Below are 57,671 nucleotides of genomic sequence, written 5' to 3'. Positions count from 1 at the left end.
AAGGCTAGGGTGAACTTAGGTGTCGTTTCAAGATTAGAGCAAGGCACCTAAACCTTGTGTAAGAAGAGCAGCTGTGCCTTCAGCGCCATTAGTCTCAAGATAGGTTTTTGCCACGTTGATCATAGGCACCGCCAGCTCCTGGGAGATGCCTAACTTTTGGAAGGCATTTAACACTAACGCACTGCCTTGCAGAGATGCGCCAACATTACCCGCCTTAGATAACAGCCCCGAAACGCCAGAAGTGCTGTCGAGTTGTGGTGCCGCCGCTAACAGGCTGTCTGCGTTAGGAATGCTTGCGGCTAAGGTGTCATAGTCTGATGTGTTCAGACTGGTTTGCGCCATGCCTAACAGGCTGCCTAAACCGCCTTCGGCTTGGGTTTGAGTGAGACCTAATTGTGACATTACAGAACCCACTAATGCGTTTGACTCTGTCACTGTAGCGGTTGCTGTGGTTGCGGTTTCTGCTGTCTTGGTTTGGGGCGCAGCAAGATTGTCTAACCAGCCGGCGTGTGCAGAAGAAACGAAAAGGCCAGCGCTGAGCACTAAAGAGAGGGAAAACTTAGCTTTCATCGGGAAATTTCCTTGAGGTTTTGCTCGCAAATAAAAAGGGGCACAGTGTAACGACATTAGTTGGGTTATTGCAGTCGTTTTTGTGTGATTTACAGGACATCGCGTGATTTGATCTGTGCATTGATGCGGGATTTTGGGTATCCTTAGCGGCACATCACAGTGTTAATTTACTTCAATTATTTTGGAAAGGCGCATGTCACTATCCGCAATTTTGACCGAGGCTTATAACTTTTTCCGTAACCATTTAACGCAGCTGGCAATGTTGACTGTGCCATTACTGTTGATCCAAGTGGGCATTCAGTTATGGCTCGGGGTAGAGATCTCCAAGGTCGATATGGAAAACCCGCAATTTGGTGCACCGCACATGATTGCCATGATGTTGATGCTCATTGTTTTTTCGATCTTTATTGCGGCGTTAACCCTGTTTCTAGAACTGCGCTCTCAGGGGCATAATCCTTCGACAGGGTTAGTGCTCCGCGCTAGCTTACCCTTTGTGCCACCGCTGCTTCTGGCCGGCGTATTTTCGGGTCTCGCCATTATTGCCCCAGTCATGCTGTTTGCGGCCTTTGGGCCTTTCTGGTTGGTGGGATTAATCTTAAGTTTTTACCTGTTTGCCCGCCTAGCCTATGTGAACTTTATGGTGGTGGTTGAGCGTTTAACACCGCTCGAGGCCATCAAGGCCAGTTTTAAATTAAGTGGCCCCATTGCGGTGAAAACCGTTGCTGTATTGATGCTGTATTTCCCATTATCTATTTTAGGTGGGCTGATTTCAGGTTTAGCATCATACGGTGGTTTACCGCTACAGATGCTTAGCGACACTTTCGTGTCATTTATCAGTATTTTTGTTAACTTAGCTTTGTTCCGCTTGTATATGGTCACTAAACAAACGAACTAAAAGAGCCAATTTGACAAAGAAATTCACGGGATTTGGACTAGCTGAGCAGAGGATGAGCTGATGAGCAATGGGGCTGAAATACTGGATAGTGAGTTTATCCAAGGCTTTTCGGCCTCGCTCCTAGATGATTACCTCAATGCCAAAAACTATGTGCAGGATGTCCCTACCCAATCTCTACTGCATATCCGCAGTTTTACCCACAGATTGACCGATTTATTAGCGCAAAAACATCATCTGTCCTTCTGTGGTCCCAATTTGTACGATCGTATCGAGCAGCTTAATCAGTCTCGGGTAATCGATGTCAAAACCACCCGAGCGCTGCATCGACTTCGTAGTGATGGCAACCGTGGGGCACACCCTGAAAAATACCATTTAACCCAAGAGCAACTTCTCGCCCTAGCGCAAAAATCCATTAGGGATGTGCTCGCACTCATCGAGTATTTGTACCCCAAATTTATCGGGAAAGCGGCGCCAGCTTTTAGTTATCAAGCAAGTGATGCACTAACGGCAAAGGAGCTCTGTTACCGTGCGGTGATGGAGGATGATGCTAAATCCCAGTATCTATTAGGTGTCTCCTTTAAGACTAAGGCCTTAATGCTTAAGGAGCAGGAACTGGCGCTTATCGATCTCCAATACGGCACCGAAGACGAAAATGGCGAGGCGGTAATGGCAATGGCAAAGCAGGTCGCAGAGACTTTTGCTAAGGCGGCCTATTGGTTTTCTCTTGCTGCACCCAAAGACATGGATGCCCTGTTTGAGCATGGCGTGTCGCTTATCCACGGTTATTCGGGGAAGGCCGATATCGACGCCGGTGAGGCGGCAATTGCGATCGCAGCGAGAGCTGGAGTGGTGAATGCCATGGCGCTATTGGGGTATTTCTACCTCGTGGGCAGTAAGACCATTGCGCAGGATTTGACCGAGGCGCAGGCATTTTTAGAAAGGGCCGCGGAGGGTGAGCAAGCTGAAGCCATGGCCAATTTAGGGGTATTGTATTTTCAAGCGCATAACCTTACCCAGGCCTTCCATTACATCAACCAAGCGGCGCAAGCAGGTTATCCCCATGCCCAATACCATCTGGCGCTCATGCTGGCCAATGGCGATGGCTGCAAGCCTGATCCCATTGCCAGTAAGCACTGGATGACTGAGGCCGCAGAGCAAGGGCAGTTAGATGCAATGCTGACCCTCGCACAACAAATACTCAATGATGAAAATGCCTTTGGCAGTGATTTGAGCCAAGCCGAACATTATCTGCGTGAAGTCATCAAGTATGGCCATAGCGTGCCAGCGATGATCGAACTGAGTATGGCGTTGGCCGATGGGATACTTGGGCGTATCGATGTGGTCGGTTCGGCCGCGCTGTTAAACCTTGCCAAACGCCACGCCAATGACGATGAAAAAGAGATTATCGACCCGCTGTGGCTATCCCTTGCGTTGCAGGTCGATAAAGTGTTGGAGGTAACTCAGGATGCGGGTGAAATTCATGCCCTAAAACGGGCGCAGGCCATTCTTAGCCATGAATCCCACTAAGAAGATGGTTACGGCCATTTGTGTTTTAGGTGTTTCACTCTATGGGTAGTACCCGTTGGTAATTGCGGCAGAATTCTACCGCGTTCAATTCGTGCAAATTTTTAATTATCACCACGTTGATGTTCAAAGGTGCGGCCCTGATAATCTTTGGGGTGAGTTTCTCGCACGACCTTTCCATTCTGATAGTCGCTAAATCCACTGTAGTGACTACTCATATTCGCTTGGGCACGTTTATATTTTGCTACCTGGCGCGCAACATAAATACGGCTGAAAATCACGAAGATTGCAATGGCAATTGCGCCAAACAGCAGTATAAAGGGTAACAAAAACAGTGAGACACAAACCAAGGCAACGGTGAGCGCCATGGCTAGCCAAGTTCTCGGGCCTGAAATGCGTGGCTGAAAAGGACTTTGTTGGAATTGATGGTAAAGCATAAGCACTCCTTTTGAGGGCGATTGGAGAGGGTTAAAGCGCGTATGCGTACTGCACCTGAAATGCGCTCTCCAAATTCCCAAATGTGGTTATGCAGTGTGCAATAAATGAACTTTCAAGGTCACGTTAATCTTGGTTAATTTACATTTATTTACCGCCCGTTCAGACTGATTGGCTTATTTTCCCAAGCATCCTAAACCAGCCTCAACTCGACGTCGTTGTACTACTATAAAGTAATTTGTCGACACTCTGGCAAATGGTTTCCCTAATCCATTTGTGCCCTAGATCTTCATCATTACGTTGATGCCACAGCAGTACATAGGCCATAGGTATAAATTCGAACGGCAGTGGTAGTAGCTTCAATGGATATAATTTGCAGGCATGACGGGCAAAGCTTGAGGGTAGGGTAAAAATTAACTCACTGTGGGCGCACACACTGGCGGCGCCATAAAAGTCGGGCACAGTGGTGCTGATTTTGCGTCTATGGCCGAGGTCTGCCAAAAAGTAATCCAGCGCCCACCAAGCACTGCCTTCGCAGCGCACTTGCACGTGGGCCATATCTAAATACAAAGATAAATTCCATTCGGGCGAGGTTAATTTATCCATGAGTGGATGATTTTCTCTTACGAGGCAGACCTGCTTATCGGTAAATAAGGTCTGGCAGACAATTCCTTCGGGTAGGCGGTCGGTGCGAGGATCGGCTAAAGGGTGAAGATCTCGCCCTGCAATACCAAAGTCAATCTGCCCCTGCATCAAATCATGCATGGATTTTTCGGTCCAAACATAGGAATCCAATTTAATGTTGGGTGCGGTATTGAGCATTGGACCGATGAAGTAGGGGATTAAGGTCTCGTAGGCACTTTCGACTATGGCAAAGGAGAATTGCCTGTTGCTACTAGCAGGATGAAAGGTTGGCGGCTGGGTCAGCTGATACAAGTCCTGTAAAATCGTCGGCAGCTTGTGACCGATATTAATGGCGTGAGCCGTGGGCTTAAGGCCATGGGCTGTGCGTTGGAAGAGGGGGTCATCTAAGGTTTCCCTGAGTCTGTTTAAGCTCTTACTCAAAGCCGATTGACTAATATGTAATCGGGTGGCTGCACGGGTGACACTCTGCTCTTCGAGCAAAATCTTAAGTATCACCAATAGGTTGAGGTCAACTTTGGCGAGGTTGTCGAGATTCATAGATATTCCTTAAAGGAAATTTACTTTGGAAATTATACCATTTCTGTTCATACCTTGAGTTATTTAAAATAGTCATGAATAACTGAGATTCGATTAACTGAGAAGTTATATGCAGCGCAATTTGTTACCAATTTTGATGTCCTTGGTGCTGTTAAGCCCATTGGCCATTGATATTTATTTACCTTCGTTGCCCACCATGGCGGCGGAGTTTTCTGTTTCATCGAGTGAAGTGCAGTCTACTCTAGTACTGTTTCTGTTCGCTATGGGGTTAGGCCAAGTGTTAATTGGGCCTCTAGCTGACCGTTTCGGTCGTCGACCTATCGCTATTTTTGGGGTGTTGCTCTATGGCACCAGTAGTTTGCTTGCAGCTGCAGCGATGGAGTTCCAGTGGTTACAGCTTGCCCGTGTTCTGCAAGGCCTAGCTGCCTGTTCGACCTCGATAGTGGCCTTTAGTGCGGTACGTGATTGCTACTCAGCTAAGGAAGGTGCACGGATTTACAGTTACTTAAATGGGGCAATCTGCGTTATCCCTGCATTAGCACCTACCTTAGGTGGCTTATTAGCGATGCAATTTGGTTGGCGTTCTACCTTCGTGTTTATGACATTATACGCAATGTTAATGATGCTGGTGGTAGGTTACCGCTTACCTGAGACTCGCCCTGCAAACACGGTTAATGAAGGTGGCTTATACCGCTGGAGCCGTTATAAGCCTGTGATTGGTAACACTCACTTCCTGTTTTATGCCTTTGCCTGTATGTCGGCGATGGCGGCAATTTTATGTTACGTGTCCTATTCGCCCGTATGGCTAATTGGCCATTTAGGAGTGTCTGAACTGGCTTTCAGCGGCCTGTTTGGTCTGAATGCGACGGTGAACATCATTGCCTGTTTCGTGGCGCCAGTAGTGATCCGCACATTGGGCAATCGACCAACGGCAATTTTAGCCTTGGCCTTATTAGTGGCCGCAGCGGTCTTAGTGATAGCGGTGCAATGGTTTGGCCCAAGTGTTGGTATGGCGGCGGCTTTTGCCTTTATGTTGCCTATGATGTTGCTGTGTATCGGGTTTGCCTTGTTGTTAGGTCCTGCAACCAGTATGGCGCTATCGGCATTCGGTGAGCGTGCGGGTACCGCAACGGCAATGTTGGGCTTTATTCAAATGAGTGGTGCTTCTGTGATCACAGCGCTTGTGCAGCAGACCAGTCTGACAGCGCCCTATGCAGTCGCCTTTGTCATGGGGCTGTTCTCAATTGGTCTACTGGTGATGATGGGACTTCGCCGATTCGACCATTGGCATCAAGAACAAGCAGTTGCAGATCACTAATACCACAACCGATTGATAAAGTGTCACCCTTGCCTGGCGCAGTTTGACCACTGCGTCGGGCATTTTTATTCTCTGGCGTTTGGTTTTAGCTTGAACAGTACCCACAGAGCTAGTTTCCCTCGGGTGGTTTCAAGGGATTATTAAGGCGTCTTGCTGTTATACTAGGTCATATTTTTCGGATTAAATGAGCCTTCCTTGACCCGCAAATACTGCCCTAACTGTCGGTATCCAATCACTGCCTGCTTGTGTGCTAGCGTGCAGCCAATCTATCCGAAAACTAGGCTGTATGTTTTACAGCATCCAACCGAAGTCGAGCATAAAAAGAATAGTGTTAAGGTGCTTAGCCTTGTTGTGCCCGATACCCAAGTATTTGTTGGTGAGACTGAGGAAGATTTCGCAGCGCTTAAAGTTGAACTTGAAAGGAGCGGTAAGCCGATTTATTTAGTTTATCCCTCGGAAGCTAGCATGGATATCGAGGCGCAGCCCATGGATGCAGACTGTATTCTACTGCTACTCGATGGAACTTGGCGTAAGGCATTCAAAATGTTTCAGTTAAATCCTTGGCTGGCAAAGTATCCCGCGGTGCGTCTAGGTGAGCATTATGGTTCAAGGTATAAAATTCGAAAATCGAGTCGGAGCGATAGTCTGTCGACCTTAGAGGCGAGCGCGTTTATGCTTAATGCGCTAGATGGCCAGCTAAAGATTGAGCCACTGCTCAATGCCTTCGATGCTATGGTGGAGATGCGGATCAGTGCGATGCCAGCCGAGGTACAGTTGCGTTACCCTCAAAATGAATAACCCTAATTGGGTAATTATTTGCAACAACGTACGTATTAAATTCGCTAAAATCTTGTTCAGATCACGCTAACTTATCGCAAAACAAGGTTTAATAACGGCGATTCGTTTGCGCTGCAAATGATGAGATAGCACTGCCAGCCTATTGCTTTGCAGGGGAGCGATGCCAGTTAATGGTGCGCTGGCAGGGCTATCGTGCCTTAGCGTGTGCTTCAGAGCGGTGAAACGCTTTACCGCCCACTCTTAGTCTACACTCCAAAACTGTTATTGGTTCCCTATGGCTATCCCGTTGCGATAGCAGTTAAGCGATTTGCCTGTCACTCAGATAGGCTTGAGTAAATTGCTCACCAAGGCTGGGTTGGCCAAATAGAAAACCCTGTGCAAAGCCTTGACCCATATGGGTAATGATGTCCTTTTGCTGCTCAGTTTCAATGCCTTCTGCAACAAAGTGGATATCTAATGCTTGAGCCAGTTGCACGATAGCGCGGCAGAGTTTTTGCCCTGAGACCTCGTTGAGCCGTAGCGCAAACTCGGCATCAATTTTGACACTATCAATCGGCAGGGTACCTAGGCGGCTTAATGAGGATAACCCAGTACCAAAGTCGTCAATGGCGATGCCCACCCCAAGTTTTTTAATGCGCTTTAAGGTCTGATGGGCCAACTCAGGTTGACGCAATAATGCGGATTCAGTGATCTCTAAAATCAATGCCTTAGGGGGTAAACCATTACTCTTCAGCGCGCTAATAACCTGCTCTACAAAGTCGACGTGCTCTAATTGTAAAGGTGACACGTTGACCGAGACGATAAAATCGGGTTGATAGTGTGCGCGCCAGATGGCAGCCTGCTTACAGGCCTGTTCGAGTGCCCATTGGCCTATGCTGATAATGAGCCCCGTTTCTTCCAGCAAAGGTAAGAAATCGGAGGCATCGCATAATTCAGTCGGCGATTTTTGCCAGCGCAACAGCGCTTCTGCACCAATAGATAGATTGGTGCGTAGATCGATGATTGCCTGATAGGCGATGGTAAATTGTTTAAGACTATGGGCGTGCCTTAAGTTATTAATGAGAGTTAGCTTTTGTTCCGCAGCTTGGCTCATTGCCTTATCGTAAAAGACCAAATGTGGCGCGCTCTTTTTCGCGCAGTACATGGCGGTATCGGCAAGGCTGATTAACTGGTTTGCCTGATCGCTATGGGTCGGGAAAAGCGCGATGCCGATACTGGTACCGAGGAAGAATTTTTGTCCTTCAATCTCAAATGGACTATCGAAGAGTGTTAATATCTGCTCCGCCGCCCTTTGGATCTCATCCCTGTCACTGCAATCTTGAAGTACTAAGGTAAATTCGTCGCCACCCATTCGGGCAATATCGGCTTTTTCAATACAGCCAGCCTCTAGCCGCGCGGCAACCAGTTGAAGCACCTTATCGCCCATAGCATGCCCAAAGCTGTCATTAATATTTTTAAAACCATTGAGATCTAAAAACATTAATGCCCCAAGGCTGCTGGGATTGTCCTTTAGTTTGCTCAAGGCTGTGCTCAATATCTGCTTAAGATGAAAGCGGTTTGGCAGACCTGTGAGGGTGTCGTACAGGGCTCGAGTTGTCAGCTGACTCTCAAGCTGTTTTTTAGTACTGATGTCACTGAAAATGTTCACATGATACAGGGTACCTTCGGCGGTCACGATTCTGCGGCTGCTTTGCCAGGCAGGGAAAGTGGTACCATCGGAGCGTTGTTTAAGGGTTTCACCTTGCCAGAATCCACGCTGCTGAAGGGCTGCTTGGCAGTCACTATCCTCACCTAATGCATTGTGATGAGCTTCGATAAATAACGGAATTTTATTGATTAATTGCTCTGCACTGTAACCGCAGATGCGGCACATGGCTTTATTAACCGCCAGCACTCGATTGAACTCATCGGTGATATAAACGGCTTCGGCACTTTCTTCGAGGGTCGTGGCCATGATTTCCTTTGGCAGGTGGTCAAAACCATCGGTGAACAGCGGACGAATTTGATTACGGCGGTCGAGCGCTTGTAACTCAACTAGTACAACGGCCTGTTGCTCTAGGTCACAGCGGTAGAGCTTTACGCGAGTCGGCAGTTCTTGGCCCTGGTGGCTTATATGCAACCAATCATATTCTATTGGGCTGTTTTCAAGTGCTGCGAGTAGCATTTCACGCGCAAATTCAACACTGTTCCGACCGGAGGCTTGGATTCTTGGCGCAAAATCATAGGGAGTGGCATTCACAAAGGCATCGTATTCAATACCAAAGTAGTCCAAGGCGGCATCATTAGCACTAATAAAACAAAAGCCTTGAATGAGGGCGAGGGGTGTTTGGTTTGGTTGCGCTCTCCAACATGAAAGTTTTTGCTGCAACACTGGATCATCGGTGGTGAGGCTATTGAGCAAGTGTTGCCATCTAATCATATGGGTTACTCTCTCGCGACTCTTTGGGTCACTATAATGCGTAGGTGATTCGTTTATAAAGAAATTAATTGAAATACTACACAATTAATAAGGATAAAAAATTAACCTATACGATGTTTCGTAAAAATGAAATTAAAAAATGCTCAAGAGGCGGGATCTTTCTGTATTGTTAAGGAAATCATTATTGTCGCTTGTGATATGCTGTGGAATAGATGTGTCGCAGCGCTAGCTACTGGAGAGAAATTTATGCAACTCAGGATCAAAGTGTTAAGCATGTTTATTGCGATGGGCGCTGTAGTGACATTCGCCCAAGCCAGCGAAACCGAAAAACCGCATCTGACCCTAGAGCAAAAGGCTGATAAGGCGCGTCTCGATTCCCAACAGTTAGAACAATCGCAATTGGAAAAAGCGCGCCAAGCCGCCAGTGAAACGGCGGCACGGGAGGAGAAAATCAAACAACAATCTTCGGCGCGTGACTGGGAGGCGCAGCAAAAACGTAAAGCGCAAGAACAGTTTGATGAACGTGAAAGCCGCGAGCAACAATACCTACAACAGGCAAAGGAAGCTGCTGCTACGGAACGTAAAATCCCAACGCCACTCTAGGCAATACCGAAATCTTTGAAATCTAGGAAATGCTGTTGAATACCTGTCCCCTCTGTCATAGCGTCGATTTAGTCCACTATCATCAAGACAAGAAGCGCTCTTACTACCAGTGTCCTACCTGCATGTTAGTGAGTGTGCCCGCGGAATATTACTTAAGCGCCGCCGATGAAAAGGCCGAGTACGATAAGCATGAGAATCATCCTGAGGATCTTGGTTATCAGCGTTTTTTGAACCGCACCCTGGAGCCGCTGCTTGAGCGCGTCACCGTCGATCAGCAAGGGTTAGATTTTGGTTGCGGAGAAGGCAAAGTGTTAAGTCTGATGGCAAGATCGCGTGGCTATCAGATGGAAAACTACGATCTCTATTACGCGAATTGTCCCGAAGTTTTAAATCGCCAATATGATTTTATTACTTTAACTGAGGTCATCGAGCATGTTAGCGATGCCAGCGCCTTATTGAGTCAATTGAATCGGTTACTTAAGCCCAACGGCATTTTGGCGGTGATGACTAAGCGCGTTCGTGACCTTGCGGCATTCACCAATTGGCATTACAAAAACGATCCCACCCATATTAACTTTTACTCCGAGGCGACCTTCCGTTGGTTAGCTGAGCATTATGGTTGGCGACTCGAAATTGTCGATAACGACGTAGTGTTTTTACATAAGTAAGATTTAAGGTCAAATGCCACTTAAGCGGTCAAGGTATTCCACCAACAAGAGTAGTCAGACAGGCTATTTTTTCCTTTAAAAACTAGACCCTACTGGGATTGATATTAAGCTTTGGCTTTCGGTGGCTAAGGTGAAGTATTTCATCTATATCTCTACTAAATAGAGGTTAAAACTCATAACGTTCGATGCTGAGTTTTCAGATAAATGTCATTAGGAGTCTTGGTGGTCATCATCAGGTTATGCTCTGATCCCCAAGCCATAAAGGGCCTGAGTTATGTTTCCAAACAAGAGAGTTGAAGATATTTATGAGTCTTACAATAGGCTTTTAAATTTCAGCAACTTGTCATGGTGGATAATCGATCTAAAGGATGACCCCAACATTTTTTATTGCAATAAAATCATGTGTGAGACCTTTGGTTTAAACGAACGTCTTATTCAGCACTCGGTCGATAAAACCTGCCCGATAGCGGGTGATTACAACAAAAATATCGCCATTCGAAACTCAGAAAAAGCTCGCCAAATTTTCACCGAATACTATCAACTTCGAAATGGGGTGATCGATGAGTATAAGAATATCTTTCCCTATTATGATGCGAAGAAAGACCGTACTTTTTATTTTGTTAGCCGCGCTAAACCGTTAATAAAAGATGAATCCGGGAAGGCTGAAGTGCTGTTTGGGATAATCGAGCCCGAAGCGGTATCCAGTGATCTGTACGAAAAAGCGAGAACCGATAGTCTGACTGGATTATTCAATCGGCGTGAATTTGACTCTCAACTCGAGTTTTTAACCAATATCGCGATTCGTGACCAGCGAAAAATTTCGCTTATCATGTGCGATATCGACCATTTTAAACTCTATAACGATACCCTCGGACATTTTGCTGGTGATGAGTGTTTGATCCAAATTGCCCGTTCAATTGCTGATGTATGTTCTCGTTCAACCGATATTGCCTGCCGCTATGGTGGTGAAGAGTTTGCAGTCATTGCCTACGGCAACACGGATATCTCCAGGCTTGCAGAATCGATACGTAAAGAGGTTTATATTCGTTCGGTTCCCCACCCCGCATTAAATAACGGTCCAGTCACTTTAAGTGTCGGTTATTACTCGACGATCCCGAGCTCTGCAATGACCTCTCGAACGATAATAGAGTCTGCAGATAAGGCGCTATACCGCGCCAAAGAAAATGGCCGCAATGTCTGTGTTGAATATCAATAACACTATTAGCCCCCGCAATCGATTTACTAAATTTATTAACATTTTTCTGTGAAGCGTGTAGGTTAGGAGTCTGATAAATAACAACAATAGGCTGCACCATGACAATCCACTCTGAACCTACACAAGCTCCAAGCCACACTCTGAAATCACCCAAAAAGCATTTTGCTCAATCCTTGATAGCATCGGCACTGACGTTAGGTTTGGTGACGAATTCCGCTCAAGCGGTTCAAGATGCCACGCCAGATGCGGCAAAATTGGCGGCGCAGGTGGAGCAGAAGGTGATCGAGTGGCGCCGTGACCTGCATCAACACCCGGAGCTATCTAATCGTGAATTTCGTACAAGTAAAGTGATTGAAAAGCATCTCAAATCTTTAGGATTAGAGGTGCAGTCAGGTGTTGCTCACACCGGAGTTGTTGCCATTCTAAAGGGCGGAAAACCAGGACCATTGATTGCCATTCGTGCCGATATGGATGCGCTGCCAGTAACAGAGGTAGTGGATGTGCCTTTTGCCTCCAAGGCAACCGATACCTACCGTGGCCAAACCGTGGGTGTCATGCATGCTTGTGGTCATGATACTCATGTGGCGATGTTAATGGGGGTTGCCGAGAACCTGACAAAGGTGAAAGAAAGCCTTGCTGGTGATGTGATGTTTATTTTCCAACCTGCAGAAGAAGGCGCGCCAGATGGCGAAGAGGGCGGCGCGGAATTAATGTTAAAAGAAGGCCTGTTTTCCAAGCGAAAACCCGACCAAGTGTTTGGTATGCATGTCACCTCAAGTATGCCAAGTGGCATGATTGGTGTACGTAGTGGCCCTGCGATGGCAAGTGAAGACTCCTTTACGATTAAAGTAAAGGGGCGTCAGACCCATGGCTCACGCCCTTGGGTGGGGATTGATCCGATTGTCGCAGCTGCGCAAATCATCACCAACGTACAAACGATTGTGAGTCGCCAAGTCGATGTGACTAAGGCGCCTGCGGTGGTCAGCTTTGGGGCGGTAAATGGCGGTATTCGCACTAACATCATTCCCGATGAGGTGGAGTTGATTGGTACTATTCGTACCTTCGATCAGGATATGCGTGCCAATATCAAAGTCCGTCTTGCAGAGATGGCTGAACTGTCAGCTAAAACGTTGGGTGCAACGGCGACAACTGAAATCCAGCAGGGCTATCCAGTAATGGTGAATAATCCTGAATTGGTGGCGAGTATGCGCCCAGTACTAGCCAGCGTGGTTGGCGATAAGATGTTGATTGAACCAGGGCTTATTACGGGTGCTGAGGATTTTTCCTACTATGCACTGCAATCACCAGGAATGTTTTTCTTCCTTGGGGTGACACCGAAGGGAACCGATGCAACCACCGCTGCGAGCAACCATTCGCCTGCATTCTATGTGGATGAAAGTGCGCTAAAAGTGGGTGTCGAAGCTATGACCAAGGTGGCTCTCACGGCACTGCAAGCAATTTAATTAAGCCTACGCAGCATTATTGAAAGTAGCCTCTGATTAAAATTCGTCGGCCGTTACCAGAAAGCCCGTATTCCGCGGGCTTTTTTCTCTTTTTGATTGTTCAGCGTTATTACAAGGGGCTGATCGAAGAGCATTAAATCCCATTTGTACCTCGAATCATTTAAGGCTAAGGTAATCTTATTTTGTAAAAGGGGGCTTGGTATGTCATTGAAAGTAAAAAGAAGGACCCCTTTGTTAGCGCCAAAATGGTTGTGTGTGATTGTCTTGGCATCGGCAATGTTTCCCGCTGCCGCGGCTAAAGTCAGTTTCAAGACGTTCTGCAGCGATTTTGTCGGCCAATGGCAAGGCAATGCCGCTAAAGTGGGCGAGAGTCCAAAGTGGGTGACAGTGACGGGGGGGTGCTCAGTGGATCAGCGCCAATTAATACTGTCGGTGAGTGTAGGCACTAAGGCACCCTACAGTGAAACTTGGTGGTTTAGGGCGCAGGGCGAGCAAGTTCACTTGACCTACTTCGATGGTGTGTCGGCGGATAAACAGCAAATGTTTAGTTTATACCGCAAGAACGGCGATTATTCCCTGTTGGGAGAGGGCGAAATTAATGCCCGCCAAGCCTTAATCCAATTACTGTTTGAGGCCAAAGCGCCCAATGCTTGGTTATGGACACAGAACATGCAATATCTGGATGATGATATTGATAGATACCAATTATTCCGCGGGATTGAGATGACGCCAGTAACGCCATCTCATTAGGCACATTCGTTTTATCGTGCGCCTTCAAAACCTAACTGACGCCAAGCTTCGTAGCTAATAATGGCCACCGCATTTGACAGGTTCAGGCTGCGGCTAGTGGCAGCCATAGGAATGCGTAAACGCTGCTCGGTCGGAATCGACTCGATAATATCCATTGGTAGGCCGCGGGTTTCTGGGCCAAATAACAATACATCGTCCTTGGCAAAACTGAGCTCAGTGTGCGGACGACTTCCCTTAGTGGTACAGGCCATGATGCGTTTGCCCGCCATGGCTTCGAGGAAAGCCTCGAAGTTTTTATGGCGCGTTACATTGGTTAAGTCGGCATAGTCCAAGCCGGCTCTACGCAGCTTTTTCTCTTCAAAATCAAATCCAAGTGGTTCAATTAGGTGAAGCTGACAGCCGCTGTTAGCGCAGAGGCGAATGATATTACCCGTGTTGGGTGCGATTTCTGGCTCATAGAGTGCGATATGGAACATACTTGCCCGCCTGTAAAAAATGACGCCTGATTATACGGCAAACTGCGTTTGAGTGCAGCGTTGAGTGCAGGAGGATTAAAGGTGCATTACTCACCCGCTGCAAGCCAAGCCAGCAGCGCTGGCATAATGTTATTGCCGTCGCTTAGCCCCTGCTGATAGACCGCAGTGACTTTGTCGATGTTGCGGTCGAGCCTCGATAAATGGAGCGGCTCAGCAGGGCGGATAACAAAGCTATTACCACTTTCGACGCTTTGATTAAGCTCGAATAGGGATTGGTTATATATTTGATGACGCTCGCTTAAGGCCTTTGCCACGGCGGGATAATTGCGATAGGTTCTACGGGCGAGCCACTGCATCTTCATTGGCGATTTTTGGTAGTGCCTATCCTGAGTCAAAATAACCACTTGGCGAGTATATCCATCCTGCAATGCTTGCTTTACGGGAATGGGATCGGCAATGCCGCCATCGAGATAGGGCTGATGATTGATTGGGTATGGTTTTGCCATAAAGGGTAGGCTGGAGGAAGCTATCAGTACATCGAGCAGTTTGTCGTGATCTTGAAAATCGGCCATGCCGAAATAATCGGTTTTGCCTGTGTGGCAATTGAAGGCGCCCACCTTAAACTCGCTGCCGCTGTTTAAAAAGGTTTCAAAATCATAGGGTATCAGCTCGTGCGCCATGCGGCGAAAAGTAAAGTCGGTATTAACGTAGTTGCCAGTCTTAAGCCAGTGACGCATCCCCATATAACGCTTATCGTTGAGGTAATGCTGCTGAATGTTAAGATTTCGACCGCATTGTCGTGAAATATAGGAAGCGGGATAAATTGCGCCAGCAGAGACGCCAATTACATACGGGAAGTACAATGACCGCTGTAAAAAGGCATCTAAAATCCCCGCGGTATAAATTGCCCTTAAGCCACCACCCTCTAACACTAAGGCCACATTTTTCATTAGCTTACAGCTTTATTCATTTGAGTATGCCAGCATCATAGCCTAGCTTTTGAGTGAAATGAAACGTCCTCGGCCATGCTGGTGGCGTGTTTAGGTTAGTTTGACCTCGTGACTTAAGCGGAGGTAATTAAGCAAATACAAAAAAGGCCCTGAAGGGCCTTTGTGCGAATCGAGATCACATATCGCAGGGTTTGAGTGGTTTACGTAATTGGGCGCGGACATTGTCCATTCCAGCATAAAACTCTTTCATCATCAACAGCCCCATCATCTTGCCGTTATCGGTAACGATGAGATCATCCGGATTGTTCGGGTCATTTTTGATGGCTCCGATTAACTTCATTGAGGTCATTTCCTTAAACAGAGTCGTGTCTAAGTTTACCCCAAAGGTGTCGCGGAAATATTTACGTGATAAGCGACCCGAGAACATTCCGAGTAGGAAGCGATACTGCATCACATCTTTTTTGCTGTAATGTTTTTGCTGCTCGACCCCCATTTTGCCCGCGGCGATACGCTCTTGGTATTTACGCAGCGAGAAAGTGTTTACATGCAAAGTGTCATTTAAGAAGCTAAACGAGCCAGAACCTACCCCTAAATACTCATCGTAATCGATAACGTATTCATCGAAGCCTTCATCATTCGCTTTACCAAATGCCCAGGCTGATAATTGATTATATTGACCATTTAAGCGATTCAAGATTTGGCGATATTGATTGGCCATATCGGCGTGTGGCGCGGCTAACTTACCCTTAACGCTTTTACGGGTTTGATGGGTGATCATCAACGGATAAGTGGTGATTTGTCTTGGATCTAAGCGCGATGCCATGTCTAGATCGTGTTGGATTACTTCATCGGTCTGGCCACGGAAACCAAAAATCAGGTCGACGTTGATAATCGGGAACAGCTCCTTGGCAGCCATGATTTTGTCGAAGGTTTGCTGACCTGTACCGAACTTTTCGAGGCGGTCGGTCATTTTTAAAATATCGTCGTTAAAGCTCTGCACACCAATCGACATACGGTCGACTAAGCCCTTAAGTTGCTTAAAGCCTGGGCTGTCTAAATGTTGCGGATCTGACTCGCAGGAGACTTCTTTAATGCTAGGAAAAAGGGTCTTCGCATGCTCAATGGTACGGGCGAGTTCATCCTCTAATACCGTAGTAGTACCACCACCGATGTACATAGATTCAAAGTCATAGCCTAAGGCTTTGACCATTTCCATCTCCTTACGTAGGGAGACAAAGTAGGCGCGTGCCTTGTCTTCCTTAAACATAAAACGGTGGAAGGTGCAGTAAGAGCACAGGGTATGACAGAAGGGAATATGGGCATACAGCATGTACTTTTTGCCTTCGACAGGCGCAGGCATGATATCGGCAGACAGAGTATCCAGACGCAGGTTCTTATCGACATAGTACTGCATGACCCGTTCCATCGAACTTAGCATCCAATTAGGGACAGTAATATTCGCCTGGTAAGGTGTCACGATTGCGTTGTCTAGCGTTTGGATAATGGATGACATAAGGATTCCTATCTGTGAGTGCTAATCGTAAATCCCGAATTTTTTTGGTAATTCACGACCATCTAGCGCATTCAGACTACCCCGAATGGAGTAATCAAAACGTGAACTGGCTACAAGTTACGGTTTCCTAACAGGGAAGATGGCCGCATTTTGTTAAGCCGATCATATTTTAGTGAATGCGAATGCAGATTTGTTTACAGCTAGCGGTGCAAGATAGTCGGTGGTGATAGCGTGATAGAACTAATAAAAAACACCCCGCGGAATATTTCTGCGGGGTGTTGATATGACGATTGCTAATTCATCGCAGAATTGCAATCAGGCTAAGACTTACTCTTTGTACTTCAACGTACCGTTGGCCTTAATTTCGTCGTACCACAGGTTATGGTGTTGGGTTGCCCAGTTTTCATCGCAGTAGCCAGACACCATACACTCCATCCCCCCTTCAGACATGACCGTTGCCATGAAGATATGCACGATAGAGAAGGCACAGATCACGATGGCACTGATTGAGTGTAATACCAGCGCGATTAAGCTTAGGGTGCGGCTTGGTTCGAAAAGATTTGGAAATAGTAACAGCATGCCCGAGGCTGAAATCACTAATCCAAACAGGGCGAAGGCCCAGAACCACATTTTCTCACCTGCGTTAGCAAAACCTGCGTCAGGGTGCTTACCTTTGAAGGGGCCAAAGTTAATGTAACCACCGACAACGAGGAACCATTTTAGATCGTACATCTTTGGCAGTTGGTTCTTAGCCCATAACACTGTCATCAATGCCCAGCCGATCATAAATGGAATAGCCATCACATCGTGGATTTGCTTAGCGCCATAGACGATGGCTTCCCAGATCCCTTCGCTAAGCCAAGGTTGGAAGAAAAAGCGACCCGCTAGTAAAGTTAGACCCGTTAAAATCAGCATTAAGCAGGGGATTGCACCTAACCAGTGGATTGACACGTCGAACTTCGACCAGCGATACACTAACTTGCCTGAAAATCCATGGTGCAGCTTAGAGATGCCGTTCACCTTGATAAACAGAACAAAGATAATGATCATGCCAAATAGCGCCGCCATTAATGCCGGTGCTAATAGGTCGCTTCGCAGTTCTAACACACGCAGATCATAGGTATTGATCGCTTGTGCATGGAACTCGCTTTGGGATGTGGTGTATCCCGTGGCGCCATCCTTCAGCTGTGACCAAATTTGCGCATCGGTCGCCTGCGGTTGGGTCGCCTGTCCATCACCACCATTGGCGAGGCACACCGCACTGAAAAACAGTGCAATGGCAACACCTATGTGTTTGAACCATTTGTTCATCATACATCCTCTCTCACTTAGTGGTGTCTGCGAGGAGACACCACTAAGTCTGTGGACAGATCCTGTGACCTGAATTAATTCCAAGCCGCGTTTTTAGCACCACGGTAAGCCACACGCTCGCGGAAGATGCTCGATACAACTTCGGCATCGCCCGCTAACAGGGCTTTAGTGGCACAGAGCTCTGCACACATTGGTAGTTTGCCTTCGGCAATACGGTTAGCACCGTATTTCACGCGCTCAGCCTCAGAGTGGTTTTCTTCAGGACCGCCGGCACAGAAGGTACATTTGTCCATCTTACCGCGGCTACCAAAGGCACCTTTTTTCGGAAACTGCGGCGCGCCAAACGGGCAAGCATATAGACAGTAACCACAGCCAATACAGGCATCTTTGTCGTGCAACACAATGCCATCGTCTGTTTTGTAGAAGCAATTTGCAGGGCAAACCGCCATACATGGCGCGTCCGAGCAATGCATACATGCAACAGAGATTGAGGCTTCACCGGGTTGACCATCGTTGATGGTGACTACGCGGCGACGTTGAATTCCCCACTCGAGAGCGGAGTCGTTTTCGTTTTTACATGCAGTGACACAGCCGTTACATTCGATGCAGCGCTTGGTGTCACACAAAAATTTCATTGTAGCCATAGTGGCAATTCTCCTAGCTTAAGCTGCACTTACGCTTTAACGATCTGACAGAGCGACGCTTTGGTTTCCTGCATTTGAGTCACAGGGTCATAACCATAGGTCAGTGCCGTGTTAGCGGATTCACCGATAACGTAAGGCACAGTGCCCTCAGGATAGTTAGGCGCTAAGCTTTCACCGTGCATCACACCAGCAAAGTGGTATGGCATAAAGGTCACACCCGGTTTAACGCGTGGCGTTACTAAGGCTTGAACTTTAATGCGGCCACCTTCGGCGCCCTCTAACCAGACGTTTTCGCCATTGCGGATACCGCGATCGGCTGCGTCCGCTGGGTTGATTTCAACAAACATTTCCTGTTGAAGCTCAGCTAGCCATGGGTTAGAACGAGATTCTTCACCACCACCTTCGTACTCAACTAGACGACCAGAGGTCAGTACTAATGGGTACTTGCCGCTCATGTCTTTTTCTTGAATAGACTTGTACAGCGTGGGTAGACGGTGCACTTGCATATCGTCGTAGGTTGGGTACTTAGCCACTAAGTCACGACGGGCTGTGTATAACGGCTCGCGGTGAACTGGTACTTGGTCTGGGAAAGTCCAAACGATACAACGGGCTTTAGCGTTACCAAATGGAATACAACCGTGCTTGATTGCCACGCGAACGATACCGCCCGATAAGTCAGTCTTCCAGTTTTTACCTTCCGCTTCGGCTTTTTCTTCCGCAGTCAGTTCATCCCACCAACCGAGTTGCTTGAGCAGTTTGTCAGAGAATTCTGGGTAACCGTCTTGGATTTCAGCGCCCTTAGAGAAAGAGCCTTCGGCCAGTAGGTTTTTACCGTTGTATTCCACACCATAACGGGCGCGGAAGTTACCACCACCGTCTTTAACGTGTTTTGATTGGTTATACAGAATTTGGGTACCAGGGTGTTTCGCTTCTGGTGTGCCCCAACATGGCCAAGGGAGACCGTAGGTTTCACCCTTCGCAGGACCGCCAGCAGCTTCGAGCGTCTTGTTGCTGAAGGTGCCCCAGTTTTGGGTGTGCAACTTGATACGCTCAGGGCTTTGACCTGTCATACCGATGGTCCACATGCCGCGGTTGATTTCGCGAGTAATGTCTTCGATAACAGGTAAGCCGTTTTCTTTGGCGATGCGTTTAGTGTATTGCTCGGCAATCCCCACTTTTTCCGCTAAACGGTACATGATCTCGATGTCGGTTTTTGACTCGAATAATGGTTGGATAACTTGCTCACGCCATTGTTGAGAACGGCCAGAGTTAGAGACTGAACCATAGGTTTCAAATTGAGTCGCTGCAGGCAGCAAGTAAACACCATTCTTACGACGGTGCATCACACCCGCCATTGTTGGGAATGGGTCAACTACGACTACAGTATCCATCTTGTCTAGAGCGTCGCGAACTTCGGTTTGACGGGTCTCAGTGTTGACCGATTGACCCCAGAAAAACGCCATACGGATGTTGTCTTTCTGTGCCAGTTTGCTCTTGTCCTCTAACACACCATCGTGCCAGCGAGAACAGGGGATGCCTGGGGTGGTCATGGGATCTTTGCCTAGGTAAGGCGTTTGATCGAAGCGGCTCTTCATCCATTCCATGTCTAGATCCCATACGTGGGTCCAGTGAGTCCAAGCGGCTGACGTTAAACCGTAGTAACCGGGTAGGTTATCGAATAACAAACCTAAGTCAGTCGCACCTTGTACGTTATCGTGACCACGGAAAATATTAGTACCGCCGCCAGATACACCCATGTTGCCTAAGGCTAATTGCAGGATACAGTAGGCGCGGGTGTTCGCGTTACCTACGTGATGTTGGGTACCTCCCATACACCAAACCACAGTACCGGGACGGTTTTCTGCCATTAATTTAGCAGCTTGGTAGATAGACTCTTCGCTAACACCTGTAATGTCTGCGACTTCCTTCGGAGGAAATTTTTTCACTTCTTCGCGGATGGTTTCCATCTCGAATACACGTTGTTGGATAAAGGTTTTATCTTCCCAACCGTTTTCGAAGATGTGCCATAACATACCGTAGATGAACGGAATATCGGTACCAGGGCGAATGGCGCAATGCAGATCAGAGTGGGCCGCAGTGCGTGAGAAGCGTGGGTCAACAACGATGATTTTGGCGTTGTTTTTCTCTTTAGCTATCAGAATGTGTTGCATTGCAACTGGGTGAGCTTCAGCGGGGTTTGCACCGATAAAGAAGATCGCATTGGCATTCTGAATGTCGTTGAATGAGTTAGTTTGCGCACCGTAACCCCATGTGTTAGCAACACCGGCTACCGTGGTAGAGTGACAAATACGGGCTGAGTGGTCGACGTTGTTGGTTCCCCACATTGCCGCGAACTTGCGGTACATGTAGCAGCCTTCGTTTGAGAACTTAGCACTGCCCATAAAGTAAACAGAGTCTGGGCCTGATTCTTGACGAATGTTGAGCATTTTATCGCCCACTTCGTTAATCGCATCTTCCCAAGAGATTTTTTTCCACTTGCCATCAACCAATTTCATTGGGTATTTCAGGCGTTTTTCACCGTGGCCATGCTCACGCAGGGCAGCACCTTTGGCACAGTGGCCACCGGCGTTGAATGGGTGATCGAAAGCAGGTTCTTGACCCGTCCATACCCCATTTTGTACTTCGGCATACAGACCGCAACCTACCGCACAGGCACTACAAATAGTGCGTTTAACTTCAATAGGCGCATCATGAGGTACATCTTTGGCTTCGGCACGGCGGATCATGCCAGTACCCATAAGTGAAGCGGCAGCAATACCACCGGAAGCGATACCTGCGTGCTTCATAAATTGACGACGGCTAATGCCTAGCGTCGGCTTGTCTGCCACAGGGGCGACGTCGGACTTGCGAGTTAATTTCATCGCTGACTTCTCCTAGATTAGCCGCGCAAGCTATCGTAATAGCTTTGAACGTGAGCGGTTTCGCGATAACCCTTGGTATCTTGTTTGGTTACCTTGTTGTCTTGACTAGCTTGTGCTGCACTTACGCCAGTTGCGGCGATGACAGCGCCACAGGCGCTGCCGACGGTGAGTGCTTTAAGCAAAGAACGGCGAGATAAATCGCTAGGTTGTTGCTTCATGCTGACTCCTGAATAAGGATTTAGGTTTGATTTTTTCGCAACTTTTAGATGGTTGTACTTGTTATCAAAAAGTGAAGGCTGTATATAAAAAGCCAATAAAATCATTTGGATTTACATGGGCCTTCGCGCGTGAGGGCAATATAGAGGGAAAAAGCTGCACCAGAATTGATCTAGAACAGTTTGTGACAAGGCAATGTTAGGCTGAATTACAAAAGCGTTAACTGGGTCATGCTTTAGCGAAATGTTTTATACATTGGACAAGAGACGGGCGTAATTCCTCAGATGATAGATGTTAATTAATTGTTTTTGTTGATTTTGGGCAAATAAAAAAACACCCCACAAAGGGGGTGTTTTTAAGCATAAAAACCAGGGGTTAGTCTTTATAACGTAGGCTGCCGTTGGCTTTGATTTCATCGTACCATAGGTTGTGATGCTGGATTGCCCAGTTTTCATCACAGTAGCCAGACTTCATACATTCCATACCGCCTTCACTGAGTACGGTCGCCATCCAGATATGCACGATAGTAAATGCAATCAGAATAACGGCACTAACCGAGTGGATCAGCAGGGCGCCCATAGAGGCTTCACGCGGCAGATCTAGTCCTGGTAACACCAACATGATGCCAGACACACTGATAAACAACCCGAATAGGGTCAGTGTCCAGAACCACATTTTTTCACCGGCGTTAGCAAAACCGCTGTCAGGGTGTTTGCCTTTGAATGGGCCAAAGTTGATATAGCCACCCACTACTAAGAACCATTTAAGATCGTACATCTTAAAGGTTTGTAGTGGCATCCATTTCACCACACAGACAATCCACGCCATGATGAAAAGGGGGCCGGCCCAATCGTGCACGGTTTTACTGCCATAGATTAGCGGAGCCCAAAGACTAGGGCCGAGCAGATCCTGCAATACATGCTTACCGAGTATAATGGTTAACCCAGTAAACATGAGTGCGAGACAGCTGATTGCCATTATCCAGTGGATCCAAATATCCGCTTTAGTCCAACGTGCAACCATTTTGCCGGAGAAGCCATGGCTAAGTTTTGAAGGACCATTCACCAAATAAAACAACAGGAAAACACCAAATACACCTGTTACAGCAAGGGCCATAATCGGGGTGATGTATTCGTTTCTCAGTTCTTTACCTTGGTTACCGGCAACGTTAATCAACACTCCAGTTTCGACGCCTGTAGCCGTAGTAGAGCCAGTCTCACCTGACTTAACCGCGCGCCATAAATCGGCCTCACTGGTTTGCGCTTGTGCCTGCTGTTGACTCGATTGCTGATCACTAGCTTGTACCGGGCTTGCGCTCATTACTGAACCCAGACCCAATCCCATCACGAGTACCATCAGAGCAAACAGACTGCGCAGTGATTTGTTTAACTGTTTGTTTAACATTGTCACTCCTTGCTGGAGGTTAGGGATTGCTCCCTAACCCTCGCTCTGCTTAGTTAATCTCACCGGTCTTTGGGTTGTAACCCCAAATCACGTTAGGATTGCCTCGTGTTGCCATACGTTGACGGTAAATGTTTGATACCACTTCCGCGTCACCCGCCAGCAGTGCTTTAGTCGAACAAAGCTCTGCACACATTGGTAACTTGCCTTCAGCAATACGGTTTGCGCCGTATTTTTTGTGCTCGGCTTCAGAGAAGGTTTCTTCTGGGCCACCGGCACAGAATGTACACTTATCCATTTTTCCGCGGCTACCAAAGGCGGTTTTCTTCGGAAATTGTGGTGCACCGAACGGACACGCATAGAAGCAGTAGCCACAACCGATACAGGTATCTTTGTTGTGCAGCACAATGCCATCGTCGGTACGGTAGAAACAATCTGCCGGACATACGGCCATGCAAGGCGCATCGGTACAGTGCATACAAGCCACTGAAATAGATGCTTCGCCTGGTTGACCATCGTTAATCGTCACCACGCGGCGACGCTGGATACCCCACTCAAGCGCGGAGTCGTTCTCGTTTTTACATGCAGTGACGCAACCGTTACACTCGATGCAGCGCTTGGTGTCACATAGAAATTTCATGACTGCCATAATGGCTTATCTCCTCATCAAGTAGGTTAGGCTTTGCTAATTTGGCAAAGGCTGGACTTAGTTTCTTGCATCTGAGTCACAACGTCATAGCCGTAGGTTAGAATCGTGTTTGCCGACTCACCCAGTACATAAGGTACTGTGCCTTCTGGGTATTTGCTCGAAAGGTTTTCACCTTCGAACATCCCTGCGAAGTGGTATGGCATAAAACACTCACCAGCGATAACCCGTGGGGTTACCATTGCCTTAACCGTGATCTTGGCGCCTTCTGGGCTGTGTACAAAGACATTGTCACCGTCACGAATACCGCGATCTGCAGCATCTGCAGGGTTCATTTCGATAAACATTTCCTGTTGTAGCTCGGCTAACCAAGGGTTAGAACGGGATTCTTCACCACCACCTTCGTATTCCACTAAACGACCAGAGGTCAGTGTCATTGGGAAGCTTTGGGTAAAGTCCTTGTCCTGAATTGACTTATACAGCGTCGGTAGACGGGCAACCATACGGTCTTCGTAGGTTGGGTACTTAGCGACTAAGTCACGACGAGGAGTGTAGAGTGGCTCGCGGTGCAGCGGGATATCATCTGGGAAAGTCCATACGATACAACGTGCTTTCGCGTTACCAAATGGAATACAACCGTGTTTAATGGCGACACGTTGAATACCGCCAGACAGGTCAGTCTTCCAGTTTTTGCCATCGGCCAGTTTTTTCTCTTCTTCGGTTAAATCATCCCACCAACCGAGCTGCTTAAGCATGTCGGCGGTAAATTCAGGATAACCGTCTTGGATTTCGCTGCCTTTTGAGTAAGAACCTTCGGCAAGGATGTTCACGCCGTTGTGTTCTACCCCATAACGGGCACGGAAGGTGCCACCACCGTCTTTTACTTCTTTGGATTGGTCGTAAAGGATCTGAGTGCCAGGGTGTTTCATTTCTGGCGTGCCCCAACATGGCCAAGGTAAGCCGTAAACTTCACCTTTCGCTGGGCCACCGGGTGCGGTCAGCGTGTTCACATCGAAAGTACCCCAGTTTTCTTGGTGCATTTTCAGACGCTCAGGGCTTTGACCTGTGTAACCGACGGTCCACATACCACGGTTAAATTCGCGTGTCACATCTTCAATTAATGGCTCTTCGCCATTCACTTGAATGTGCTTGCAGAACTCCTTGTCGATACCCAGTTTTTTCGCCAGCTTGTACATAATGACGTGGTCTGGTAGTGATTCGAACAGTGGCTCGATCACTTTCGAACGCCATTGCACAGAGCGGTTGGTTGCGGATAACGAACCGTAGGTTTCGAACTGAGTTGCCGCAGGCAGTAAGTAAACACCATCGGTACGAGTATGCATTACACCAGCCATAGTTGGGAATGGATCTACCACCACCACAGTGTCTAACTTGTTCAGGGCTTCACGTACTTCGCGACCACGGGTTTCGGTGTTAACTGACTGACCCCAGAAGAACGCCAGACGGATGTTATCCTTTTGTGCAATCTTGGTTTTATCTTCGAGTACACCGTCGTGCCAGCGAGAACAAGGAATACCCGTTGAGGTTTGTGGGTTTTGGCCGAGGTATTCGCCTTGGTCGAAACGAGATGCAACCCATTTTGGATCTAAGTCCCATACGCTAGACCAGTGAGCCCAAGCACCAGAGGTTAAGCCGTAGTAACCAGGTAAGTTATCGAATAACAAACCGAAGTCGGTTGCACCTTGCACGTTATCGTGACCACGGAAAATGTTAGTCCCGCCGCCTGAAACGCCCATGTTGCCCAGTGCTAACTGTAAAATACAGTAAGAACGGGTGTTAGCGTTACCCACGTGGTGCTGAGTACCACCCATACACCAAACGATGGTGCCTGGTTTTGTCTCAGCTAACATTTTGGCGATGCGGAACATTTGTTCCTTAGGCACGCCAGCAACGTTCTCTACTTCCTCTGGGGTGTACTTTTTCACTTCCTCACGGATACGTTCCATGCCGTATACACGTTGATTGATGAATTGTTTATCTTCCCAGCCGTTTTCGAAGATGTGCCATAGCAGACCATAGATGAATGGAATGTCGGTGCCTGGGCGGATATGCACGTACTCGTCAGACTTAGCTGCAGTACGGGTGAAACGAGGGTCAACTACGATAACTTTCGCGCCACGTTCTTTAGCTACCAGAATGTGCTGCATGGCAACAGGGTGGGCTTCACTTGGGTTTGAACCCACGAACATGATGCACTTAGTGTTGCGGATATCGTTAAGGGAGTTGGTTTGCGCACCGTAGCCCCAAGTGTTAGCAACACCAGCTACAGTGGTAGAGTGACAAATACGGGCAGAGTGGTCGACGTTGTTCGTACCCCACATTGCCGCGAATTTACGGTATAAATACGCTTGTTCGTTAGAGAACTTAGCACTACCCATAAAGTAGACAGAGTCAGGACCTGATTCTTGACGAATCGCAGTCATCTTATCGCCCACTTCGTTGATCGCTTGTTCCCAAGAGAGCTTTTTCCACTTACCGCCTTCTAACTTCATTGGGTATTTCAGGCGTTTTTCACCGTGGCCGTGTTCACGCAGTGCGGCACCTTTTGCACAATGACCGCCTTGGTTGAATGGATGGTCGAAAGCAGGTTCTTGACCAGTCCACACCCCGTTTTGTACTTCAGCATAGATACCGCAGCCTACTGCGCAGTGAGAACATACGGTACGTTTGATTTCAGTGGGGGCGTTATGGGGAATATGCTCATTGGCCTGTGCTTTACGCATCATGCCTGTACCCAGCATTGAAGCTGCTGCAATTCCACCAGTGGCAAGACCTGCCGATTTTAAGAATTGGCGACGATTAAGACCTAGTGCGGCCACTTTGGACTCAACAACTTGGTCTGTTTTGCGGGTTAATCGCATCACACACTCTCCTCTGGTTAGTTGTTCAACGACGCATAGTAGTTGCGGATATGGTCGGTTTCGCGGTAGTTGTCACTTTTTGGGGTGACAGGGGCAACGCTAGGTGTCGCGGCTAATGCCTGACTACTAACAGTCGCTACCGCGCCAGCCGCACTGCCTATTGCCAATGCTTTAAGCAATTGACGACGGCCCATGTCGGAAGCTTGCTTCTTCATAGTGTCTCCTTGTGTTACGGGATGAGGTGAAGCTTGTGCTGCCACCTCGGTTATTGTGGAAGCTCAATGCTTCCAATCTTGTGGCAAAGGCCTAAGTGTTAAGACTTAAGCCCTTGCCGTACTACTCTGTGATTTAAGTGCCTAGCACGTAAATGCATTAATTGAGCAATTCTGCTTGGGTTTCTACATCGCTGGTGGCAGGTTGTAGTTCGGCGCTGCCGGGGCAATTTACCGGAATACCTAAGCTCAACTGTTCAAACTCGTTGGCCTCCATTTCAAAGAAGGCTTTGGCAAGCTGGGCAACCGTGGCATAAAACGCTGCGCTCGGTGCTTTGCTGACCGCTTCGCAGAAACGGATAATCCAACTGCCGATATGACGTTGGTAGAAGGCCAATTGGCGATAGCTGGGGGCTTCAAGAATCAGGGTGCTCATCACTTCGCACAGTGCGGCTACGTGATCCTCTGGCTCCTTGACGTTTTCTTCGCGCTCAAAACCTAATTGCATTAAGTCGTTACGCAGTAATGCCAGCGGTTTATCCATTAGGGAGCCTGTCATAAACCAGCTACCGTAAGGGAGGATTTCACCGCAGCCTACGCCGAGGAATAGGGCAAAATACTCGTCTTCTAATTGCTCACTACTAAATTGCTGCGCCGCCAGTTGCAGAGCCAACCAAGCCTTGGTCATTTCGTTATCTTCGTTGGCTTCAATCTCAAGGCTTGCCAAGAATTGCAGTAACTCTGGGCTTGGGTGACGGCGTAATAGCGCTGCCAACAGTTGATAGATATCGGCTCTCAACTGATCGTTTTCTGATACTTGTCTTACTGATTCGGTCATAGCGGATCTCTTATCGCAGTTGCTTTTCAGGATCTTGAAGAATGTCTTCAAACATGTCTTTTACCCGGCAATCGCCGCACATTTTCAGGCGTTCAATGTTGGCTGAAAATGCACTGTGCGCGCCGACCATATCCAGCATCCGATGCACCATAGATTGGGTCGCAAAAGGAGAGCCACAACGAATACATTCAAATGGGGCTTCTTCTTTCAGGGTGTGTTGCTGCTGACGGGCAGCTTTATCGAAATTGATTTGTGGGGTCAGGCTGATGACCTTCTCTGGGCAGGCTGACTCACATAAACCGCATTGCACACAGTTTTGCTCAACGAAGTGTAGCGCAGGTTTATCACCACCATCCTGCAGTGCCATAGTGGGGCAAATCGCTACGCATGACATACACAGAGTACATTTATCAACGTTTACACTGACTTTGCCATAGGGAATGTTATTGATACTTAAGCAAGTATCAATTTCACCCGCTTGGCTGTTTAAATGGTCAATTGCTTCATACAAGGTATTACGCTTTGTGGTCGAGGCAAAAGCGCCTGGCACAATCACTGGCCAATCAAGGCTGATGTCCAGTATTGGATCCAGCTCTGCAAGTGTGCTTGGGTCAATCAGGCTGATACGCTGCGGCTGACCCATTTCATCCAGAATGCTATTTGCTAGTGCTAATTCACCTTTAAGCATCTGAGTGAGCGTTGGGGCTGTAGCATCAGTGTTGAGGATCAAAATTTGGCGAGCGCCCCAAGCTAGCGATGACAACCAATGGTCGATGCTAGCCACTGTGATTTCTTCTAACGCGACTGGCAGAACATCGCCCGCCAATTCGTCGTTGATTAAGCTTGCGCCAACGGCATTGTCATGGAACAGAATCACGGGGGCCGTTTGAGCTTGCTCTCGGAAACGACTGATGATTTTGTTCAGATAAGAATGTAATGCCTGAGGAGTTGGCAGGTCGTAGCCAATGGCACCCGTTGGACAGGCGCTGGTACAGCTGCCAGCACCGTGGCAGAGATACGGGTCGACTTCAATCTTTTTGGCTACGCTGCTGATGGCGTCGGCAGGACAGAAATTCAAACAACGGTTACAACCGTTGATACCATTGCGATCGTGGGCGCAAAGATCCGCATTGATTTTTACGTAGCGAGGCTTCTCGAACTGACCGACTAAGTCAGGCAGTTGTTCTAACGCATCGGCAAGTTTGGCTTCATCTTGGCCAACATAAAAATACCCTGGTGGTAGCATTTCAAGATTCAGGCAAGGCGTGCTGCTTAAATCGAGAACGAGGTCGAAATGAGGTTTGCGAATAGCAACAATGCTTAGTTCGGCTGCGCCATCTTGATGTTCAACACTGACTTGAAATTGGCCTAAAAAGCCTTTAATACCAATTAATTTGTTGTAGTAGCTTTCGACATCGGTAGCTGCCGCCATCACACGCTCGAGGTGAGCTTCATCTTGGCTGGTAATGGCTTCGTTAGCCAAGATCACTCGATTTGCCATAGTGGACAATTTGTCCGCTGCGAGGCGCGCCAGATCCTCTGGTCCGATAATCAGTACCGTGCCCTCAGTGGTGTAGCTCACCGTTGGAGGGATGAGATTCTGTAAAATCGTTGTTTGGGCTAACACATTATGCCGCGCTTGTTTGAGCGCGTACTGGGTTTGATTGGTCATCAAATGATTGCTCACATTGCGTTCCTGAACAGTACTTTGGCTGTTCTTTTCTTTATTGCTGTAGCACTGCAGAATGGGGCTGAAAATAACTTAAGTGATTGCCACTTCTGCTTTTATCTAATTTTTATGCCTAATAACAGCAATTCACATACCAAAGTTATGGACAATAAAATTAGCTAAACTAACGTTAAACGACTTGGTTATTAACCTGAGTGGTAAGTTCTGGTTCATTTTGGGGTAGCTCTTCAGACTCCCCATCCAAATTGTCCGTAACATCAGAGGTAGCTAATTCGGTTTCGACATCACTTTTTTCTAATTCCATTGAATTTTCGGTGTTTATCACAGACTCTGCGGTTGCGAGTTCAGTTTGCTCTTCTTCCTCGCTCTCCTTGGTGACAAAACGGAATACTTTTTGCGCTAATTCGGCTGACACCTCGGGGCTGAGTTTAGGCTGGTTGCTATAGTCGAGTGCATATTCGAGTAAACCATCTATCTCATTGAAATGAGGCTGTTTCCATAGTGCTCGAAGAGCTGCGGTTTTAGCTGCTGGGTCGACATTCGTTGCCATGAATTGGGCAAAACTGCCACCAATTTCAATCTCTTCCGGATTAGGGAGGTCCTCGGCCGTTAAGATGCGATTCGCCTCTTCATCGGTTGCTGGCGCGATGCCGTTGTCTGCAGCTGTTGCCTCAATCGACTCGTCAGCTAAATCAGTGACTGATTCAGCTTGTGCCTGCTCTGCATTTTCTTTTGCTTTGAGCGCGGCTTCTTCGGCAGCAACGCTCTCACGGCGCTGAGTCCAGCGACTAAAAAAACCGCCAGATTTAGTCGTGGTATCAGTCATTTCTCCCCCGTAGCGGGTCGTGGCTTGGGCCTTGATTTTTACGGCGGTCGACGTGCTTACGACGGTAAGCCGCAATTTCCACTTCGCCGTATTGAGTGATAAAGGCTTCGATCCAACAGGCGATAGCCTCTGGCATTAACATATTGATTACAGGTGTGTTTCCTTCAAGGCAACCCGCTGCGACGTTTTGATCCGCTGACAGCATGGCTGGCACCCATGTGCCGTCGGCCATTTCATCGCACACCAGATATAGCATGGCATTGTCCATATCGAGGTTGATGCGATAGCTCGCGCGCTCATCTTTATGTAGTTCGAGCAGCACTAGGGTCGCACCCTCAGGGGCTTCATGGGTGGCAGGTAGAATATGGTCGATTTCCCATTGAACTGTGCTCCAACGACCTACCATTTTCTCCACTTTTTTGAGTGAGACGTACATAGGCCAAACACTTTTTGAATGTTGCATTATCTCTCCATGTCAACCGTGATGAGGCCAAGCTTGATACCGCCTGTACACCTCAACCTTTAGGTATAATGCTCTTTGCAATATTGATGCCAGTAAACAAGGGGGATAAGTTTGAGGTGGATCATTAAAATGGTTGTCTCAGTGGGACATTTTGTCCATCAAGTCATTTTGTATGGGACATTTACGTCCAATCGTCAGCCTCGTATTGCGACATCTCACACATTTCTGTATGGGTTTCATACCTAGGTATAAATATTGCTAAGCTCAGAGCATCACTCGTTAAGCGGTAACATTATGATTTCTGATAACAGTTCAACCTTTACCTCCCAGTCACTATCGACAGAAGGCGACTCAACGGCTAAACGCTCATTTACCTTTGTTAAAACCCAAGCCGAAGTGCCGCTCACTATCCCAGTTAAAGCGGTGGATGAGTCCGGCGAAGTATTGGATAAATTTGTTGCCTGCGAGCGACCTCTTACAGTGTATTTGAATTGGCGTCCAATTGTGACCCTGATGACTCTTGGTGCAAAACCTGAATCTCTTGCGCTTGGTTACTTGAAGAATCAGGGCTTTATCTCTGACGTGTCACAACTCGACTCAGTGATTGTGGATTGGGAGGTGAATTCGGCGGCGGTGTTAACCCGCGAGCAGATTGAAGATCTTGATGAGAAGTTGTCTGAGAAAACCGTCACCTCTGGTTGTGGTCAAGGTACAGTTTACGGCAGTTTTATGCAGGACTTAGATGATATTAGGCTGCCCACGCCAAGCCTTAAGCAAAGCACTCTCTATAGCTTGCTGAAAAACATCAACGACTATAACGAGACTTATAAAAACGCCGGAGCTGTGCATGGCTGTGGTCTCTGCGAGGAAGACCAGATTCTCGCCTTTGTTGAAGATGTTGGCCGCCACAATGCGGTGGATACCTTAGCTGGGGATATGTGGTTATCCCAAGATAGGGGCGATAACAAGATTTTCTACACCACTGGGCGCTTAACCTCAGAGATGGTGATTAAAGTTGCGAAAATGGGGATACCAGTGCTTTTATCCCGTAGCGGTGTGACTCAAATGGGTTTAGAGCTTGCTCAAAAACTCGGGATTACCATGATTGCCCGCGCTAAAGGGCGGCACTTCTTGATTTACCATGGCAATGAGAATCTGCAATTTGATGTGAATACAGCAACAAGCAAGTAATTAGCTTTCGTTATAGCATTCGAAAAGGACGAAAAAGGATACAAGATGACATCTGCCAGTGAATTGGTTTACATGAGCGCTAAGCAAGTTGCTGAATATTTAGATCTAAATGAGAAAAAGGTCTACGCCATGGCGAATGACCGCATCCTTCCCGCCACTAAGATCACTGGCAAGTGGTTATTCCCCAAAGTACTGATTGACCGCTGGGTGATGGATTCCTGCCACAGCGGCATGTTAACCGATAGATTGCTTATCACTGGCAGTGATGATCCTTTGCTTTCTATGCTAGTGGCACGTCTGATGGCTCAAGTCGGCAGTCGTGAGTTGATTAGCTACAGTGCAACGGGCTCACGTCTTGGGCTCGAACTTTTGGCGAAGGGTTATGCCGATGTCTGTACCCTGCATTGGGGGAGCATGGAGGACAGTAATATCCGCCATCCTGCTTTGCTAAAGGGTTACAACAACCATCAACAATGGATTATGGTGCACGGATATTCACGGCAACAGGGTCTTATCATGCGTAGCGATATGCACCATAGATGTCAGGAAGAGGATAAAGTCCTGACTATGCCATGGCGCTGGGTGAGTCGACAGGGTGGGGCAGGCAGTCAGCAACATTTAGAGCATTGGCTATTAAAGCAAGGTGCGCGTGTCGATCAGTTGAATTCAGTTTTGACCGCATACAGTGAACGCGAACTTGCAGGTTATATTGCACGGGGTGATGCCGATATCGGCTTTGGTTGCCAGTCGGTCGCTCTAGAAAGTGGCCTTAGCTTCGTGCCATTAATAAAAGAGTCATTCGATTTTGTTATGCCCCAGAGCATTTACTTTCGTCGTCAGCTGCAGCAACTATTCAGTATGTTAAGTGGTGGGCAGGCGAGACAGATGGCAGTGATGCTTGGTGGATACGATCTGAGTGATTGTGGCAAGTTACTCTGGAGCGCAAGTTAAGATTAATTCTATAAGTGGAGTTCTTCCTTATATAGGGGTTTATATATAGGTGCATATAGAAGCAATAATAGAAGTCGTTATATTAAGTATAAGTACCTAGTTAATTCCCATTCCTATTTGATTAGTAAATAAGTGGCGTTTCAATAGATGCCCCAACACAGAATCTGTTATTAATAAATTGGGCCTGCATTCCGATAGGCCTTCTTTATATGCTGCCAGCAAAACCCATTTTCAGTTTATTTATTCGTCTTGCTATACATTTCTTACCTCTTTTTATATCAGGCAGCCATGTCATGGGCTCTATTTCAGTTATTCGAAGTTACTTAAGGATAGGTTTCTCTATATTAGGAAGATGCTAAAGGGCATAAAAAAGTAAACTTTAGTGCTCAAAAAATAACGATTGTGGATAACTTTGGGGGTAACTCGTGGGTAGCGTGTGTCTAGAATGGGTGTAAAAAGGCAATTGAAAAATAATCCAAAAAACGTCAAAAAAGCGCTTGCACAAAAGTTTTCGCTGCCTATAATGCGCATCCACTGACACGGCAGAGCGCGAAAGCAGATGCTGATAGTGAATAAATCCTGAGGTTAACTTAGGTAATAAAATTCACTCAGTCAGTTTGAGTTGTTTAATTATTAATCAAACGATTCAAGTGCGAAAAGAAGTTGAAAAAACTCCTTGACGCGAAATGGGAAATGCGTAGAATACGCAGCCCTGACCCGCTGAGCGGTAACGCGAAAGCTTGAGGTTAAATGCTCTTTAACAATCTAAACAAGAAATCTGTGTGGGCACTCACAGGTGTTGAGTTAATCGAAATTACTCTGCCGTTTGGCGAGTAATCAAAGAATTAAATCAATGAATGAGTGTTCATAGCAATATGTACAGTTTGTTTTGACTTTCGAGTCAAAGCAGCAAATCAGAATTCATTGAGTCGAACCTTCGGGTTCAAAAAACTTTTAATTGAAGAGTTTGATCATGGCTCAGATTGAACGCTGGCGGCAGGCCTAACACATGCAAGTCGAGCGGCAGCACAAGGGAACTTGTTCCTGAGGTGGCGAGCGGCGGACGGGTGAGTAATGCCTAGGGATCTGCCCAGTCGTGGGGGATAACAGTTGGAAACGACTGCTAATACCGCATACGCCCTATGGGGGAAAGGAGGGGACCTTCGGGCCTTCCGCGATTGGATGAACCTAGGTGGGATTAGCTAGTTGGTGAGGTAATGGCTCACCAAGGCGACGATCCCTAGCTGTTCTGAGAGGATGATCAGCCACACTGGGACTGAGACACGGCCCAGACTCCTACGGGAGGCAGCAGTGGGGAATATTGCACAATGGGGGAAACCCTGATGCAGCCATGCCGCGTGTGTGAAGAAGGCCTTCGGGTTGTAAAGCACTTTCAGTAGGGAGGAAAGGTTGTAAGTTAATACCTTGCAGCTGTGACGTTACCTACAGAAGAAGGACCGGCTAACTCCGTGCCAGCAGCCGCGGTAATACGGAGGGTCCAAGCGTTAATCGGAATTACTGGGCGTAAAGCGTGCGCAGGCGGTTGATTAAGCGAGATGTGAAAGCCCCGGGCTCAACCTGGGAATTGCATTTCGAACTGGTCGACTAGAGTCTTGTAGAGGGGGGTAGAATTCCAGGTGTAGCGGTGAAATGCGTAGAGATCTGGAGGAATACCGGTGGCGAAGGCGGCCCCCTGGACAAAGACTGACGCTCAGGCACGAAAGCGTGGGGAGCAAACAGGATTAGATACCCTGGTAGTCCACGCCGTAAACGATGTCTACTCGGAGTTTGGTGTCTTGAACACTGGGCTCTCAAGCTAACGCATTAAGTAGACCGCCTGGGGAGTACGGCCGCAAGGTTAAAACTCAAATGAATTGACGGGGGCCCGCACAAGCGGTGGAGCATGTGGTTTAATTCGATGCAACGCGAAGAACCTTACCTACTCTTGACATCCAGAGAATTCGCTAGAGATAGCTTAGTGCCTTCGGGAACTCTGAGACAGGTGCTGCATGGCTGTCGTCAGCTCGTGTTGTGAAATGTTGGGTTAAGTCCCGCAACGAGCGCAACCCCTATCCTTATTTGCCAGCGCGTAATGGCGGGAACTCTAGGGAGACTGCCGGTGATAAACCGGAGGAAGGTGGGGACGACGTCAAGTCATCATGGCCCTTACGAGTAGGGCTACACACGTGCTACAATGGCGAGTACAGAGGGTTGCAAAGCCGCGAGGTGGAGCTAATCTCACAAAGCTCGTCGTAGTCCGGATTGGAGTCTGCAACTCGACTCCATGAAGTCGGAATCGCTAGTAATCGTGAATCAGAATGTCACGGTGAATACGTTCCCGGGCCTTGTACACACCGCCCGTCACACCATGGGAGTGGGCTGCAAAAGAAGTGGGTAGCTTAACCTTCGGGAGGGCGCTCACCACTTTGTGGTTCATGACTGGGGTGAAGTCGTAACAAGGTAGCCCTAGGGGAACCTGGGGCTGGATCACCTCCTTACCTATACGACTAACTCGATGTTTGTTGAGTGTTCACACAGATGGCTTGTTGAACTTCTCGAAAGAGAAGGGAGAGCGAAATGCACCGCGAGCCGGTAAGCATTGTTCTTTAACAATTTGGAAAGCTGATAGTAATTAATGCAGCAAAGTCTGTTGCTGTGTTAATACAAAAAATTGAGTTCTTAAAACACTTTTTAAGTGTCTTGAATATTCAAGTCTAAGGCGAGTCCATCTTCTTGGTCGAAGATGAGACAAGTAAAACCAGCTGGTCGCAACGACCTAGGTGAGTGAAACTCATTTGGGTTGTATGGTTAAGCGACTAAGCGTATACGGTGGATGCCTTGGCAGTCAGAGGCGATGAAGGACGTAGTAACTTGCGAAAAGCGTTGGCGAGCTAGTAACAAGCATTTGAGCTAACGATGTCCGAATGGGGGAACCCAGCAGCATAAGCTGTTATCACTACATGAATACATAGTGTAGTGAGGCGAACGAGGGGAACTGAAACATCTAAGTACCCTTAGGAAAAGAAATCAACCGAGATTCCCCTAGTAGCGGCGAGCGAACGGGGATTAGCCCTTAAGTCAGAGGGGTGTTAGTGGAATGGTCTGGAAAGTCCAGCGGCACAGGGTGATAGCCCCGTACACGAAAACTAACCTTTGATGAAATCGAGTAAGGCGGGACACGTGATATCCTGTTTGAATATGGGGGGACCATCCTCCAAGGCTAAATACTCCTGACTGACCGATAGTGAACCAGTACCGTGAGGGAAAGGCGAAAAGAACCCCTGTGAGGGGAGTGAAATAGAACCTGAAACCGTATACGTACAAGCAGTGGGAGCGGTTCTTGAGACCGTGACTGCGTACCTTTTGTATAATGGGTCAGCGACTTACGTTTTGTAGCGAGGTTAAGCGAATAGCGGAGCCGTAGGGAAACCGAGTGTTAACTGCGCGTTTAGTTGCAAGGCGTAGACCCGAAACCCGGTGATCTAGCCATGGGCAGGTTGAAGGTTGAGTAACATCAACTGGAGGACCGAACCGACTAATGTTGAAAAATTAGCGGATGACTTGTGGCTGGGGGTGAAAGGCCAATCAAACCGGGAGATATCTGGTTCTCCTCGAAAGCTATTTAGGTAGCGCCTCGGACGAACACCTTTGGGGGTAGAGCACTGTTAAGGCTAGGGGGTCATCCCGACTTACCAACCCTTTGCAAACTCCGAATACCAAAGAGTGCTATCCGGGAGACAGACGGCGGGTGCTAACGTCCGTCGTCAAAAGGGAAACAACCCAGACCGTCAGCTAAGGTCCCAAAGTGTATGTTAAGTGGGAAACGATGTGGGAAGGCTTAGACAGCTAGGATGTTGGCTTAGAAGCAGCCATCATTTAAAGAAAGCGTAATAGCTCACTAGTCGAGTCGGCCTGCGCGGAAGATGTAACGGGGCTAAACATACCACCGAAGCTACGGGTGCAATCCATTAGGGTTGCGCGGTAGAGGAGCGTTCTGTAAGCCGTTGAAGGTGAAGGGGTAACCCACGCTGGAGGTATCAGAAGTGCGAATGCTGACATGAGTAACGATAAAGGGGGTGAAAAACCCCCTCGCCGAAAGACCAAGGGTTCCTGTCCAACGTTAATCGGGGCAGGGTGAGTCGACCCCTAAGGCGAGGCCGAAAGGCGTAGTCGATGGGAAACAGATTAATATTTCTGTACTTCCGCTAACTGCGATGGAGAGACGGAGAAGGCTAGGCTAGCGCGGCGTTGGTAGTCCGCGTTTAAGGTGGTAGGTGGGTGACTTAGGCAAATCCGGGTCACTATACACTGAGAGCTGATGACGAGGTCCTACGGGACTGAAGTAGTTGATGCCATGCTTCCAGGAAAATCTTCTAAGCTTCAGGTTAGCGGGAATCGTACCCCAAACCGACACAGGTGGTCGGGTAGAGAATACCAAGGCGCTTGAGAGAACTCGGCTGAAGGAACTAGGCAAAATGGTACCGTAACTTCGGGAGAAGGTACGCTGCTGTTGGTGATGGGACTTGCTCCCTAAGCTGACGGCAGTCGCAGATACCAGGTGGCTGCAACTGTTTATCAAAAACACAGCACTGTGCAAAATCGCAAGATGACGTATACGGTGTGACGCCTGCCCGGTGCCGGAAGGTTAATTGATTGGGTTATCGCAAGAGAAGCTCATGATCGAAGCCCCGGTAAACGGCGGCCGTAACTATAACGGTCCTAAGGTAGCGAAATTCCTTGTCGGGTAAGTTCCGACCTGCACGAATGGCGTAATGATGGCCACGCTGTCTCCAGCCGAGACTCAGTGAAGTTGAAATTGCGGTGAAGATGCCGTATACCCGCGGCTAGACGGAAAGACCCCGTGAACCTTTACTATAGCTTGGCACTGAACATTGACCCTACATGTGTAGGATAGGTGGGAGACTTTGAAGCGGGAACGCTAGTTCTCGTGGAGTCGTCCTTGAAATACCACCCTTGTAGTGTTGATGTTCTAACTCTGGCCCCTTATCGGGGTTGAGGACAGTGCCTGGTGGGTAGTTTGACTGGGGCGGTCTCCTCCCAAAGAGTAACGGAGGAGCACGAAGGTTGGCTAAGTACGGTCGGACATCGTACGGTTAGTGCAATGGCATAAGCCAGCTTAACTGCGAGACAGACACGTCGAGCAGGTACGAAAGTAGGTCATAGTGATCCGGTGGTTCTGAATGGAAGGGCCATCGCTCAACGGATAAAAGGTACTCCGGGGATAACAGGCTGATACCGCCCAAGAGTTCATATCGACGGCGGTGTTTGGCACCTCGATGTCGGCTCATCACATCCTGGGGCTGAAGTCGGTCCCAAGGGTATGGCTGTTCGCCATTTAAAGTGGTACGCGAGCTGGGTTCAGAACGTCGTGAGACAGTTCGGTCCCTATCTGCCGTGGGCGTTGGATGATTGAGGGGAGTTGCTCCTAGTACGAGAGGACCGGAGTGAACGAACCGCTGGTGTTCGGGTTGTCATGCCAATGGCATTGCCCGGTAGCTATGTTCGGAATCGATAACCGCTGAAAGCATCTAAGCGGGAAGCGAGCCCCAAGATGAGTCATCCCTTGGACTTTAAGTCCACTAAAGAGCCGTTCGAGACTAGGACGTTGATAGGTCAGGTGTGTAAGCGTTGTGAGGCGTTGAGCTAACTGATACTAATGACTCGAGAGGCTTAACCATACAACCCAGATGGGTTTTACTAAGCGTGCTTAGATAGAATACAAACACTTAAGAAGTGACTCAAAACAGCTTTCCGAATTAACTGGAATAAAAATTTATCAACTACATCCATGTAGTTGACCCTAACGGGCCGCGCTAAAGCGCGTTAAAAATTGTTCCAGACAATTTTTTGCTTGGTGACAATAGCATTGTGGTCCCACCTGATCCCATCCCGAACTCAGAAGTGAAACGCAATCGCGCCGATGGTAGTGTGGGGTCTCCCCATGTGAGAGTAGGTCATCGCCAAGCGCCTCATTTTCTCGTAAAGAGAGCGAAAAGCCAGCTGAATAAGCTGGCTTTTTTGCATTTGCGTTTTAATAAATCTCTTTATCAAAGTTCTTTATTTACATTTCTCACTGCTAATTGTTGCACTGACCTTTTGCTTAGGATTGTCGCTAGGGGTGTAGCTGTATTTCAATTGGTCAAAATTTAAAGTGACATTCTCAGTCAGTCTATCTTCTCCCCATGAACCACCTGTTGAAATAGAAGACACATAAACGTCAGTCAGCTCTAAAACAACAGTATTTATGAGTTCGCCACGTGCGCCCACAGCACTTACTGTTAATACGGCAGTTGGAAAATGGGTGTTGGAAACCTGACTCATCAGTAATGGGGGAGAAGCAACATCTGTGTACTTAGTGAGTGATAGATCTTGGATACAGACTCTTCGCCCGTCTGTACTCGTTCCCCAAGACCACGCGAGAATATCGATCTTTTCCGAGTGTTCAGTATCCTGACTCTCACCTTTTACACCTTCAATTTCTAAAAACATATTAACTGCTGCCTGTGCTGTTACAGTACTTAGACTGAGAAGCAAGATTAAGATTAATCTCCTGATCATTTTAATCACCTCTTGATGTGGTACTACTTACTTAACAGGTATATTTAGTTTAGTCTGCTGCTCAGGTGGCGAATTGCCAATTTACGATTGAGGACCGCAATTATTTGAAGTCTCGTAAATCCTGGCAGCTAAGGCTTTGTTTAAAGGGTAAATATGAAGATTGAGATGATTTGCACCGGCGAAGAGGTGCTTTCAGGACAGATAGTCGATACTAATGCCGCTTGGTTTGCCAGCACTATGATGGATCATGGGGTTGAAATTCAACGTCGCGTGACCGTGGGTGACAGACTCGAAGACTTGATTACCGTGTTTCAGGAGCGAAGTCTTCATGCCGATGTGATCCTCGTTAACGGTGGTCTAGGGCCAACCAGTGATGATATGTCCGCCGAGGCGATGGCTAAGGCGAAGGGGGAATCATTAGTCGAAAATACCTATTGGCGTCAGCACATTGAAGAATGGTTCACCCGCAATAATCGTGTCATGCCGGCGAGTAACTTAAAACAGGCAATGCTACCCGAGTCAGCCATTATGGTGGATAACCCAGTCGGCACCGCCTGTGGTTTTAGGGTAAAGCTGAATCGTGCTTGGTTATTCTTTACCCCTGGTGTACCCCATGAACTCAAACATATGGTTACCGAGCAGTTTATTCCCTTTATTCGTGAAGAGTTTAATCTGGATGCTAAGGTTGCCGTAAAGAAACTGCTCACAATTGGACAGGGGGAGTCCGCCCTTGCAGATAAGATTGAGCCCTTAGAGCTGCCTGATGGGATTACTATCGGTTATCGCTCGTCTATGCCGCATATCGAAATTAAGATTTTTGCCCGTGGAGAAAAGGCGATAGCCATGCTCCCTCGCGTCACCAGCCATATCAAAATGGTGCTTGGCACTTCAGTTGTTGCAGAAGATAAGGCAACACTTGCAGCGGAGATCCACAGTAAACTCTTAAATTCAGGGTTTACTTTGAGTGTGGCTGAATCCTGTACCGGTGGGATGATTACCAGTCAGTTGGTTGATTTCCCGGGCAGTTCTTCTTATTTGCAACATGGTCTTGTGACCTACAGCAATGAATCTAAGGTGCGGGTATTAGGTGTAAATCCTGCGACTCTGGATGACCATGGCGCAGTGTCGATTCCAACGGTAGAAGAAATGGCAAAAGGCGCAAGAGCTATACTCGATAGCGATTTTGCTTTAGCAACCAGTGGCATTGCTGGCCCCGATGGTGGCACTGATGATAAGCCAGTTGGTACAGTGGCCATTGCACTGGCGACTCGCGGCGGGGTATACAGCCAGATGATTAAACTGCCAAGGAGATCACGGGATTTAGTACGCAGTATGAGCGCTGCGGTCGCCTACGATATGCTCCGAAGAGAGTTACTGACAGAAGCGGTGATTGTCGATTATCCATCGATTGGCCGTTTTAGTAAGTAAAGTATGAAAATAAAAATGCTCCCAATGGGAGCATTTTTTATAGATAAAATCTTTAGCTTACTTGGTAAATTTCAATATCAGTTTGCCAGGAGCCACTTGAATGCTTTCGGTCATTTTGGCCATCAGCGCTTGGTTACTATCCTTAGTATTCAGCACGTAAACAGGCTGGCTTTCTAAGAAGTTTGTTAAATAGCCCATCACCTGCGGCGTTACCATATTGATGGCTTTCTCAATATCCTTAGGTGTGGATTCGACTTTCACTAGTTCCAGTTTGCGCAGGTACACGCTGTGGGTTGTGCTGTCGTACCAAGGCTGAGCTTCAAAGGTGGTTGCTAGTTTGGCGTTGAGCGGAAATATAGGATTCTTAATCGACACCTGAGTCGCAGCGCTGACACTCATAGTGTCGGGTTTTTCACCCAGTTTCACGCTGATATCATTAATCCGCACTTCGGCACCAACGAGTTGATTACCTTGCTTAACTTCAAAATGGATCTCTTTATTGAGGTACTGTTCCATTTCTTGCTCGGTAATGCTGTACTGCGTGACGCAACCACTCAGCAGTACAGTTAAACCTAAGCAAACACTACGAGTGAATTTTTTCATTAACCAGTGTTTCTCATACCCGCAGCGACGCCGGCGATGGTTAGCATTAATGCCAATTGCACGTGTTCGGACGCAGGTGTTTCGGTTGATTCCTTACGTGTCCGAGCCAAAAGCTCGGTCTGCAGGAAGTTTAATGGATCGATATAGGGATTGCGAAGCTTAACAGATTCGCGATTCCACGGTGTATGCGCCATTAACGTATCCGATTTAGTTAATTCGAGCACCACTTTAATGCCAAGGTCTAACCGTTGGCGCAAAGTTTCGCCGAGGTGGTGCAGATTCGATGGTACTAAGCAAGTCTCGTAGTAACGAGCAAGGTTAGGTTCGGCTTTTGCGTATACCATTTCTAGCATCGAGATACGGGTGCTGAAGAAGGGCCATTCACGTTCCATATCCTGCAATAAGCCAGTCTCACCACGTTGACACGCCGCTTGCAGTGCTTCACCCGCACCGAGCCATGCTGGCAGCATTAAACGGTTTTGTGACCAAGCGAAAATCCACGGAATAGCACGCAGACTTTCGATACCGCCATCGACGCGGCGTTTAGCGGGGCGACTGCCTAAAGGCAGTTTACCTAGCTCAACCTCTGGTGTTGCAGCGCGGAAGTAGGCCACAAAGTCAGGCTCCTCGCGCACGATACCGCGGTAAGCACTTACTGACTCTTCGGCAATCCGTTCCATGCAGTTGCGCCATTCTTGCTTAGGTTCCGGCGGGGGTAACAGTGTAGCTTCCAGGACTGCTGAGGTGTATAGCGCTAAGCTTTGCACCGCTAGTTTGGGCAAACCAAATTTAAAGCGGATCATCTCACCCTGTTCTGTGACACGGATGCGGCCATCAACTGAACCTGGTGGTTGCGATAGAATCGCCTTGTGAGCTGGACCACCGCCACGGCCGATACTGCCGCCACGGCCATGGAATAGTGTCAGTTTGACGCCCGCTTGCTTACACACGGAAACTAGCTGCTCTTGGGCGCGATACTGTGCCCAAGCAGCGGCCATCACCCCTGCATCTTTCGCTGAGTCGGAGTAACCAATCATGACTTCCTGCATGCCCTTGGTGTAACCACGGTACCAGTCGATATCGAGAAGCGCTGTGATGCAGTCGGCTGCGTTATTCAGATCGCTCAAGGTTTCGAACAGCGGTACTACCCGCATTGGGTGTGAGCAGCCTGTTTCTTTTAGTAACAATAATACGGTCAGCACATCCGATGGCTTGCTTGCCATGGAAATCACGTAGGATCCCAGTGCTTTTGCGGGGTGTTTAGCGATTAAACGGCAAGTGTTGAGCACTTCGGCGACATCGGCAGACGGATTCCAATTGCTAGGGATCAATGGTCGACGATTAGTCAATTCACGCAATAGGAAAGCTTGTTTTTCGGTCTCATCCCAGTGGCTAAAATCACCCATGCCGAGGTAGCGAGTCAGCTCTGCTAACACGTCACTGTGGCGACCTGCATCTTGGCGAATATCGAGTCTTAACATGTGAATGCCAAAACAGGCGATACGGCGCAGAATATCTAGCAGCAAGCCGTTAGCAATCAAGCGCATACCACATTCGGTTAAACTCTTATAGAGCATCTCAAGCGGCGCTTTAAGGTCGCTTTCATGCCAAATCAGAGTCGATTTATCGACCTCAGGATGATGGCCTTCGATACGGGCATTTAAATAATCTATGGTATCGCGCAGCTTTTGGCGTAATGAACGTAGTACATGGCGGTAGGGCTCACAGCTATTATTGGTGTAAGCCATCAACTCACTGTTGGCTTCTTCCATCGACAGCTCACCGACGAGCAAGACAATATCTTTTAGGAACAAACGCGCCGCGGCATGGCGATTGCGGTCTAATACTTCTTGCGTGACTTTGGCTGTCACAAAGGGATTGCCGTCACGGTCGCCGCCCATCCAGCTGGAGAAGCGCACTGGCGCAATATCGATCGGTAATTGTTGACCCGTGCGTTGCTGCACTTGATCGTTAAGTTGTCTTAAAAAGTCGGGCACCGCATGCCAGAGGGATTCTTCAATCGTCGATAATCCCCAGCGGGCTTCATCGACTGGCGTTGGCCGTTCGCGACGAATTTCATTGGTATGCCAAATCTGGGCAATCAATTGGCGCAAGCGCAGATGAATTTGCTGACGCTCTCTGTCCGATAACTGGTTGTTTTCTTGCTCGGCGAGGCAATCCACGATCGCGGCATATTTTTGAATAAGTGTGCGGCGGGAAATTTCCGTTGGATGCGCCGTTAACACCAGATCGATATCTAATGACTTTAGGGTGTCGAGCATTTTGCTTTGGTCGATACTGGTGTTAAGCATTCTACCAAGCAGTTGTTCAACAGGGTCAGGTACGCAGACCAACTCATCGCAGTTTCGGCTAATAGTATGAAATTGCTCGGATAAGTTAGCCAAGTTAAGGAATTGGTTAAAGGCCTTTGCGAAGGGGACTAATTCTTCATCGGGCAGGGCGGTGAGCAGCTCTAACATTTGCTCCCTTGCCGCTTCGTCGCCGCGGCGAGAATCCTTAGCCAGTTTACGGATTTGCTCAACCTTCTCCAAGAAGGCATCGCCTAGGTGGGTGCGCATGGTATCGCCAAGGATCTGGCCAAGCATACTTACGTTCGATCTTAATGACGCATACATATCGGTCACATTGTCTGTCACATTACCTACCACATTACCAGCCATAGTTACTCCGAATAAAAAAACATAAAAATCCGCATTGCATTTAACCCGCTAGCACAATACCCAGCACAGAGGGCAATGGTCAACAGCAGAACTTATAACTTATACGACTGGCTTATCTTATATTCAATCATTTGCCTTAATTGTTGAGGAATATTCAATATAAGTGCGAACTAACGCAACTTTTAATTGAAATTAGCGAAAGTGAATATGAACTGCATCATTTTTCAAATTGTGAACATGTGAATTTGTTGTTAATAGAAGCGTGTTTTTGTCATCTAAGTGTGCTAGAAAACTTAAATATTAAGTAGTTAGCTCAGAATAAGTCTGGTAATTCCATTACACTTTGAGTGATCTGAACATAAAATACAATAAAAATATATATTCACATATATTGCATAAATAGATCTATGTGGTAGTCTAGCCACCAGTTGAGATGAGTCACTCAATGTGACCTATAGAGTAAATATCATGATGCAGAGTGTTAAACCGTCAGTGAATAAAACAACGAACCAAGATCATTTCCAGCGACGATAGTTTTGCCTCAGATTTACGCTGTTGCGTATACGCTATTCATCTATTCTTTAAATCCTTTTGATTCGGTTTATTTAGACAACATATGAAAAATATCGCCATTATCGGTGCCAGTGGTTACACAGGTGCGCAGCTAACTGCGTTAATCCATGCAGATCCTGAATTAGCAATTCAAGGCTTGTATGTGTCTGAAAATAGTTTAGATAAAGGTAAAGCTTTAGCAGATTTGTACCCTGTCTACAGCCATATCGCATTAACCCTTTCGCCACTGTCTGACGAAGCTAAGACCAAGATTGTGGCCGAGGCCGATGCAGTGGTGTTAGCCACTGAGCATTCAGTAAGTTTGCACTTAGCGGCTTGGTTTTATAACCAAGGCTTAGCGGTATTCGACTTAAGTGGCGCTTACCGTTTCAGTGATGTTGCCCAGTATCCAAAGTGGTATGGCTTCGAACACGAATACCCAGAGGTTCTGGCGAAGGCGGTTTACGGTCTTGCCGAGTGGAACGGTAAACAAGTCGCTGAAACCAAGATGATTGCGGTACCAGGTTGTTATCCAACGGCATCGTTAACTGCATTAAAACCACTAAAAGGTTTATTAACCTCTGCATTCCCAGTGATTAACGCCGTTAGCGGGGTCACAGGTGCGGGTCGTAAGGCGCAATTACATACTAGCTTTTGTGAAGTGAGCTTAACTCCTTACGGTGTGTTAGGTCACAGACATCAGCCAGAAATTGCGACACAGTTAGGTCAAGAGGTGATCTTTACGCCGCACTTAGGCAACTTTAAGCGTGGTATTTTGGCGACCATTACCGTGCAGTTAAAACCAGGCACGACGACTGAAGATGTCGCCAAGGCCTACAGTGTCTACGACCAAGCACCGCTGGTCACGGTAAAACAAAATCAATTCCCTAAAGTTGATGATGTGGTACTGACGCCAAACTGCCACCTAGGTTGGAAGTTTGATGAAAACACTGGCTATCTGGTTGTCGCGAGTGCAATCGATAATTTGATGAAAGGTGCTGCAAGCCAAGCGCTGCAGTGCATAAAGATTCATTTTAACCTTTAACTGTTCATCCTTATTTAGAGAGTCGTCAAGATGTCTACAAACAACTCAGTATTAGTGCTTAAAGTCGGCGGTGCGCTCCTGCAGTGTGAAATGGGGATGGCGCGGTTAATGGATACCGCAGCGGCTATGATCGCCAGCGGCCAGCAAGTGTTGATGGTGCACGGCGGTGGCTGTTTAGTCGATGAGCAGTTAGCGGCTAATGGCATGGAAACCGTCAAACTAGAAGGTTTACGTGTAACACCTGCAGAGCAGATGCCCATTATTGCCGGCGCATTAGCGGGAACTTCAAACAAGATTCTCCAAGGAGCTGCAACCAAAGCGGGCATCGTAAGCGTGGGCATGAGCCTTGCCGATGGCAACACCGTTTCAGCCAAAATTAAAGATGAACGTTTAGGCATGGTTGGTGAAGTCTCACCCAAGGATGCAAGCTATCTTAAATTCATTCTTGCCCAAGGTTGGATGCCAATCTGTAGCTCAATCGCCATGTTAGACGATGGTCAATTGCTTAACGTTAACGCCGACCAAGCGGCAACCGTTTTAGCCAAATCGGTTGGCGGTAAGTTGGTGCTGCTGTCTGATGTATCGGGTGTGTTAGATGGCAAAGGCCAACTGATCCCGAGCCTGAACAGCGCTCAAATCAGCGAGCTGGTTCAGCAAGGCGTGATTGAGAAGGGTATGAAAGTAAAAGTAGAAGCTGCGCTCGAAGTGGCACAGTGGATGGGGCAGGCCGTTCAAGTTGCCTCGTGGCGTGATGCAGGCCAATTAAGCGCATTAGCAAAAGGTGAGGCCGTGGGCACACAAATACAACCGTAAACGGAGAAGGTTATGAAGCATTTACTATCGATAAAAGAGTTAACCCAACAGCAGTTGCTGGCGCTGATTGCCCTAGCAAAAACGATCAAAGCCAATCCGGCAGAGTATCGCCACGCGTTGGATGGAAAGAGTGTGGTGATGTTATTCGAGAAGCCCTCTCTGCGTACCCGTGTTAGCTTCGATATCGGTATTAATAAGCTCGGCGGCCACTGCTTATACCTAGACCAACAAAATGGTGCCCTAGGTAAGCGTGAATCGGTCGCTGACTTTGCTTCTAACCTGTCTTGTTGGGCGGATGCGATTGTGGCGAGAACCTATTCACACACCACTATCGAAGAATTAGCCGAGTTTGGCTCAGTGCCAGTGATCAATGCGTTATCGGATTTATATCATCCTTGTCAGGCATTGGCAGACTTTTTAACCCTTGCAGAGCATTTTGAGGATGTCAGCAAGGTAAAGTTAGCCTATGTTGGAGATGGCAATAACGTTACCCATTCATTGATGTACTGCGCCGCAATTCTCGGTGCCAGCATGACAGTGATCTGCCCAGCGGGTCACTTTCCTGATGGCAACGTCGTGGCAGAGGTACAAGCCCTGGCAGAGCGATCTGGCGCAAACATCGTGTTGACCTCGGATATTAATGCCATCGAGGGTCACGATGCAATTTACACTGATACTTGGATTTCGATGGGCGACTCAACACCACTAGCCGAAATTCAGGAACTGTTTGCACCTTATCAAGTCAATTCAGGCTTGATGACGAAAGCGGGCGCTAACTATTTTATGCACTGTTTACCGGCTCACCGTGGCGTTGAAGTCACAGATGAGGTGATGGATGGTGAGGGCTCACTGATCCTGCAACAGGCAGAGAATCGGATGCATGCCCAAAATGCAGTACTAGTTACCCTATTTAGTTGAAAGTAAAACTGATTAATAGCCTCTTCTCTAACTGAGAAACGAGTTATAGGAATTAAAGATGTCTATCGTGAATAATAATACTGGCGTGAAAAAAGTTGTTTTAGCCTACTCTGGTGGTCTCGATACGTCGGCCATTATCCCTTGGTTAAAAGAAACCTACGATAACTGCGAAATCATCGCCTTTTGCGCTGACGTAGGTCAGGGCGAAGAAGAGTTAGTGGGTTTGACTGAAAAGGCGTTAGCTTCTGGAGCCTCTGAGTGCCATATCGTCGACCTGAAAGAAGAATTCGTTAAAGATTACATCTACCCAACCATGGCGACTGGTGCAATCTACGAAGGCACTTACTTATTGGGCACCTCAATGGCTCGCCCAATTATCGCAAAGGCGCAGGTTGAAGTGGCTCGTAAAGTGGGGGCAGATGCACTGTGCCACGGCTGTACCGGTAAAGGAAACGATCAAGTACGTTTCGAAGGTTGTTTCGCGGCATTAGCACCTGATTTGAAAGTGATTGCGCCATGGCGTGAATGGACCATGCAGAGCCGTGAAGATCTGTTAGCTTATTTAGCTGAGCGCAATATCAAGACGTCGGCTTCTGCAACCAAAATCTACAGCCGCGACGCTAACGCATTCCACATTTCCCACGAAGGTGGTGAGTTAGAAGATCCGTGGAACGAGCCAAGTAAAGGTGTGTGGACGCTGACCGCCGATCCAGAGGATGCGCCAAACCAACCAGAATATGTGTCTCTGGAAGTTGAAAACGGCCGTGTGACTAAAGTAAACGGTGAAGCATTAACGCCTTATGCTGCGCTGATGAAGTTGAACGCCATTGCTGCACCACACGGTGTTGGCCGTATCGACATCACCGAAAACCGTTTAGTGGGCATGAAGTCTCGCGGTTGTTACGAAACGCCAGGCGGCACTGTGATGTTCGCTGCGCTGCGTGCAATCGAAGAGTTAGTGCTGGACAAAACTAGCCGTACTTGGCGTGAACAAGTGGGCGCACAAATGGCTCACCTAGTGTATGACGGTCGTTGGTTCACACCACTGTGTAAGTCACTGCTGGCGGCTTCTGAATCTTTAGCAGAGTCAGTGAACGGTGAAGTCGTGGTTAAGCTTTACAAAGGCCATGCGATCGCGGTTAAGAAACGCTCACCAAACAGCCTGTACTCTGAAGCGTTTGCTACCTTCGGTGAAGACCAAGTGTACGATCAGAAACACGCTGAAGGCTTTATCCGTCTGTACTCATTAGCGAGCCGCATCCGCGCGCTTAACACTAAGTAATTAGGCAGACTCAAAGGGCGCCTAGCGCCCTTTTTTATATCTTAAGTTTTGATTGGCTTTAACGAATTAAAAGCAGTGACCGAGGGGATTTAGCATGGCTTTATGGGGTGGAAGATTTCAGGGCGAAACCAGCGCGCTATTCAAATTATTTAACGATTCGCTGCCAGTGGATTACCGTCTGTTTGAGCAGGATGTAGTGGGCTCGATTGCCTGGGCCGATGCGATTGCAAGCGTAGGTATTATCACTGCAACCGAATGCAGTGACTTGAAAGAAGCGTTAAATGAGCTGTTAGTCGAAGTAAAGGGCGATCCAGCCGTTATTCTGGCCTCGGGCGCAGAAGATATTCACAGTTTCGTTGAATCTGCCCTGATTGCCAAGGTAGGCGATTTGGGTAAAAAACTCCACACTGGCCGTAGCCGTAACGACCAAGTGGCCACTGACTTAAAACTTTGGTGTCAATCTGAAGGTGCTGCGCTTGTTGCCCGTCTGCAGACCCTACGCAGCGAGCTTATCGCTTTAGCTGAGCGTGAGTTTGATGCGGTGATGCCTGGTTACACTCACCTGCAACGTGCTCAGCCGGTGACCTTTGGGCACTGGTGTTTAGCCTATGTAGAGATGATTGAGCGGGACCTTAGCCGTTTAACCGATGCCTTGAAGCGTGCCAATACCTGCCCGCTGGGCTCTGGCGCGTTAGCGGGTACTGCTTATCGGATGGATAGACACGCCCTAGCCGCAGCGCTTAACTTCGCCTCGCCAACGCTGAATAGCCTAGATAGCGTATCGGATCGCGACCACGTCGTTGAGCTATGCGGAGCCGCATCAATCAGCATGATGCACCTGAGCCGTATGGCGGAAGATTTGATTTTCTTCAACTCGGGTGAAGCAGGCTTTATCTCATTAAGCGATGAAGTGACTTCGGGCTCGTCGTTAATGCCACAGAAGAAAAACCCCGATGCCCTTGAACTTATCCGTGGTAAGACGGGCCGTGTCTATGGCAGCTTAGTGGGCATTCTTACTACCATGAAGGCGCTACCGCTAGCCTATAACAAGGACATGCAGGAAGACAAAGAAGGCTTGTTCGATGTGGTCGATAGCTGGGCAATCTGCTTGGATATGGCGGCGCTTGTGTTATCTGGTTTAGTGGTTAATCGCCAGAATGCACTGCTTGCGGCGCAGCAGGGATATGCTAATGCGACTGAACTTGCGGATTACTTAGTCTCTAAGGGCATGCCTTTCCGTGAAGCGCACCATGTTGTGGGTGTTGCTGTAGTGGCGGCGATTGCCAAGAAAATTCCGCTAGAGGAATTCACATTGGCTGAATTTAAAACTTTTGCCGATATCATCGAAGATGATGTGTATCCAAACCTCACCATTGAAGCCTGCTTGGCAAAACGTGATGTGCTGGGTGGCACGGCGTTAACTCAGGTGAAGCAGGCCATTGAGGCGAAGAAAGCTCTATAAGGTTTAAAACTGACCAATAAAAAACGCGACACTAGGTCGCGTTTTTTATTTCCGTTAAAGATGTCTATTGGAATAAATCATCCGTCGGAGCATCGTTAAACAGGTTGCCTTCATCTTGGTTTTCACTGATGTATTCCTTAGGCTCAGTGCCAGAGATAAAGTACTCGAATGCGCTAGTATAATCGGTTTTGCGGGTGAGTTTTCCCGTGGCTAAATCGATACGCACTGACACTATGCCTTCTGGTGGTACTGCAATGACTTCAGGCTTGCCCTTAAGGACATTGTTCATAAACTCGTTCCAGCCTGGGCCTGCGGTTTTCGCGCCAGCTTCGGTGCCGGTTATCTGATCCTTCTCACCGTTGGCGTTCCAAGCGGTACGGCCTAATTGGCGACCATGATCGTCAAAGCCGACCCAGAAGGTGCTGGTCAGCGTTGGGTTAAAACCGCTGAACCATGTATCACGGGATTCGTTGGTCGTCCCTGTTTTACCTGCGATATCATGACGTTTAATCAACTGAGCTGCACGCCAAGCTGTGCCTTGCCAGCCTGTACCTTTGCTCCAGTCACCACCGCCCCAGATTACACTTTTCAGCGCATCGGTGATAAGGAATGCGGTTTGCTCAGAAATAATCTGCTTAGCATAACGACCCGTTTGACCGAAGCAGTTAGCCTCGGCCGAATCGGCAGATTGCTCGGCGCCATACTCGAGCGAGGCAACTGATGTTTGTTCGACCGATGCGCTGGGTTTACATGCCAGTGTTGGATTTGCCTCTTCAATCACATTACCGAAGGAGTCTTCAACTCTGTCGATATAGTAAGGCTCAACGAGGAAGCCGCCGTTAGCAAACACGTTAAAGGCTGTGGCAACCTGTAATGGCGTCACCGAAGGCGAACCTAAGGCTAGGGACTCGTTGCGTGGCAAATCGTTAGGATCGAAGCCGAACTTCGTTAATTCGGCAATTGCGGCATCTAATCCAGTATGGCGCATTGCTCTTACTGACATCACGTTAATGGATTGTGCCAGACCTACACGCAGGCGAGTGGGGCCGCCATAAATATCGGGCGAGTTTTTAGGACGCCACGCCGTGCCTTGGCTGATATCCGGTTTGTTAATCGGAGCGTTGTTGATTAGGGTCGCCAGTGTATAGTCCTTTTCCAATCCGGCGGCATAGATAAAGGGTTTAATGTTAGAGCCAAGCTGGCGTTTAGCTTGGGTTACACGGTTATATTGGCTTTGGCTAAAGCTATAACCGCCGACTAAGCTGCGAATGGCACCATTTTGCGGGTCGAGTGAAACCGTTGCACTGGCAACCTCTGGCACTTGAGATAACTGTAGGTACTCGCCGTTATCGCGGATCCAAATGCGCTCACCGATGTTAAGTATGTCAGAGGCCGATTTAGGCACGCTGCCCTGACGTTTATCGGTAATGAACTTACGCGCCCATTTTAGACCATCCCATTTGATGATTTGTGGCTCGCCCTTGGCAGTTAAGACTTTAGCTTGCTGGCCATCGATACTTAGCACGACTGCTGGTTGCAGCTCTTGTACAGGAGCAATTTTTGCAAGTTCAGCCGCCAGTTGGGCATTATCCGGTTTGGCATCTGTCCACATCACTGCCGCAGGGCCACGGTAACCATGGCGTTCATCATAGGCATAGACGTTGTTACGTAATGCCTGTTGTGCTAAGAGTTGAAGCTCAGATGAAACGGTAGTGTAGACGTTATAGCCATTGGTATAGGCTGCCTCCTCACCGTATTTTTGCACCATATAATCACGAGCCATTTCAGAAATGTAAGGTGCGTAAAGGTCGATTTCAGCGCCGTGATATTTTGCGACTAATGGTTCTTGAATCGCCGCGTTGTATTCAGCTTTACTGATGTAGCCTACTTCATTCATTCGCATCAGCACGGTATTACGACGAGCTAGGGCGCGTGATGGCGAGGTGATAGGGTTGAGCGTAGATGGTGCTTTTGGAAGGCCTGCAATCATGCCCATCTCAGCTAATGTCAGATCTTGGACGTTTTTACCAAAATAAACTTGGGCTGCCGCACCTACGCCATAGGCACGTTGTCCTAAATAAATACGGTTTACGTAAAGCTCTAAAATTTCATCTTTAGTGAGCAACTGTTCGATGTGATAGGAAATAAAAATTTCCTTCACTTTACGAATAATGGTTTTATCTCGGGTTAAGAAGAAATTTCGCGCAACCTGCATCGTGATGGTACTGGCACCTTGTTTTTTCTCACCGGTCGTGAGCATAACAATCGCAGCGCGAACTACGCCAACGGGGTCAATACCATTATGCTCGTAGAAACGCGCATCTTCGGTCGCAAGAAATGCCTGTAATAATGGCTTGGGTACTTCTTCAAGTTTTAAAGGAATACGACGCTTCTCGCCAAACTGAGAAATAAGTTTGCCGTCGCTGCTGTAAATGCGCAGAGGAGTTTGCAATTGTACTGTTTTAAGTGTTGATACATCCGGCAAGTCCGGTAACACATAAAAGTATGCTGCAACAATGGCGCCCACGCCCAGAAGGGCTAGACTGAATAGGGCTATAACAAGACGTTTTAACCACTTCACCTAAATTGATCCTAAAGTTCTGTTCAATACAACAGTATATAAGGCGCACACGCTTGGGTGAAGTAAAAACGTGATAGGACTAAAATAGCGTTTGTAAAATCTTGAAACATTCTATACAAATACGTATAACGGGTTGTTTTTGTGCTAGTATCTTTTTCTGAATACAAATAATAAAGTGACGACGGACTATGCTTTCAAATTTATGGAAGCGTCAGGCTCCGCAAATGGTTGGAATTGATATCGGTTCCCACGAAGTAAAAGCCATATTGCTGAGTAAGACTGCTGATGGATACAAAATATTAAGTCATGCAGCTGTTCCCGTTAAAAAGGGGGCGATTAATGATCATGATATTCGGGATGCCGATGCTGTCGTAGAATGCTTAAGGCAAATAAAGCGTGCTTTACCTAAATCGGTAAAATATGCAGCCGTTGCAGTATCAGGGTCAGCCGTGATGACCAAAGTGATTTATATGGATGCTTCGTTAAGCGAAGAAGAAATGGAGGCCCAAATTGAGATTGAAGCCGATAACTTAATTCCTTATTCCTTAGATGAAGTCAGCATCGACTTTGAAACCTTAAACGTTAATAGTTCAGATCCTTCAAAGGTCGATGTGCTATTAAGCGCATGCCGCACAGAGAATATTGATGCTCGGGTTGAAGCGCTCGATGAAGTCGATATTGAAACTAGGGTTGTTGATGTTGAAGGATATGCCCTTGGTCGTTCAGTCGAATTAGTGTTAGCACAATTACCTGAAGGGGCATGGTCAAAATCAGTCGCCATGGTTGACATTGGCGCTAATATGACCACATTTTCAGTTGTCGAATCTGGTGAAACCACGTTTATTCGAGAACAGGCATTCGGTGGAGAATTATTCACTCAATCTATTTTGTCTTTTTATGGCATGTCATATGAACAGGCTGAAAAAGCGAAAATAGAAGGTGATTTACCACGCAATTATATGTTTGAAGTTTTATCTCCTTTCCAAATGCAATTATTGCAGCAGATTAAACGGACACTACAAATTTATTGCACCTCTAGTGGGAAAGATAAAGTTGATTACCTCGTATTATGCGGTGGTACTTCTAAACTGGAAGGTATGGCTAATTTATTAACTAATGAATTAGGTGTACATACAATAATTGCAGACCCCTTCCAAGGTTGTTTGCATGCGGACGAGTCAACCAAAAATACCCTGCAATCCAGTATTAGCAAATATATGGTTGCTTGTGGCTTAGCGCTAAGGAGTTACGGTCAATGGCGAACATAAACCTGCTTCCCTGGCGCGAAGAGGCGAGAGAAAAGCAGAAGCGTGATTATCTTGGTATTTTGGCCGCTGTTTTTATTGGTTCAGCGATTTTAGTATACATTGCGCTTTCAGTACTCGAAATGATAACCGATGACCAAAGGGCTAGGAATGCTTATTTGCAATCGGAAATTACTCTTTTAGATAAACAAATCGCCGAAATCAATAAAATTAAAGAACGTAAAAGAGACATCGAGCGACGCACAGAAATTATTCTTAACCTTCAACAGGCGCGTAATTTACCAACCCATGTAATGGATGAGTTGGTTAGAATTGTCCCGCCAGGCATCTATCTTTCTAAATTGGAGAAAAAGGGAAGTCTTCTACTGATCGAAGGGCGCAGCGAGTCGAATAACAATGTTGCCAATATGATGCGTAAGGTCAAAGCTTCACAATGGTTGTCTGATCCTAATATGCAATCCATCGTGACCCAGAATGATGATATAAGGCAGCTCCAGCGTTTTAATTTGCGTGTTAGCATTAAAGGTACGGTAGCAGATGAGCCTGCTAAGACTGAGCCTGCGAAAAAGGCAAAAGGAGCGGGTAAATGAAGCTCGATCTAAGTCAGTTTAATGATATTGATTTTGAGAATGTTGGCGGTTGGCCTGCTCAGGTAAAAGGTTTTTTTGCGGTTTTACTGGCCATTTTAGTATTTGCTGCAGGTTATTACCTAGTGATATCTGATGCAGTTGATATTTATAAGGCAGAGCAGAATAAAGAGTTACAGCTGCGCGAAGATTTTAAATCTAAATATCAGCTCGCAGCCAATCTTAAGCTCTACCGCGAGCAACTAGCCGTAATGGAGAAGCAGTTTGCAGAACTGCTTAAAATGCTCCCTTCAGAAAATGAAATGCCAGGCCTGTTAGATGATTTAACATTCGTTGCAACCGATGCTGGACTTAAAATTAACAGTCTAAATTGGGAACCTGAAATTCAGAGGGACTTCTATATCGAATTCCCGATTAAAATGTCAGTAACTGGTGATTACCATCAAATTGGTAATATGGTCAGTGGCGTTGCTAAGCTGCCTCGTATTGTCAGTTTACACGATTTTACTATTACACGTGATGCTGCTGGAAATTTAGCTATGGATATTTTAGCTAAAACCTATCGATTTAAGGAAGGAGCAGAGTTACCGCCAGAAAAACCAGCCAAAAAAGAGAAGAAGGGGAAGAAATAATGAAAGTCTTACCTCTATTGACAATGAGTCTTTTTTTGATGGGTTGTGTTGGCGATCATAGCGATTTAGAGCTATTTGTTACAGAAACTAAGGCGCAACATGTGGCGCACATACCACCACTAAAAGAACCGCCTAAGTTTGAACATTTTGCCTATCAAGCTGAGCTAATGCGTAGTCCATTTGTTCCTCCTTCAAGGGAATTAACCGAGGAAGTGATAGATAGCAGTAAAAACTGTTTGCAACCTGATTTAAAACGCCGCAAAGGTCGCTTAGAAACTTACGCATTAGATAGTTTGAAAATGCGCGGAACCTTGAGTGAGTCTAAATCAATTTGGGCGTTAATTGAAACTAACGATGGTAGTGTTTATCGTATGGGTATTGGTGAGCACTTGGGATTGTTTAATGGCCGTATTATCAAAGTGACTTCAGATAATGTTGAAGTAATGGAATTAATTCCTGATGGCTCTGGTTGTTGGACCGAGCGACCAAACAATTTAGAACTTTCTGGAAAATAACAAGCGAAGGATGAGGGAATAATGAAATCTTCTGCCGCGATCAAACTCCCATTTATATCATCGGGCTTAATTAAGTCTGTTATTGGAGTCGCATTGGTATTTGGTGTGTTGCCATCGAGCTATGCAGCTAATCGATTATTAGATGTAAAATACCATGCATTAGTCGATCATCAATTAGAAGTAGAATTCGTATTTGAGAATTCGGTAACTGCACCTGCCATTGATTCTAATGCAGCTCCTGCTGAATTGCTTTTAACCTTTGATGATAGTGTTTCGGGTTTATCAAGGGATAATCTGCCTATCAATCAGGTGGGTGTTAAAGAGATTACGACTGCTCAAATGGACACTGACCTGAGGGTGACATTGGGTTTATCCCAAGTTAAGCCTTATCAAGGTGCTGTGATGGGAAATTCCTATCGTCTCACTATCAATGATGCTGTGATGGGATCGAATACTGAGGCAAGTAATCCTTTTGTGAATAGTATCAAGAATATTGATTTTCGTCGCAATTCAACGGGTGGCGGCGATTTATTGATCTCCTTAAATAATCGCTCAGTGGCTGCTAATGTAGAACAAGTCGGGGCTAAGATTGAAGTCCAACTCTACAACACAGACATTAAAAATGATTTGCTGTACGTCATGGATGTGCAGGACTTCTCAACACCTGTAAAGAGCTTTGAAACCTTTAAGGACGAACTGACCACGCGTATTTTGGTCGATGTATCGGGCGATTATGAGTTTAATTATAAGCAGGAAGATAGTCTTTTTAGGCTGTCTATCAATAAAGCGGTACGCACCGCAAACATTAAGGAAGAGAAAAAGTATAACGGTAAAACGCTATCGCTCAACTTCCAAAATATTTCTGTCCGCACCGTATTACAAATCATCGCTGACTATAACAACTTTAACTTGGTCACCAGTGACACGGTTGAAGGCGACATCACCCTAAGACTTGACGATGTACCTTGGGATCAAGCTTTAGATTTAATTCTCCAAACTAAAGGCTTAGACAAGCGCATCGAAGGCAACATTCTGATGGTTGCGCCGAGTGAAGAGCTGGCGATTCGTGAAAGTCAGGATCTGAAAAACAAGCAAGAAGTGAAAGAATTAGAGCCGCTCTATTCTGAGTATATTCAGGTGAATTACGCTAAAGCTCGGGAGGTGGCGGAATTATTAAAAGGTACTGACTCAAGCCTATTATCACCTCGTGGCTCAGTTGCAGTCGATGAACGTACCAATACTGTTTTGGTAAAAGATACTTCAGAGAGTATTGAAAATGTGCACCGTTTAATTGAAGTGCTCGATATTCCAATTCGACAAGTGGTGATTGAATCTCGTATGGTGACCGTTAAGGATAATGTCTCTGAAGATTTAGGCATCCGTTGGGGGATTACCGACCAACAGGGTACCAAGGGAACGTCGGGTACCCTTGAAGGTGCTGAAAGTATTGCTGGCGGTGTTGTACCATCGATAGACAGTCGTCTTAACGTCAACCTTCCCGCGGCGGTGAGTACGCCCACAAGTATCGCTTTCAATGTCGCGAAGATGGCCGATGGTACGATTCTAGATTTAGAGTTAAGCGCCCTCGAGCAGGAAAACAAAGGTGAGATTATTGCTAGCCCTCGTATTACCACTTCTAACCAAAAAGCGGCCTATATCGAGCAGGGTGTTGAGATCCCGTATGTGCAGTCGACCTCAAGTGGTGCAACCTCTGTTACCTTTAAAAAGGCGGTATTGTCGCTGCGTGTAACACCGCAAATTACGCCCGATAACCGTGTTATCCTCGACTTGGAAA

At 47.4% G+C, this 57,671-nt stretch carries 45 protein-coding genes and 3 rRNA genes (1 of these 48 running past the window's edge); 25 read left to right on the top strand and 23 right to left on the bottom strand.

Annotation, left to right across the window (positions count from 1 at the left end; translation table 11 throughout):
* Positions 1–33: 33 nt before the first annotated feature.
* Positions 34–570 carry a DUF2780 domain-containing protein gene (locus tag K0H61_RS16560; protein ID WP_220050555.1) on the bottom strand — a complete coding sequence of 179 codons (537 nt, stop codon included), beginning with the start codon at positions 568–570 and terminating at the stop codon, positions 34–36.
* 193 nt (positions 571–763) lie between these two features.
* Between K0H61_RS16560 and K0H61_RS16555 the strand changes: the two genes are divergently transcribed.
* Both K0H61_RS16555 and K0H61_RS16550 read left to right on the top strand, forming a co-directional pair.
* Entirely contained in the window at positions 764–1,465 is a 702-nt protein-coding gene (locus tag K0H61_RS16555; protein WP_220050554.1) for a hypothetical protein, read from the top strand.
* A gap of 60 nt (positions 1,466–1,525) precedes the next feature.
* Positions 1,526–2,992 (top strand): DUF4145 domain-containing protein, encoded by a 1,467-nt coding sequence (locus K0H61_RS16550; protein WP_220050553.1) that lies wholly within the window; start codon positions 1,526–1,528, stop codon positions 2,990–2,992.
* 101 nt (positions 2,993–3,093) lie between these two features.
* Here K0H61_RS16550 and K0H61_RS16545 read toward each other — a convergent pair whose 3' ends face one another.
* The gene (locus K0H61_RS16545) at positions 3,094–3,426 is read right to left on the bottom strand and encodes a hypothetical protein (RefSeq protein ID WP_220050552.1); all 333 of its coding nucleotides are present in this window, start codon (positions 3,424–3,426) and stop codon (positions 3,094–3,096) included.
* Between the two features lie 202 nt (positions 3,427–3,628).
* Positions 3,629–4,606 (bottom strand): LysR family transcriptional regulator, encoded by a 978-nt coding sequence (locus tag K0H61_RS16540; protein ID WP_220050551.1) that lies wholly within the window; start codon positions 4,604–4,606, stop codon positions 3,629–3,631.
* A 109-nt stretch (positions 4,607–4,715) separates the two neighbouring features.
* Between K0H61_RS16540 and K0H61_RS16535 the strand changes: the two genes are divergently transcribed.
* Both K0H61_RS16535 and K0H61_RS16530 read left to right on the top strand, forming a co-directional pair.
* Positions 4,716–5,924, top strand: a complete 1,209-nt coding sequence (locus tag K0H61_RS16535; protein ID WP_220050550.1) for a multidrug effflux MFS transporter — start codon at positions 4,716–4,718, stop codon at positions 5,922–5,924.
* Positions 5,925–6,119: 195 nt separating this feature from the next.
* A complete protein-coding gene (locus K0H61_RS16530) occupies positions 6,120–6,722 on the top strand; it encodes a tRNA-uridine aminocarboxypropyltransferase (protein WP_220050549.1) in 603 nt (200 codons plus the stop codon).
* A 298-nt stretch (positions 6,723–7,020) separates the two neighbouring features.
* Here K0H61_RS16530 and K0H61_RS16525 read toward each other — a convergent pair whose 3' ends face one another.
* Complete coding sequence (locus K0H61_RS16525) at positions 7,021–9,141, bottom strand: putative bifunctional diguanylate cyclase/phosphodiesterase (RefSeq protein ID WP_220050548.1); 2,121 nt, start codon at positions 9,139–9,141, stop codon at positions 7,021–7,023.
* A 273-nt stretch (positions 9,142–9,414) separates the two neighbouring features.
* Between K0H61_RS16525 and K0H61_RS16520 the strand changes: the two genes are divergently transcribed.
* From K0H61_RS16520 to K0H61_RS16500, 5 genes are all read left to right on the top strand, one after another.
* Positions 9,415–9,744, top strand: coding sequence for a hypothetical protein (locus K0H61_RS16520; RefSeq protein ID WP_434086623.1), 330 nt, complete (start codon positions 9,415–9,417; stop codon positions 9,742–9,744).
* Positions 9,745–9,779: 35 nt separating this feature from the next.
* A complete protein-coding gene (locus tag K0H61_RS16515) occupies positions 9,780–10,412 on the top strand; it encodes a class I SAM-dependent methyltransferase (RefSeq protein ID WP_220050547.1) in 633 nt (210 codons plus the stop codon).
* 400 nt (positions 10,413–10,812) lie between these two features.
* A complete protein-coding gene (locus K0H61_RS16510) occupies positions 10,813–11,628 on the top strand; it encodes a GGDEF domain-containing protein (protein WP_258405970.1) in 816 nt (271 codons plus the stop codon).
* A gap of 98 nt (positions 11,629–11,726) precedes the next feature.
* Positions 11,727–13,091: an amidohydrolase gene (locus K0H61_RS16505; protein ID WP_220050546.1), complete on the top strand. Its 1,365-nt coding sequence runs from the start codon at positions 11,727–11,729 to the stop codon at positions 13,089–13,091.
* A 201-nt stretch (positions 13,092–13,292) separates the two neighbouring features.
* Positions 13,293–13,841 carry a hypothetical protein gene (locus tag K0H61_RS16500; protein ID WP_220050545.1) on the top strand — a complete coding sequence of 183 codons (549 nt, stop codon included), beginning with the start codon at positions 13,293–13,295 and terminating at the stop codon, positions 13,839–13,841.
* 11 nt (positions 13,842–13,852) lie between these two features.
* Here K0H61_RS16500 and trmL read toward each other — a convergent pair whose 3' ends face one another.
* The 15 genes from trmL to K0H61_RS16425 form a co-directional block, all read right to left on the bottom strand.
* Positions 13,853–14,317: a tRNA (uridine(34)/cytosine(34)/5-carboxymethylaminomethyluridine(34)-2'-O)-methyltransferase TrmL gene (trmL, locus tag K0H61_RS16495; protein WP_220050544.1), complete on the bottom strand. Its 465-nt coding sequence runs from the start codon at positions 14,315–14,317 to the stop codon at positions 13,853–13,855.
* Positions 14,318–14,403: 86 nt separating this feature from the next.
* The gene (locus K0H61_RS16490) at positions 14,404–15,267 is read right to left on the bottom strand and encodes a patatin-like phospholipase family protein (RefSeq protein WP_220050543.1); all 864 of its coding nucleotides are present in this window, start codon (positions 15,265–15,267) and stop codon (positions 14,404–14,406) included.
* 175 nt (positions 15,268–15,442) lie between these two features.
* Complete coding sequence (locus K0H61_RS16485; RefSeq protein ID WP_220050542.1) at positions 15,443–16,780, bottom strand: coproporphyrinogen III oxidase family protein; 1,338 nt, start codon at positions 16,778–16,780, stop codon at positions 15,443–15,445.
* A gap of 327 nt (positions 16,781–17,107) precedes the next feature.
* Positions 17,108–18,091 (bottom strand): formate dehydrogenase subunit gamma, encoded by a 984-nt coding sequence (locus K0H61_RS16480; RefSeq protein ID WP_220052775.1) that lies wholly within the window; start codon positions 18,089–18,091, stop codon positions 17,108–17,110.
* Positions 18,092–18,165: 74 nt separating this feature from the next.
* Entirely contained in the window at positions 18,166–18,735 is a 570-nt protein-coding gene (fdh3B, locus tag K0H61_RS16475) for a formate dehydrogenase FDH3 subunit beta (RefSeq protein WP_220050541.1), read from the bottom strand.
* 29 nt (positions 18,736–18,764) lie between these two features.
* Positions 18,765–21,617: a molybdopterin-dependent oxidoreductase gene (locus K0H61_RS16470; protein WP_220050540.1), complete on the bottom strand. Its 2,853-nt coding sequence runs from the start codon at positions 21,615–21,617 to the stop codon at positions 18,765–18,767.
* A gap of 17 nt (positions 21,618–21,634) precedes the next feature.
* Positions 21,635–21,835 (bottom strand): twin-arginine translocation signal domain-containing protein, encoded by a 201-nt coding sequence (locus K0H61_RS16465; protein ID WP_220050539.1) that lies wholly within the window; start codon positions 21,833–21,835, stop codon positions 21,635–21,637.
* 373 nt (positions 21,836–22,208) lie between these two features.
* Positions 22,209–23,237, bottom strand: coding sequence for a formate dehydrogenase subunit gamma (locus K0H61_RS16460; RefSeq protein WP_220050538.1), 1,029 nt, complete (start codon positions 23,235–23,237; stop codon positions 22,209–22,211).
* A gap of 49 nt (positions 23,238–23,286) precedes the next feature.
* Complete coding sequence (fdh3B, locus tag K0H61_RS16455) at positions 23,287–23,883, bottom strand: formate dehydrogenase FDH3 subunit beta (protein WP_220050537.1); 597 nt, start codon at positions 23,881–23,883, stop codon at positions 23,287–23,289.
* Positions 23,884–23,909: 26 nt separating this feature from the next.
* Positions 23,910–26,762: a molybdopterin-dependent oxidoreductase gene (locus K0H61_RS16450; protein WP_220052774.1), complete on the bottom strand. Its 2,853-nt coding sequence runs from the start codon at positions 26,760–26,762 to the stop codon at positions 23,910–23,912.
* Between the two features lie 17 nt (positions 26,763–26,779).
* Complete coding sequence (locus K0H61_RS16445; RefSeq protein WP_220050536.1) at positions 26,780–26,977, bottom strand: twin-arginine translocation signal domain-containing protein; 198 nt, start codon at positions 26,975–26,977, stop codon at positions 26,780–26,782.
* Between the two features lie 157 nt (positions 26,978–27,134).
* A complete protein-coding gene (locus tag K0H61_RS16440) occupies positions 27,135–27,812 on the bottom strand; it encodes a TorD/DmsD family molecular chaperone (RefSeq protein ID WP_220050535.1) in 678 nt (225 codons plus the stop codon).
* Between the two features lie 10 nt (positions 27,813–27,822).
* Positions 27,823–29,484, bottom strand: a complete 1,662-nt coding sequence (locus tag K0H61_RS16435) for a 4Fe-4S binding protein (RefSeq protein WP_220052773.1) — start codon at positions 29,482–29,484, stop codon at positions 27,823–27,825.
* A 187-nt stretch (positions 29,485–29,671) separates the two neighbouring features.
* On the bottom strand, positions 29,672–30,328 hold the full coding sequence (locus tag K0H61_RS16430) for a DUF3306 domain-containing protein (protein ID WP_220050534.1): 657 nt from the start codon (positions 30,326–30,328) through the stop codon (positions 29,672–29,674).
* Positions 30,321–30,791, bottom strand: coding sequence for a DUF3305 domain-containing protein (locus tag K0H61_RS16425; protein WP_220050533.1), 471 nt, complete (start codon positions 30,789–30,791; stop codon positions 30,321–30,323). Before K0H61_RS16425 ends, K0H61_RS16430 begins: the two co-directional genes overlap by 8 nt.
* 294 nt (positions 30,792–31,085) lie before the next feature.
* On the opposite strand from K0H61_RS16425, the gene K0H61_RS16420 reads away from it, so the two are divergent.
* The 5 genes from K0H61_RS16420 (at position 31,086) to rrf (ending at position 38,920) form a co-directional block, all read left to right on the top strand.
* On the top strand, positions 31,086–31,982 hold the full coding sequence (locus K0H61_RS16420) for a formate dehydrogenase accessory sulfurtransferase FdhD (protein ID WP_220050532.1): 897 nt from the start codon (positions 31,086–31,088) through the stop codon (positions 31,980–31,982).
* Between the two features lie 45 nt (positions 31,983–32,027).
* A complete protein-coding gene (locus K0H61_RS16415; protein WP_220050531.1) occupies positions 32,028–32,933 on the top strand; it encodes a substrate-binding domain-containing protein in 906 nt (301 codons plus the stop codon).
* A 955-nt stretch (positions 32,934–33,888) separates the two neighbouring features.
* Positions 33,889–35,431 (top strand): 16S ribosomal RNA (locus tag K0H61_RS16410).
* 308 nt (positions 35,432–35,739) lie between these two features.
* A 23S ribosomal RNA gene (locus K0H61_RS16405) occupies positions 35,740–38,632 on the top strand.
* Positions 38,633–38,804: 172 nt separating this feature from the next.
* Positions 38,805–38,920 (top strand): 5S ribosomal RNA (gene rrf / locus K0H61_RS16400).
* Together the 16S, 23S and 5S rRNA genes form the textbook arrangement of a ribosomal RNA operon.
* A gap of 91 nt (positions 38,921–39,011) precedes the next feature.
* Here the strand turns inward: rrf and K0H61_RS16395 are convergent.
* The gene (locus K0H61_RS16395; RefSeq protein ID WP_258405969.1) at positions 39,012–39,512 is read right to left on the bottom strand and encodes an Hcp family type VI secretion system effector; all 501 of its coding nucleotides are present in this window, start codon (positions 39,510–39,512) and stop codon (positions 39,012–39,014) included.
* Positions 39,513–39,665: 153 nt separating this feature from the next.
* Here K0H61_RS16395 and K0H61_RS16390 point away from each other — a divergent pair, with 153 nt between their 5' ends.
* On the top strand, positions 39,666–40,940 hold the full coding sequence (locus K0H61_RS16390; RefSeq protein WP_220050530.1) for a CinA family nicotinamide mononucleotide deamidase-related protein: 1,275 nt from the start codon (positions 39,666–39,668) through the stop codon (positions 40,938–40,940).
* Between the two features lie 57 nt (positions 40,941–40,997).
* Here the strand turns inward: K0H61_RS16390 and K0H61_RS16385 are convergent, their stop codons facing one another.
* Positions 40,998–41,543, bottom strand: a complete 546-nt coding sequence (locus K0H61_RS16385) for a YceB family lipoprotein (protein ID WP_220050529.1) — start codon at positions 41,541–41,543, stop codon at positions 40,998–41,000.
* Positions 41,543–44,224, bottom strand: coding sequence for a phosphoenolpyruvate carboxylase (gene ppc, locus K0H61_RS16380; RefSeq protein WP_220050528.1), 2,682 nt, complete (start codon positions 44,222–44,224; stop codon positions 41,543–41,545). Before ppc ends, K0H61_RS16385 begins: the two co-directional genes overlap by 1 nt.
* A 616-nt stretch (positions 44,225–44,840) precedes the next feature.
* On the opposite strand from ppc, the gene argC reads away from it, so the two are divergent.
* The 5 genes from argC (at position 44,841) to argH (ending at position 50,296) form a co-directional block, all read left to right on the top strand.
* Entirely contained in the window at positions 44,841–45,821 is a 981-nt protein-coding gene (argC, locus tag K0H61_RS16375) for an N-acetyl-gamma-glutamyl-phosphate reductase (protein WP_220050527.1), read from the top strand.
* Between the two features lie 30 nt (positions 45,822–45,851).
* Complete coding sequence (argB, locus tag K0H61_RS16370) at positions 45,852–46,634, top strand: acetylglutamate kinase (RefSeq protein ID WP_220050526.1); 783 nt, start codon at positions 45,852–45,854, stop codon at positions 46,632–46,634.
* Positions 46,635–46,646: 12 nt separating this feature from the next.
* Positions 46,647–47,552, top strand: coding sequence for an ornithine carbamoyltransferase (locus K0H61_RS16365; protein ID WP_220050525.1), 906 nt, complete (start codon positions 46,647–46,649; stop codon positions 47,550–47,552).
* A gap of 58 nt (positions 47,553–47,610) precedes the next feature.
* The gene (locus tag K0H61_RS16360; protein WP_220050524.1) at positions 47,611–48,834 is read left to right on the top strand and encodes an argininosuccinate synthase; all 1,224 of its coding nucleotides are present in this window, start codon (positions 47,611–47,613) and stop codon (positions 48,832–48,834) included.
* 94 nt (positions 48,835–48,928) lie between these two features.
* Positions 48,929–50,296, top strand: a complete 1,368-nt coding sequence (gene argH / locus K0H61_RS16355; protein ID WP_220050523.1) for an argininosuccinate lyase — start codon at positions 48,929–48,931, stop codon at positions 50,294–50,296.
* A 64-nt stretch (positions 50,297–50,360) separates the two neighbouring features.
* Here argH and K0H61_RS16350 read toward each other — a convergent pair whose 3' ends face one another.
* The gene (locus tag K0H61_RS16350) at positions 50,361–52,877 is read right to left on the bottom strand and encodes a penicillin-binding protein 1A (protein WP_220050522.1); all 2,517 of its coding nucleotides are present in this window, start codon (positions 52,875–52,877) and stop codon (positions 50,361–50,363) included.
* Positions 52,878–53,065: 188 nt separating this feature from the next.
* Between K0H61_RS16350 and K0H61_RS16345 the strand changes: the two genes are divergently transcribed.
* The 5 genes in view from K0H61_RS16345 to K0H61_RS16325 are tightly spaced (at most 21 nt apart) and all read left to right on the top strand, a layout consistent with a single transcriptional unit that may run on beyond the window.
* A complete protein-coding gene (locus K0H61_RS16345) occupies positions 53,066–54,145 on the top strand; it encodes a pilus assembly protein PilM (protein ID WP_220050521.1) in 1,080 nt (359 codons plus the stop codon).
* Positions 54,133–54,732 carry a PilN domain-containing protein gene (locus tag K0H61_RS16340; protein WP_220050520.1) on the top strand — a complete coding sequence of 200 codons (600 nt, stop codon included), beginning with the start codon at positions 54,133–54,135 and terminating at the stop codon, positions 54,730–54,732. The genes K0H61_RS16345 and K0H61_RS16340 overlap by 13 nt, the downstream gene beginning before the upstream one ends.
* Positions 54,729–55,361, top strand: coding sequence for a type IV pilus inner membrane component PilO (locus K0H61_RS16335; protein WP_220050519.1), 633 nt, complete (start codon positions 54,729–54,731; stop codon positions 55,359–55,361). The genes K0H61_RS16340 and K0H61_RS16335 overlap by 4 nt, the downstream gene beginning before the upstream one ends.
* On the top strand, positions 55,361–55,876 hold the full coding sequence (locus tag K0H61_RS16330) for a pilus assembly protein PilP (RefSeq protein WP_220050518.1): 516 nt from the start codon (positions 55,361–55,363) through the stop codon (positions 55,874–55,876). The genes K0H61_RS16335 and K0H61_RS16330 overlap by 1 nt, the downstream gene beginning before the upstream one ends.
* Before the next feature lie 21 nt (positions 55,877–55,897).
* Positions 55,898–57,671 carry the 5' portion of a type IV pilus secretin PilQ gene (locus tag K0H61_RS16325; RefSeq protein ID WP_220050517.1) on the top strand. The gene runs 278 nt beyond the window's last position, so the window shows 1,774 of its 2,052 coding nt (coding positions 1–1,774); the start codon lies at positions 55,898–55,900; its stop codon lies off the right edge, out of view.

The sequence above is a fragment of the Shewanella acanthi genome, assembly GCF_019457475.1.
Taxonomy (GTDB): Bacteria; Pseudomonadota; Gammaproteobacteria; order Enterobacterales; family Shewanellaceae; genus Shewanella; species Shewanella acanthi.
The sequence above is the reverse complement of the archived record's forward strand: the minus strand, read 5'-3'. Positions and strand labels throughout refer to the sequence as shown.

Bases quoted from the DNA above. Each gene is read 5' to 3' on its own strand.
- K0H61_RS16450 (WP_220052774.1), bottom strand. From the start codon at position 26,762: ATGCGATTAACCCGCAAAACAGACCAAGTTGTTGAGTCCAAAGTGGCC.
- trmL (WP_220050544.1), bottom strand. From the start codon at position 14,317: ATGTTCCATATCGCACTCTATGAGCCAGAAATCGCACCCAACACGGGT.
- ppc (WP_220050528.1), bottom strand. From the start codon at position 44,224: ATGGCTGGTAATGTGGTAGGTAATGTGACAGACAATGTGACCGATATG.
- K0H61_RS16385 (WP_220050529.1), bottom strand. From the start codon at position 41,543: ATGAAAAAATTCACTCGTAGTGTTTGCTTAGGTTTAACTGTACTGCTG.
- K0H61_RS16465 (WP_220050539.1), bottom strand. From the start codon at position 21,835: ATGAAGCAACAACCTAGCGATTTATCTCGCCGTTCTTTGCTTAAAGCA.
- K0H61_RS16520 (WP_434086623.1), top strand. From the start codon at position 9,415: ATGTTTATTGCGATGGGCGCTGTAGTGACATTCGCCCAAGCCAGCGAA.
- K0H61_RS16340 (WP_220050520.1), top strand. From the start codon at position 54,133: ATGGCGAACATAAACCTGCTTCCCTGGCGCGAAGAGGCGAGAGAAAAG.
- K0H61_RS16460 (WP_220050538.1), bottom strand. From the start codon at position 23,237: ATGTTAAACAAACAGTTAAACAAATCACTGCGCAGTCTGTTTGCTCTG.
- argH (WP_220050523.1), top strand. From the start codon at position 48,929: ATGGCTTTATGGGGTGGAAGATTTCAGGGCGAAACCAGCGCGCTATTC.
- K0H61_RS16445 (WP_220050536.1), bottom strand. From the start codon at position 26,977: ATGAAGAAGCAAGCTTCCGACATGGGCCGTCGTCAATTGCTTAAAGCA.
- K0H61_RS16335 (WP_220050519.1), top strand. From the start codon at position 54,729: ATGAAGCTCGATCTAAGTCAGTTTAATGATATTGATTTTGAGAATGTT.
- K0H61_RS16330 (WP_220050518.1), top strand. From the start codon at position 55,361: ATGAAAGTCTTACCTCTATTGACAATGAGTCTTTTTTTGATGGGTTGT.
- K0H61_RS16395 (WP_258405969.1), bottom strand. From the start codon at position 39,512: ATGATCAGGAGATTAATCTTAATCTTGCTTCTCAGTCTAAGTACTGTA.
- K0H61_RS16545 (WP_220050552.1), bottom strand. From the start codon at position 3,426: ATGCTTTACCATCAATTCCAACAAAGTCCTTTTCAGCCACGCATTTCA.
- K0H61_RS16505 (WP_220050546.1), top strand. From the start codon at position 11,727: ATGACAATCCACTCTGAACCTACACAAGCTCCAAGCCACACTCTGAAA.
- K0H61_RS16510 (WP_258405970.1), top strand. From the start codon at position 10,813: ATGTGTGAGACCTTTGGTTTAAACGAACGTCTTATTCAGCACTCGGTC.
- K0H61_RS16540 (WP_220050551.1), bottom strand. From the start codon at position 4,606: ATGAATCTCGACAACCTCGCCAAAGTTGACCTCAACCTATTGGTGATA.
- K0H61_RS16425 (WP_220050533.1), bottom strand. From the start codon at position 30,791: ATGCAACATTCAAAAAGTGTTTGGCCTATGTACGTCTCACTCAAAAAA.
- K0H61_RS16525 (WP_220050548.1), bottom strand. From the start codon at position 9,141: ATGATTAGATGGCAACACTTGCTCAATAGCCTCACCACCGATGATCCA.
- K0H61_RS16440 (WP_220050535.1), bottom strand. From the start codon at position 27,812: ATGACCGAATCAGTAAGACAAGTATCAGAAAACGATCAGTTGAGAGCC.
- K0H61_RS16535 (WP_220050550.1), top strand. From the start codon at position 4,716: ATGCAGCGCAATTTGTTACCAATTTTGATGTCCTTGGTGCTGTTAAGC.
- K0H61_RS16490 (WP_220050543.1), bottom strand. From the start codon at position 15,267: ATGAAAAATGTGGCCTTAGTGTTAGAGGGTGGTGGCTTAAGGGCAATT.
- K0H61_RS16560 (WP_220050555.1), bottom strand. From the start codon at position 570: ATGAAAGCTAAGTTTTCCCTCTCTTTAGTGCTCAGCGCTGGCCTTTTC.
- K0H61_RS16415 (WP_220050531.1), top strand. From the start codon at position 32,028: ATGACATCTGCCAGTGAATTGGTTTACATGAGCGCTAAGCAAGTTGCT.
- fdh3B (WP_220050541.1), bottom strand. From the start codon at position 18,735: ATGGCTACAATGAAATTTTTGTGTGACACCAAGCGCTGCATCGAATGT.
- K0H61_RS16360 (WP_220050524.1), top strand. From the start codon at position 47,611: ATGTCTATCGTGAATAATAATACTGGCGTGAAAAAAGTTGTTTTAGCC.
- K0H61_RS16345 (WP_220050521.1), top strand. From the start codon at position 53,066: ATGCTTTCAAATTTATGGAAGCGTCAGGCTCCGCAAATGGTTGGAATT.
- K0H61_RS16555 (WP_220050554.1), top strand. From the start codon at position 764: ATGTCACTATCCGCAATTTTGACCGAGGCTTATAACTTTTTCCGTAAC.
- K0H61_RS16550 (WP_220050553.1), top strand. From the start codon at position 1,526: ATGAGCAATGGGGCTGAAATACTGGATAGTGAGTTTATCCAAGGCTTT.
- fdh3B (WP_220050537.1), bottom strand. From the start codon at position 23,883: ATGGCAGTCATGAAATTTCTATGTGACACCAAGCGCTGCATCGAGTGT.
- K0H61_RS16420 (WP_220050532.1), top strand. From the start codon at position 31,086: ATGATTTCTGATAACAGTTCAACCTTTACCTCCCAGTCACTATCGACA.
- K0H61_RS16480 (WP_220052775.1), bottom strand. From the start codon at position 18,091: ATGAACAAATGGTTCAAACACATAGGTGTTGCCATTGCACTGTTTTTC.
- K0H61_RS16365 (WP_220050525.1), top strand. From the start codon at position 46,647: ATGAAGCATTTACTATCGATAAAAGAGTTAACCCAACAGCAGTTGCTG.
- K0H61_RS16485 (WP_220050542.1), bottom strand. From the start codon at position 16,780: ATGTCATCCATTATCCAAACGCTAGACAACGCAATCGTGACACCTTAC.
- K0H61_RS16435 (WP_220052773.1), bottom strand. From the start codon at position 29,484: ATGACCAATCAAACCCAGTACGCGCTCAAACAAGCGCGGCATAATGTG.
- K0H61_RS16430 (WP_220050534.1), bottom strand. From the start codon at position 30,328: ATGACTGATACCACGACTAAATCTGGCGGTTTTTTTAGTCGCTGGACT.
- argC (WP_220050527.1), top strand. From the start codon at position 44,841: ATGAAAAATATCGCCATTATCGGTGCCAGTGGTTACACAGGTGCGCAG.
- argB (WP_220050526.1), top strand. From the start codon at position 45,852: ATGTCTACAAACAACTCAGTATTAGTGCTTAAAGTCGGCGGTGCGCTC.
- K0H61_RS16390 (WP_220050530.1), top strand. From the start codon at position 39,666: ATGAAGATTGAGATGATTTGCACCGGCGAAGAGGTGCTTTCAGGACAG.
- K0H61_RS16500 (WP_220050545.1), top strand. From the start codon at position 13,293: ATGTCATTGAAAGTAAAAAGAAGGACCCCTTTGTTAGCGCCAAAATGG.
- K0H61_RS16470 (WP_220050540.1), bottom strand. From the start codon at position 21,617: ATGAAATTAACTCGCAAGTCCGACGTCGCCCCTGTGGCAGACAAGCCG.